Consider the following 44,499-nt stretch of genomic DNA (forward strand, 5'->3'; position numbering starts at 1 on the left):
TTTACCGATACTGTATATATCTGCTTCTTTAGTTAAAGAGACAGATTTAAAATTGTCAATTTCCCAATGGGGTGATTGACATTTTTTTGTTTAGTATTACGGTCAGATGACCGGGGTTGATTAGTGCGCAATATGGATTAAAAGTTCAGTAGATTAAAAGCAGAAAAGGCGGCTATTGTACACCAACCTTATTTATGATTTGCAGATATGAAGACCTTTTTTTGCTCTCAAGCTGAGTTTCAGTCTTCATCCGCCTCTTGAATTGGACAAGTATGGATTTTTAAAACAATTAAAGGTTTGTCCATTACCATTTGCTTTATACTTCATACATTATATTAAAGGTAGTTTCATTCAAACCTTTAAATATCTGCAGGAAGGAGGAATGAATATGATGGGAACTTCTTTTGCGTTAATTGTTGTGTTGTTCATATTACTCATTATTGTAGGAACTTCATTCGTTGGAAGCTACTAGACAACAAAAAATAATATATTGTATTTCTCTTTTTAAGATTTGTTCTTAAATAAAGAGGAAATTATGTAAGATTAGTTATAAGATTTCGAGACATGTTGTAGAAGGACAAACGTTTGGTTCTACCCTTTTGTTGAATCGATGAAAAGAAAGGAGAGTGATATGCATGCATCCTTTAATGAGATATAGAGGAGAACCAGTTGAGGTAAGAACTTGTGATGGTAGAACATATAGAGGAATGATAGACTGGGACCCACCTCCAGGAGGAATTTTTTTACGTTCCGGCTTTCGTAGAAGATTCATTCCGTTTTTTGCAATTGTCTTTGTTTTCTCATTCCGTTTTAGAAGGCGGATATTTTGAGAAAAAGCTTGTAACCTAAATTCAATGGGGTAGATTTAATCTACCCCATAATGTTTTAGAGTATTCTTTCTTCTATTAGTTAGTTTAATAATTTTATCAGCTGGTTTGGCTTACCAAGCAATTGTAATGTTTATATTGCCGGGTAAATCTATTCCAATCGCACTCATGGCAACAGCAACTTCTGTAGTTATACTAATTGGAGAATTAGTAGGTGGATCATTTGGTCCCAGCGTAGCTGGCTATCTATCTGATCAATCTACACTAGCTGCAGCATTGTGGTTTCAGCCATCTTATCTGAATTAGTCATGCTGTGTTCATTCGGGTACAAAGAAACAGCTCCAAATGTAGTTGCTAAGGCATCAATTGATTTAGGAGCCTAAAGCAAGAAACGCTTAAAAAACTGCATTAATCGACAAAACGACAGGTGAATAAATACTTGTCGTTTTGTTTCTATCATAATTTTTCTGTTAATGAACAATAGGTCTCTAATGTTCACTACGGAAAAAATATTTCAAAAAAAATGAGCAGAGAATAAGCCGCGTGGTCTAACCCTGCGGCTTACTTTAGCTTTTCCTAAACATAATTATGGCCCTAAGCAAAATGCTTAGGGCCTCAGCCATTTATATTAAATTATTTTAATTAAAATTGGCCATGTGTGCCAGCCATTTGTTGTTGAGCCATTGAAACTAGACGCTTTGTAATTTCTCCACCAACTGATCCGTTAGCACGAGAAGTAGTGTCTGCACCTAGGTTAACACCGAATTCTTGAGCGATTTCATATTTCATTTGATCAAGTGCTTGTGCAACTCCAGGAACTAATAATTGGTTGCTGTTACCGCTGTTGTTGTTTGCCATAATACTTCACTCCTTAAGAATTTTCTGTGTTGTAATTGGTAGGGCTAGTTGGAATTGCACCAACAGTGTGTATTCACTGCCACGAAGGCTAACCCTATGATATAAAGGTATATTGCATTAATTTATTTTTTAACTTAGTTGCAATGTTGTTTGTTGTATTCTTAAGTTAACCAATTTTATTTTATTTATTATTGGTAAATTTTTGAATGTTCTTCCTATTGCTTTTGAAATTATTTTTGAAAAACTATTGAGAGTATTTTATGTGTTTCACTATCGTTTATTCTGATATCATAAAGCCAATTTTTGGAGTGAATTGCTTGTTGTAGACTGTTGCTGTCATACACATACTTTTACTATAGAATTTTTCTACTTAATAAAGTTTAAAAGGGGTTAAATATATGTTTGTATGTCCATTATGCAATCAAATCGAGCAGCAGCAATATATTTGTCCACATTGCCAGCAGGCAATGGCGGATGAAGGAAGATTAATGGATTATTTCGATGCTTATAGTGCTTACTTAGATATTGAAGGGATGAAGCTTTTTGATGGGTATCCCAACAATAGAAAAAAACATGAATGTCCCCATGTTTTTTCTTGTTTAAAATGTTCGAAACAAGTTGTTTATTTAATTAACGAGATGGAACTTTAGTATTTATTTTCATTTATGAAAAAATATTATATAATAATAGTACACTATGGGGTACTGTACTTTAAGGGTGGTGAGTAAAGATGGAATATCCACAAGATATGAAAAACCGTTTAAAGCGAGTGGAAGGACAAGTTCGTGGGATCCTTCGTATGATGGAAGAAGATAAAGAATGCAAAGAAGTAATTACGCAGTTATCGGCTGCTCGTGCAGCGATTGATCGGACAATAGGTTATGTTGTTGCAAAAAATTTAGAACACTGTATTCGAGCCCAAGCTGAAAAAGGCGAAAGCGCAGAAGATGTTATTAATGAAGCGGTACAAATGATTGTTAAAAGTCGATAAATGGACAATAAAAAGGGCTGTCACAGCCCTTTTTACTTTCCAGCTCCAGCGCTTTTCTATACTATTCCAACTCTAGTGGTGGTTCTTCTTTTTCAAACGATCTAGCTTCACCTATTTGTGGATTATCTTCTCGGTTAATGATTGTTCCTCCTGCCATGCCCTCGTTAATCATGCGATCAACATCTAAAAAATACCGGTCTCGGCCTTCATATTTTGAATCCTTCTCCATTAGATTTTTAATTTCTTGCTCTCTCTCGTTTTCGTTTAAATTCATAATAAGCAGTTACCTCCCTTTTCCTTTAATTTGTTCATAACAGTTGTAACTATTCATACTCCAAAAAAATGTCTACTAAATGGTTGAGTCCAGCTTCATATATGTCCGGCTCATCAAATTTCATTGGTTTTGAATTGACATCAAAAATATAAAATGCTCCCTCAACCGTTTTGCCGACATCCATTGAAAATTCTTTTATCAATCCAAATTTGGAGCTATCCCTAAATGCTTGTTCCATAGTATTTCCACAAAGTATTGCCAAATTCTGAATTTTCCTAATATCTTTTTCTGTAGTTATTTCATCCACGGTTAATATATTTCCGCCTTTTAACACATGCGTTGTTATTCCGTTCAGTTTGCTTTGCCTAATACCGATCCCGGAAACAACCCATTTATTCTTGACATGATGGGCAAGAACCCGATAATCGAAAGGACATTCCTCATATGTCAAAATGTCCGTTTTTTGTTGTAAAATATATTCCCGGTCAAACAGCAAAGGATTTACCTTCTTTTCCCAAATATTTTGAAAAAAGGAGGTGCCATACATACCGCTGTGTCCTTTTATATGAAAGGTTTCGTCCTCGTGCCTGGAAAGTACGAAAATTCCATTTCCTTTACTGCCTTCATTCGGTTTTAAATAAAGGGAGTGAAATTTATTTAATTGCTCCTCAAGCTGTTCTTTTGACCTGATTAATTGTGTAAATGGGATATGCTTTTTAAGCGTTGAATCGTTGGTTAAGGCATTATAGACGTCCCATTTTTTGAAAAAGCCACCATTAAACATCGGAACGTTATGATCATTACACCATGCTTTAAAAAGTTTGAATTGGTCTGTATTTTCATCCTTACGATATGGTATACGATTATATATAACAGTTGGAACTCCATCAAAATCAATGGTAACCCAGCAATTTTTCCTTTTAATAAAAACAAAGCCACTTGTCAGACGGTTTTCCTTTAATGAGTCTGGCGTAAAAAGCACGGCCTTTCCGCCTCTTTTTGCTAATCTTGTGGATATGTCCCGAAATAACGAAAGGTTTCCTGTGATCTTTGAGTTTTTCCCAGCTGTAGTTAAAATTCCAACGATGAATGGTTGTTTTCGGAAATTTTTATTTATTTTCATTGAAAAAGCACCTCTGGTTCATAAATAGACCTTTTTGTTAGATAGAGGGCAAAGGAAATTGGTAAAGAGCGTGATAATTGATCGTAATCCTTAAGCTTTGGATGCTTAAAAATAGAGCGGCCTGGCTTTGAATTTGCTTCGAAAAGCCATATCCGGCCGTTTTTATCTATTCCCACATCATAGCCTATCTCACCAATTGTTCCGGCAATTTCCTTTTCCAATATATGGCTCATAACAAGGACGGCTTCCTCAAGCTTTTCAACAATGTTGTATGATACTGGTATTAATTTTTTTATTTCATCGACCGTTTTTACAATCCCGCCGCTTCCCAAATGCGTTGTAACACTGCCAATTCCTGCAATTTTAGCGGCAATGGCACTCATTTGCCAAATGCCAGTTTCATCCTTATTCGTATGGATTCGAAAATCAATTGGTTTATCCTCAACCCTAAAAAGGGGAATGCCTTGTTGAGCGATAAATCCTTCGAGCGTTTCTTTTTGGAATTGTTGTCGCAGCAACGATTCTAGTGTCTTGTACTTTCGTAAATGATTCTTTTCATCTTTACGAAAACGACAGTACCATTCCTCCTCATCTGTTGCTTTAATGACTTGGTGAATGCCAAGCCCCAGGCTGCCGTTAATCGGTTTAATATAAACACTGTTATATTTAGAAAAAAGAGCTTTAATTGAATCTAACGTTGGATTTAAAGCCGTTTCCGGTAGAAACCCGGCAACATCAGGATAGGTACTAAAAATCTGGTGAATCTCCCACTTGTTAAAGAAACCAGGGTTAAACCATGGAATCAAGTATTCATGTTGCAGCTTATTTTTAATATTTTTTAAGATATTGTGATTTTCCGTTTTTCGGTTTGGTAACCGATCATATACGACGTTTGGAAATGGAACTTCAATTTTCTTCCAACCGTCTGTGCTGTGGAATAGACCTTCAATTCGTCCAGTCTCCCAGTTAATGTGGTTGGCACCAAAAATAAATGTAAATGCACCCACTTTTTTTTCGGTAGAAAGCAATTTTGCAAAGAATAAGGTTCTGTCACCGATGGGTCTAATAATAGATCCAGTAAAACCAGCCGTAAATATCCCGACTAATGGCCCGATGTGAAGTATGCCTTCATGAGGGATTACATGGACCTTGCTTTCATAAGGGATACCCAACCGTTCCCAAATCGCGGATGACACGTAAATGGTTTGAAATTCCTTCGTCCGTTTTATTTGACAATTACAAATTTCTGTACCCAGGGAAATTTGATGATAGTCGCTGAACTGATCAAATAAAGCCTGAGGCAACCGAACATAATTTGAAGTATCAGGTATTTTTTTTACGGTATATAAAGACATCTCTTATCAGCTCCTTTGCAGTGCGATATGCTTGCAATACTCTAAAGGTGCACTGTATAACGTATTTTCAACACCTTGATTTGTTTGCAAAATTGTTTTATGACCGGGTTTTGAATTTGTATCAAGAATCCAGATTGAACCATCTTTTGCAACTCCAAGATCTATTCCAAGTTCAAATAATGGACCGAAATTTTCCTCAAGCGTTTCAGGCAGCTGAGTGATAATCGTTTGGATATCATCTAAAAGCAGTTCTTGTTGATTGCGGTCAATGGAATTCAGCCATTCACTAAAGGAATGGGCATCACCACCGCCGTGTAAGTTAGAGATGATATGACCTTCTTGACCTTTACGAACACCACGTCCAAGTTCATGCCAATTATTACCTTTATCTTTTTGAAGTAAGATGCGAATATCAAAAGGTCTTTTATCCTCATCAAGAAGTGATAAATACTCTTGAATTAGATAAGAATGGGCAGTTAGCAATTGCTTTAACCAGTTATTTAACGGTTCTTTCTTTGAAAATATTTTATGAATGACGTTTTTATGACGATGGGTTTGAAATTCTATTTGTTTGCCTTTTAATGTTAAAGAAATAATGCCTCTCCCTTGAGCCCCATTTTCCGGCTTCAATATAATTTTTTTATGTCTATTTAATGCTCTAAAGATTTCTTCTGAACTTTCAGCCTTTGAAGTGTCCGGAATGTAATATTTAAGTATGGAATGGGAGGAGAGTGTATTGTATATTTTCCACTTGTTAGGCAAGCCGTGCCCGATGAAGCAAATGTCTTTACGATTTTTCAGCCAGTTTACGATTGGTGAATATTTTTTAAGGATCTCTTCTGATGAGTAAAAACAACGGTCATAAATATAGGTTGGAATTGGAAAAATGGCATCTTCCCATTTTTCAGTAGATGAATTGAATCTTTTACCGTGTACATGCTCGGTTTGTGGGTTAATATCTACCGGTGAAAAGCAAAAGATTTCAATGTCCATTGGTGCTCCTCTTTTTCCGATTTCAGTATAATAATCATGTTCTGTTTTTTTATTTAATGTTAAAAATCCAAAGGATAACATCATTATACCCCCTTATAATCTCCAGCCTGAGAGACTGTAACAGTAAATTAATATCGCTTTTGCCGAAGGTCTAACTTTAGGAGTGAATCCTTCGGGATCCTGATTTTTTGAAGGCTTAGTATTAATTTCAATAATCCATGGTTTCCCATCTTTATCTAGGGCTAAGTCAATCCCCAATTCCCCGTAGATTCCATCGGCATGTTGGTCAATAATTAGAGCTGCTTCAATTGCAATTTCTTTTAAGAGCTGACCAATTTGAACGATCGTTTTTTTATCAAAATGGTCGACTAAGGCTTTTTCGATTTTAAATAATTCTCCGCCTCTAGATAGATTTGAGACAAATTCATTTTTTGAGGAAACCCTTGCAACTGTGGATGTTACTACCCATTCCGTTTCATTATGTCGATGGCATAAGAGCCGAAAATCGAGGGGACGGTCTTCCTCATAGGCTAATAGTGATATGCCTTGTTGAATAATGTAGCGTTGTTTTTGTAAACGTGGCTGAATGGCTTCGTATAAAAGTTGTATCGTTGGGAATTCCTTCTCAATTTCCCCAGAAAAGGTTGAGTAATCTAATAAAAACCTTTCTTCTTTAGACTCTACTTTAAATATATTTTTGCCTTGGCTTCCATGAACCGGTTTTAAAAATAAAAAATTGTGCTTGTTTATCATTTCTTCAAATGTTCTTCTTCCATTTAACAGCTTCGTATCTGGCAAATAGGGTAATAGATGTTCTTGACTGGATAGAACTTCATACACATGCCATTTATTGAGGAATCTTTCATTAAAATAAGGAATGTTTGCCTGATTTAATCTCTCAAAAAACTGCTTTGCTTTTTCCGACCTTTCCACTAGTCTGGAATGAATCCGATTATGGACAACATGAGGGACAGGTAACTTTCCTTCTTTCCAATTCTTTTCTGCCAAGGAATATATATATCCATTTACATAATCGTTATAAAGGCTTTCGAAGTGAAACACGTAGACTAATATATGCCGTTCATATCCATAGGCTTGTAATTCTTCAAGAAAGTCATGGATCGTACCGAAATGGTTATTATGGATGCGGTCGGTTACAATCCCGACAAAAGGTCCTAACTCCCAAACTCTTTTATTAGAATGTATGTTTACAAAAATCGTAAAGGAATCGATCGGTAGATAAAGTCCTTCAAGAATAGCATCCGCACAATAAATGGTGGATTTTTCTTTTGATGAACTTACATGTATAATACAATCGACTACTTGGTTTCCGGCAACTAATGATATTTTTTGACCGTGGGAGGTATTTGTTTGCTTCGATAAATCGGAACTAATTATAATGATAGTGGAAGATTCTGCTTCTGTATGATCTAGAGGAAGAATCTGAACCTTGAACATATTTTTCATAATAAACCCTCACAATGCCCATGGGCGTTAGCTGATTAGAGTATCATATGAGAATAAAGGCGTTAGTGTGAGGAATTAGATAAGGAAGGTTGTTAGTTACATGAATTTAATAGGCATGCTTTTATTTATGGCAGTTATTGGTGCGGTGATTGGCGGTGTGACGAATCATCTTGCCATTAAAATGCTGTTTAGGCCACTTAAGCCCATTTATTTATGGGGGAAAAGATTGCCGTTTACACCGGGGCTCATTCCGAAACGGCGTGAGGATTTAGCGATCCAGCTAGGACGAACGGTCGTGGATCATCTTTTAACGGCAGAAGGGATTCGAAGTAAATTTAAAGAGCCGGCCTTTATTAAGGATATGGAGGTATGGGCGAAGTCAGAGGTTTCAGTCGTATTAAATAGCCAAAAAACGCTTTCTGAATGGTTGGAAGGATTCGGTGTCAGTGAAGCTGAAGAAAAGCTGAAGGAAAAGTTAAATGCTTTTATTGAGGCAAGATACGAAGATTTACTTGGACAAGCCCGTTCTCAGGTCTTGGGTGAAACATTACCTGAAGAACTGCTTTTAAAGATTGACTCCAAAATTCCGGATTTTTCTGCCTACATTTTAAATAAAGGGATTAGCTATTTTGAGAGCAGTGAGGGAAGAGTCCGTTTAAGCATGATGATTCAAGATTTCCTTGAAAACCTCGGTTCACTTGGAAATATGGTGCAAATGTTTATAAGCAATGATACAATTGTAAACTCTGTTCAACCTGAGTTGATTAAATTTTTGAGCCATGAAGGAACACAAAATATGTTAACACAATTATTGGATCAAGAATGGGATAAAGTGAAAGGCTGGGAGGTTGGAACACTTGAAGAAAAGGTTGGACGTGAACAACTGCTTTCATTTTTAAAAACACAAATTAATGAACAAATTCCTTACAGAAACTGGCTTCAATCCTCAATCGAGGAATTATCAAAATCCTATCATGAATTAATTCTCGAAACCTTAATACCTAAGGCAGTTAGCATGATTAGTGATTTCATCGACAATCGCATTGAAGAAATGATGCAAAGACTTCATCTTTCCGAGATTGTCCGAAAACAGGTAGAAGCTTTTCCTGTTGAGAGATTAGAGATTATTATCCTTTCTATTTCAAGTAGAGAATTTAAAATGATCACGTATTTAGGTGCTTTGCTTGGTGGATTAATTGGAATTGTGCAAGGATTAATTGTTTATTTTGTTGGCTAGAACTTTCTAATGATTAGTTAGTATCAATTTTGGGAAGTTAGCATAATTTTAGGAAAGAAGAGGAGGGATTTTGTAATGGCAAATGTATATGATGTGGCCTATGCCCTGGAAAAAGCGATTAGGGATAGCGATGATTTTAAAAGATTAAAACAGCTTTACGATATTGTTAATAATGATGCCTCATCGAAACGTCTATTTGATAGTTTTCGTGAAACCCAATTTGAACTGCAGCAAAAGCAAATGATGGGTGAGGATATTTCAGAAGAGGATATCCAAAAGGCACAGCAGCAATTTACCTTAATCGGGCAGCATGAAGGGATTGCGCAATTAATGCAGGCTGAAGAAAGAATGAGTATGATTATTAGTGATTTAACAAGAGTAATCATGAAGCCGTTAGAGGAGCTTTACGGAGCACCTGAGGGACTACAATAAAATAGATTACGAAAAAAGCTGACAACCGAAATGTCAGCTTTTTTTGTTCTAAGGGAATTTTCTTACTCATATTTATCATAAAGTGATACTTGTATTAAGTGGAGCCGAACACACAAGACAAGGGGGAGCTATTATGATGTATCGATTACTGGCAATTAATATTGATGGCACATTATTAAAATCTAATGGAAGACTATCCCGGGAAACAAGGCAGGCAATTGATTATGTCCAAGATAAAGGTGTATATGTTACGTTAGTTACTAGTCGCAACTTCCCTTCAGCAAAAAAAATAGCAAAAGCATTAAAATTAGAAAGTCATTTAATTACACATAGTGGTGCTTTTATTTCTGATAATATCGAGGAACCGCTTTTTGAAGCAAGATTATCAGAAGAAAAAACCTTCAACATAGTGCAAGTTCTCGAAACCTATAACTGTTCGATTAGGCTACTGCATGAGCGCTATTCGATTGGAAACCGTATTAAACAAAAAGGTAACTTAATGGGAAGGGTTATTGCGGATTCAAATGATCCGTTATTCTATCCAATTCAATTTGTCCATAGCCTAAGTGACCAACTCGTTGATTTCCCGATGGCAACTCCGAAAATAGAGGTTTATTTTTCAAATAAAGATGAATTGAAAGAAGTGAAAGAGGTTGTAAAAAAATCTTTCCCGGAAGTAAACGTGATCGATACTCATGAATTATCATTTGAAATTTTACCTGGTGCTGTATCGAAGGAACGAGGTGTTAAAAGACTAGGAGAACATCTCGGTATTCCAATGGAAAAAACAGTCGTAATCGCCGATTCCATTAGCGATATTCCAATGATCAGCCAAGCAGGACTTGGCGTAGCGATGTGGAATTCACCGTTTGCAGTGAAAAAAGCGGCGGACTGGGTGACAAGATCGAATAATCATAATGGGGTTGCGTTTATGATTCGGGAGCACTTTAGAAAGCAGCAAAGAATTGAATTTTTACGGCAAATTACAAAATAGATGGAATGCGAGCCGCAGGGTCAGACCCCGCGGCTTATTCTGTTTGACCAACCATACATTGTTAAGTAAACTTGAAACAGTGTACATCAATAGAGTAGGTGACGAATAATGAAAATACAAATTACAGGTGTTGAGCCCCAATTTGAACGCAATCTTCAGCTAATTGCTGATTTATTTTATGAAGAGTGTTCTGTGTTCGTCGCGGCAATGGAAGAGCCAGCGGATGTTATCGTTAATTATAAGATCGACCGTGAGAAACAGATTCGTATCGAAGCACAATTGGTCGAAATACAAACCAATACCTCATACAGCACCCATTATGAAAAGAGCAGCGAGTTTCCACCAGGTACTAAGGAATGGGATAAAGCAGCACGACATGCTATCTCCTATGCCTTTTTAATTTTATTGCAGGACTTGACTGGCATTATTCAAAAGTGGGGGACGCTAACTGGAATTAGGCCAACTAAATTACTGCACAACAAAGTAAATCAAGGGGCCGCAAAAGAGGATGCACACGCAGAACTAAAGAAAAACTATATGATCCAACAAGAGAAGTTGGAACTGATGCAGGCGATTGTTGACAACCAATTGCGGACGATCCCCGACTTATTTTCGCTTCAAAACGAGGTTAGCATCTATATTGGAATTCCATTTTGTCCAACAAAATGTGCCTATTGTACATTCCCGGCCTATGCGATAAATGGGAGACAAGGATCTGTAAATTCCTTCTTAGGCGGATTGCATTATGAAATGCGGGAACTTGGCAAGTGGCTGAAGGAAAATGGCATCAATATTACGACCATTTATTTTGGCGGTGGTACCCCAACAAGCATTACAACAGAAGAAATGGACATGCTTTATGAAGAAATGTATGAATCCTTTCCGAATATCGATAAAGTCCGTGAAGTGACGGTAGAAGCGGGGCGACCGGATACTATTACTGTTGAAAAAATCAATGTCTTAAAGAAATGGAATATAGATCGCATCAGTATTAATCCGCAATCATACATTCAGGAAACGTTAAAAGCAATCGGTCGGCATCATACGGTTGAGGAAACCATTGAAAAATTTAAATTAGCTCGTGAAATGGGCATGAAAAATATAAATATGGATTTGATCATTGGTCTACCAGGGGAAGGTCTCCCGGAATTTGAATATACATTAAATGAAACGGCTAAGTTAATGCCGGAATCTTTAACAGTTCATACTTTATCCTTTAAAAGGGCTTCAGAAATGACCCAAAATAAGGACAAGTATAAGGTAGCCGATCGAAATGAAGTTCAAAGAATGATGAATATGGCGACTGATTGGACGAAAGCCCACGGCTATCAACCATATTACTTATATCGCCAAAAAAATATTCTAGGTAACTTAGAAAATATCGGCTATTCACTGCACGGCCAAGAAAGCTTATACAATATTTTAATAATGGAGGAGCAGCAAACGATAATCGGGCTTGGCTGTGGTGCCGCAAGTAAATTAGTTGATCCGAAAACGAAGAAGATTACCAGGTTTGCAAATCCGAAGGACCCTAAAACGTATAATGATAAATATGAACACTATACAAATGAAAAGATTAAATTATTATCGGAATTGTTTGTGAAATGAAGTATAATAAACATTGGGAAAAATTTAAATATTAATTAAGGAGTGTTCTTGATGTCCCAATTTGTGGTATTAAGTGTTGAAGGGAGCATAGCTACTTTACAATTAAACCGTCCTGAATGTATGAATGCGTTAAATGTTGACATGCTTAATGAACTTCTTGAAAAACTAAAGGAAGTTGCTAGTAGTGATGCTAGTATTCTTATCATCTCTGGTAACGGTAACGCTTTTTCAGCAGGAGGGGATATTAAGACATTGCTTAAGGATACCGATGAAGAAACCTTTGAAAAGGTTATGGATACCATTAATGAAGTGATCATGACTCTCTATGCTTTACCTAAATTAGTCATTAGTGCGATCAATGGTCCTGCTGCAGGTCTTGGGTTAAGTTTTGCTTTAGCCGGAGATTACGTAATTGCTGAAAAAGATGCAAAGGTTGCCATGAACTTTATTAATATCGGGTTAATCCCGGATGGCGGCGGGCATTTCTTTCTGAAACAGCGGCTTGGTGATCATAAAGCGATGCGGGTAATTTGGGAAGGGAAAGTTTACGATCCTAATGAAGCACTTGTAATTGGTTTAATTGATGAGGTCTGTGAAACTTTAGTGATGGATGCTGCATGTAGAAAAGCTAATGAGTGGCTTCAAAAACCGATTGAAGCAATGATTAAATCCAAAAAAATTATCTCAGATAGCAGTCGTCACTATTTATTAGAAATATTAAGGATGGAAAAAATAGGACAAATAAGGATGCGTGAAACGGTCGATCACCAGGAAGGAATCAACGCTTTTCTTGAGAAAAGAACACCGGTTTTCACTGGAAGATAAGGGACGGGGGACTTTGCCCGTCCCTTTATTAGTCCTTTTTAAATTGCTGGTTTGTATTTGATTGAAACGCATGCTCTGTAAGCTCTTTTTGCTGACCAGGGTTCATTTTTCCTCTCACACTGGCAGCGGCGACCCCATTTTTACTCGGATTTGCTTTGAACTTTGCCATATAGATCACCTCCATATGCTTTACTTTTCCCTAAAGCGTCTTACTTTATTTGTTCCGTATTTTCATATCTGCTGTCTAAAAAGTCTACCAAATGAATTAAATAACCATCGATCGTTTGTGGATTGCGCACACATGCACCCCATTCAGGTAAACCATGATGGCAAAGGATGCAATGATGCATTTGATGGATCTCTTCTAATGAGATTGTAATATTTTCAGTTTCGATGATTTTCGAAAGCAATAAGACTCCGTATGGAATATGCCCGACCATGACTCCAAGTTCATCCATTGTAATCCCAGTCGCTTTTCGATTTTCTAATGACGAATGATCAGCAGTTGGAAATAGGAATTTAAAATCCTCGTAGGTCTTCCCTGCATGATGATATTCGAGCAGCTTCCCAATATCATGAAATAAAATACTGACCATTAATAAATCATAATTCGGAGCCTGGCCTTTATGTTTGGCCATTCCATAAAACATTGAATAGAGATGGTCAAGCGTATCCTTCCAAACGAACGAGTGGGAATTGGCACCGGGATTATCAGATTGTAAATCAGCCCAAAGCTCTTCTTTAAGCGCTTTTTCAATGCGCTGAATAAGCTTGAAGACAGCTTGGAAATGGTTATCTTCAAACTTAACAATATAACGGGCAAAACGCATAAGTCCGACTGTATGCTTTAATAAGCCGCCTAAATAATTATGATGATGCCCTTTCGCTGCCGGCCTTATTCTAAATTGATCCCAGAAGCGATCCATAGCGGCAACTGCGATTTCTTTAAAAGGAGACTTAAGTTCATTGATATAGGTGAACAGCTCTATCGTTAGTGCTTCGGTGTTTTGCTGTGTACAGGCAATTAGTGAAAATGGGTCGATATTTTCGGTACAAGGCTGCATCCGGTGGATCGTGATTGATTTATGCCCTCTGTAATCTTCCACTTTTCCACTTACCTGAAAAAGGGTATGTTCATTTAATAATGGGATATATCGATCAAGTGCCCCGTCATTGTCCCACATTTTTGCATTTATGGCCCCAATGTTATTACTAAATTTTAGCTTTAAGTATTGCTTATCTGTTTTTGTTTTTTCGACTGTAAATTCTGTTAACAAAAGCTGGACATTAACATCATTTCCCTTTATTTCATTATCAATATTAAATTCATTTCTTCCCTCAACCCATATGGGAGGTGGGTACTTGCCTACAATAGCTCTTTCTTCATCTTCGGTTACATCTATTTTAACTGGAATAAAATCATAAAAGTACGAACTTGCCTTTTCCATTTACTTCCCCCACGATCATCAATAGTTATACGTATTATAACTCAAATCGAGTTATGGCTGAAGATTTTAGCATATTTTTATTCCTGCCACATATTTTTAAATAAAGCTTGTCTAAAAGGAGTGGAATCAATTGTTTACATTGCCATGGTGGATTTATCTTGTATTAGCAGGTATTGTTTTTAGCGCTTATATGATGATTAAAACAGCTAAGGAAGATCAAGAAGTGGATATGGAGTATATAGAAAAAGAAGGTGAGATTTATATACAAAGAATGGAAGAAGAAAGAGCGCGTAGAAAAGAACAGATGCAAAATTAAAAGGCTGCTTCGTAGCAGCCTTTTTACTTAATTTATTTAGCCTCAGCTTTTTCAGTTTTTTCGTCTGATGGTGCTTTTTCATTTATAAAATCAAATATACCTTTTAAATCTTTATCTTTCACATCAATTTTTGCATTCTGCAGCTCTTTTTTAATTTTTTCTTGGACACCAGTAGGGTCTTGTTGAGCTTTTTCTTGGATAAGCTGTTTACGTATTTCGTCCTTCATTTCGTCAAATGGCTTTACTTCTTTTATATCGGTCAGTTTAATGATGTGATATCCAAATTCAGATTTTACAAGGTCGCTTATTTCACCAACTTTAAGGGCATAAGCAGCCTCTTCAAAAGGCTTAGTCATAACACCTGTGCCAAAGTAACCTAAATCGCCACCATTTGCGGCAGAACCAGGGTCTTCTGAATATTCCTCAGCCAATTTTGCAAAGTCTTCACCAGCTTTGACCTTCTGCAGTACGTCTTTAGCTGTTTTTTCATCTTTAATTAAAATATGACTGGCTTTTAATTCAGGTTTCATTTCATCATACTTCTTTTTTAATTCACTTTCCGGAATATCGATATAGGTTGAAAGGGCCTTGTCCTGAATTAACTGAAGACGAAGAGTGTCCTTAAAGGCATTCTCATCTTGAACTCCATTTGATGCTAGGAACATCTGAAATTGAGCACCGTATTGCTCCTTTAGTTTGGCAAGCTCAGCATCAACTTCTTTGTCTGAAACAGGGTATTTATCTTCAAGAACCTTAGTTAACACCATTTCGTATAGAACCATTTCTCCGTATTGGTCTTTTAGCTTTTGAAATAATTCATCTTCTGTAATGTTTCCGGCAGATGTTTCTACAACTACGTTAGACTTGTTATCGTTATTTCCACTACATGCTGCTAGTCCCACGATAGTTGCTGCAGCCGTTATTGAAAGAATCCATTTTTTCATCTTGCCACTCCTATAAATTCAAAATTAAACACAAGAAATACTATACCATATTTTTCTTCTAGATTAAACAAATAAGGGCTTCCGCATAGTACGGAAGCCTTCATTTAGACAGCATAGAGAATTTCAATATATGTTGAAATAAGTAAAATAGTTATCAGTACATTTATTGTTCGAAAAAGCTGGGGTTGGCGATCCTCAGGAATCTCTTTTAGAAGACACATTAGGTTGGTCATGGAATTAATTGTGTATAGAAAGAAAACCGCAAATACAGTGAACAGGTACACCATTTTCTCTGAGATTCCTCCTTTGCAAAAAAAATATGAAAGTTTAAGAGAATTTCATTTTCTATCGGGATAATAATAACAATACCAAAAAAATAAATAAAAAGATAGTTTGTATAAAAAAAATAGACTGTCCTCATATTTTACCATGTCATTGGCAGACATACTTCGGACAGCCCTGTTTCTTAGTTGCTTTTATGATGAATTAATATATCAAATGAATACTTTGTATGCTCGACAATGCTTTTTTTAGGAGCTTTAATAAGAATCATCAAATAAATAATATCTGTTACGGACAAACCAATATTAATAGCTGCTCCAATCGATACATAATGCATGTATTGTGGATAAATAATGCTAAAAAAAAGTAATGGACATGTAATCAATAAAGTTGGAGCTAGGAAGGATACAATTTTTAAATTTCTTGTAAGAGAATGATTATATTCAATATTAAAAATCGGAAAAATCACTGATTTGAATGAAATTTTAATCTTTATCCTTTGGCCAGTGATCCATGCTGGAAGTGCATGGCAGATTAAATGCATAGGAATGATTAAAATTAAACAAATTATAAATAAATATAAGTAATCGTCGTTAAGATGGATGCTTTCATATATAATACTTAATGGAACATAAATCATAATAAAGGCAGCAAGCATAACAAGGAAGGAAACAACCATCAGGCGCTGATTTCCAAGATCACGAGATAGATTAATTGTTTTCCAACAATTCATTGAATATAACACCTCTAGAAAGGATTTAACTACTCTGGCGGGTTGTTAGTCCCAAAGATTTCTCAATTACTGTATAATGATTTGAACTAAAAATCAATACCTACTGTAAAAATAAATTTATTTACAAATGAAGGAAGAGAGTGGCAAAATGGGAGAAATTGAGAAAAGGCTTAAAAAAATAGAATATCATCAACAATTATTACTAGAAATGATCCAAACTCAAAGTTTCCCTGCCCATCGGCTGATCGTAAAAAATGATTTGTCAGAGGAGGAAGTAGAAGAAGTATTCCGGTTATGCGAGGAGCTCTCGCTTCAATTTGAACAACAAAAAGAGGAGGGGTTTGTTTATTTCAACCCGCTCCTCACACAGTTCATTAACTCATTAAATCATAAGTTAGATCCAGAAGAAACCATCCATGCTTTCCTTGGCCAGGAAATGTACGTTCCTTTAATGGAGATTTTAAAAAAGAGTTTAGCTATTGTTAAAAAGCAAATTAAGAGTTAACCGGCTCTTTCTTGCTTTCCTGGTTCTGATCTGCATGATCTTTTTTAATTAATCGATTATTCTCTTCAACAAATTCTCTGTTTAGATTTTTAAACGATGTTTCAAAGATTTGCATAAAATCGTCGCCATAGATGTTGCGGATAATACACATGAATTCTACCATTTCAGGGAATTTTCCGTAGAGTTCTCGAAGAGGCAGGGCAGCTCTAAAAGCATCATACGAACTAGGATCATAAGTTTCCATCGTATCTAACAGAATTTTTTCCCCAGCTTCTGTTAGCTCAACATAGGTGTTTCTCTTATCATCCTCTTTTTTAGAAAATTTCAACATACCTCTCTCTTCTAACTTTTTCGAAAAATTAAAAGCTGTTGAGACATGCATTACTCCAAATTTGGCAATTTCTGAAATAGATGCCCCATTTAAATGGTAGGCGATCCAAAGGATATGGTGCTCATTGATGTTTAAGTCATAGGGTTTAATCCATTGCTGCCAATCCTTCTCAATGGATTTCCATAGCGCTTTACTAAGCTGGGCAATTTTTTGACTGAATAACATAGCTTCCATCATTGAATATTGATTGTTCTCGTGATTCAAATTCTCACCAACTTTCTTTAAATGATTATTCTAGAAATCTAATATTATTATTCTTCTATTATGCCAAGAATTAAAAAAAAGATAAAGAGGATTTTTTGCCTAAATTCAGAAAATTGATTAAACTTTTTGGAATTTAGGCAATAAAATGAAAAAAATTAAGCTTTTGTTACCTTTTCCAGTTGTTGAATCGATTCTTCAATGCTCTTTAGTTCGTCGATAATTTTATTTGTATTGGGTTCAATTTCTTTTTTCCAGGTATCAACGGATGTTTTTAAATCTTTAGAGAAATCTTTTAAAATAATGGCGCCTTCTTTTGATGTTTCTACAACTTGGTTTTTTAATTGGATTGTTTCAGTTTTTAGTGTACTTAATGTTTCTTTTACTTTCTTGCTGTTTGCACTTAAAGTATCCTTTAGGTCTTGGCTGTATTTAGGTGATGCAAGAAGGGCGATGGCAGCACCGGAAAAACCGCCAATAATCAGCCCGAGGAACAATGATTTTCGATTACTCATAGTTACCAACTCCTCTGTGATATTATTTTCTTATACTATAATCCATAAAAATTCATACTTATAGTATAACGAAAAAATTTTTTAATGTAAAAAAGTGTTAGCAAAAAGTATATAACAATAATTTTTAATAATATACAAAAAAAGTGTCTTGTACCATATTCTATCGATACAAGACACTTTTTGATTAGCCTTTCATACTGTTAGATTGTGGTACAGCGATTTTAGAACGTTTTAGAATTGCTGATACAATTGGATAAATGATAACCATTGCAACTGTATTAACAGCTGTAGCTGGTAGTACTACCGCAGTAAATAAAGCTGCGAAAGAGGCACCGCCAGGTAATCCAAAAAGAATGGCTGCTGAACCAAGAAAAACAGAGCCGCTAATAATTGTGCCAATTGCAGTTAATACGGCTATTGCTACGATAGATTGATTGAACTTTCTTACAGTAAGAAATAGCACAAAGAATAAAAATGCAGTAATTGGTTTATCAATCATGTTAGCAACTTGGCCGCCAGGGAAGCCCGTTGTTAGCGCTGAAACAATTCCTGTTGCAATTGCTAAAATAAAAATATTTTTCTTTTCCGGAAAAAGGATGATGCCTAAAAACATCATCGTTAATAGCATATCAGGCTTCATTCCGAAAAAGATTGGCGGTACAATGGCGTGTAAAACTGCACCAATCCCAACTAACATTGCCAATGACACAAGTACTTTCGTATTCATTTCTCATCTCTCCTCATCTAAACTATACATTTTTACTTTCCAATAGTGTCCTCGTGACCTATTGCAAAAGTTAATTATATCTATTTTACCAAATATTTTGATTTAATTAAAGTGGAAATTAATGTTTTTCTTTAAATGAAATCATGTATTCGCGTAGCGCTTCACAAGTCTCAACTGGTACAGCGTTGTAAATAGATGCACGGCAACCACCAATTGAACGGTGACCATTAAGACCAACAAAACCAGCCTCTTTAGCACCAGCTAAAAACTCTTTAGAAAGCTCATCAGATGGAAGTGTAAATGTAACGTTCATGTTCGAACGGCTTCCTGGCAGTGCGTGTGCTGAATAGAACCCTTCACTTTCATCAATTACGTTGTATAAAATAGAAGCTTTCTGCTCGTTAATTTGTTGGATTTTTTGCACCCCACCAAGCTCTTTTGCCCAATTTAATACTAGAGAAAGCATGTATATCCCGAAAGTCGGCGGTGTATTATAAAGTGAATTATTTTCAGTATGTGTACGGTAATCAAGCATTGTTGGAAGGTTTTCAGGGATTCTAGAAAGTAAATCCTTTTTAAGGATGACAACTGTTACACCTGAAGGACCAAGATTTTTTTGGGCACCTGCATAAATTAATGAAAACTTGTTCACATCAAAAGTGCGGCTTAAGATATCACTGGACATATCGGCAATTAAATCAACATTGTCAAGCGTTGGGAAGTCTGCCCATTGGGTTCCGTAAATTGTATTATTGGAAGTGATGTGTAAATAAGCTGGATTTTCGCTTAGCTTGATTTCATCAAAGCTTGGGATTGACTTGTATTTAGACTCTTTTGTAGAGGCCGCAATATGCGTCTGACCTACTTTTTTCGCTTCTTTTAAAGCTTTATCCGACCAAGCACCTGTTAAAACATAGTTTGCAACCTGACCTTCAGCTAAGAAATTCATAGGGACCATTGAGAATTGCAAGCTAGCCCCACCTTGTAAAAAGAGCACATCATAGTTTTCCGGGATGTTTAATAGCTCTCTTAGTAAACTTTGTGCTTCTTCATGTACTGCGTCATATTCTTTGCTGCGATGGCTAAGTTCCATTAGTGACATTCCTGAACCTTTAAAATCAACTAATTCAGCTTGTGCTTTTTGAAGCACCTCTAGTGGTAATGCAGATGGACCAGCGTTAAAGTTATAAGCGCGTTTCAATGTAAAAATCCTCCTTGATAAATAATTTCTCATTTTTTTAATACTACTATCGTATCACGTTTTCACGATTCGGAATATTTATTTTTATAAAAAAATATGGTGAGCTTGTCGAACACCATATGATTATGTAGTATACGATTGCATTAAACGATGCCATTTGAAATTTTTAATGCTAATTTTTTTAAATCGTCTCCAGTATATTCACTTTGATGCGACTTCCAAACACCACCATATCCATCACCTTTTCCGTAGCGAGGGATCAAGTGTAAGTGGAGGTGAAATACTTCCTGCCCAGCTTTTTCCCCGGAATTACAAACAAGGTTAAGGTTCTCGATATTTAATTGATTTTTCATCGCATTTGTAATTTTGGGTACTACTGAGAACAATTTTTCCGCTGTTTCTTTGGGGAGATCAAATAAATTTTTGTTATGCTTTTTAGGTATTAACAGCGTATGGCCTTCTGTTATTTGGGAAATATCTAAAAATGCTAATACATTTTCATCTTCATATACTTTTGAAGAAGGAATTTCTCCATTCACTATTTTACAAAAAATGCAATCCGACATGTAAAACCAACCTTTCAACGAAAATTTTTCCTAATTTTTATTATACAGAATTTCATAACTTTATTCAGCAAATGCGGCTGAATAAAGTTAAGCCTCCGGCGAATGCCTCAGATTTTCAAAGGTAGTTTTTCGAGCAAGCTCGAAAAAATCTGGGCGCAAATATACCAAGGCGTATTTGATAAAAAAAAGACAAGGTGTCCGAAGTCACCCTGTCTTTTGAAGAGGTTTGGGAGTAATGCTTTTCGCTTCTAAAACTGTAAGTTGTCTTTCACAGACACCCCATTTTCTAAAGAATAGTATCTCTAAATCAGTAAATTGCCGATCGTAGACACCCCATTTTTTTAGGAATAGGAATAGTATCTAAATCAGATTTATGCCGATCGTCGACACCTCATTTTCAAATGGATTCAAGTTTTATTCAGCATTTAAAGCTAATAAGTTGTCTTTCACAGACACCCCATTTCGGACTAAAATGACGTTACTAAATCATCTTGATTGTTCATCGCCATCATCTCCCATATATGGTTGATTGCTGCTACTAACTTGATTAACTCCCCTCTTCGTTTATTATGATAACCAGTTATCGAAAAGCTATACATTCGTATTTATAAAAAAAGTTGTCGATGGCTAGAAGTGTCTTGTCGAAGAAAAATTTGTTAAAATTATAATAACTTAAGGAAAGAAAGGATAAAAACAATGTCAAAATTACTTGAAGTTATTGACTTGACAGGCGGATATACGAAAAACCCCGTCATTCATAATGTAACGTTTGAAGTAAAAGCAGGGGAAATTGTCGCCTTAATTGGATTAAACGGCGCAGGTAAAAGTACAACCATTAAACATATTATTGGCCTGATGGAACCAAAAAGTGGTTCGGTTGCTATTAATGGCTCGACATTTAAACAAAATCGAGATGGCTATCGCAAACAATTTACATATATTCCAGAAACCCCCATTCTATATGATGAATTAACATTGTATGAACATTTAGAGTTGACGGCAATGGCTTATGGACTTGGGAAAAGTGAATTTGAAGAAAGACTAACGCCGCTCTTAAAGGAATTTCGGATGGAGAAAAGGTTAAAATGGTTTCCGGTTCATTTTTCGAAAGGAATGCGTCAAAAGGTAATGATTATGTGTGCATTTTTAATTCATCCAAGTCTTTATATTGTTGATGAACCTTTTGTCGGCCTCGATCCGGTAGGAATTCAATCATTCCTCGATATGATGGAAAAATCTAAGGAAAATGGTGCCGGCATTTTAATGTCAACCCATATCTTATCAACAGCAGAAAAATATTGTGATCGTTTTGTAATCCTCCATGACGGAAAGGTAAGAGTCCAAGGTACTATGAGTGAGTTGAGAGAGCAATTTAAGATGAAAGATGCTTCATTAGATGATCTGTATCTTCAATTAACGAGGGAAGATTCATGATTGATGCAAATAAGCTTTGGAAACAAAGATTTCAATTATATGTTAAGGATACAAGACGATATTTAAAATTAATTTTTAATGATCATTTTAAATTTGTTTTACTGTTTGCAGTCGGAGGAGGGGCCTATTATTACCAGAACTGGTTGAAGACATTGCCCGAAGACTTTCCGGCAGCCCTTATTATTGCTTTAATTATCGGGATTATATTAACTCAAAGCCCGATTCAAACATTTTTAAAGGAAGCTGATTTAGTTTTTTTATTGCCGGTTGAAACAGAATTAAAGCATTATTTTCAAAGGTCAATCCTTTATTCCTATGTGCTCCAATGCTATGTTCTAATATTTTTCATTGCTGCACTCGGTCCTTTGTATTTTCAGCAGCGGGGGACAACGGTTAGGGATTTACTAATCCTCGCGGTCATATTATTAATAGCGAAAGCCGTCAATATCATGACAAGATGGTATGTTCAATATTTAACAGACAAAGGGTCACTTAGAATTGATCAATTTGTCAGGCTGATTTTTAATATTGTATTCGTTTATTTTCTTGTACAAGGTGTTATTTGGATTTATCCATTGGTGATAGGGATACTTTTATTGCTCCTTTTTATCTATTTTTATCAGGCATCAAAAGGAAAGGGGATAAAATGGGAGCAGTTAATTGAAATGGAAGCTGAGCGGATGATGGCCTTTTATCGTATCGCTAATATGTTTACAGATGTTCCAAAGTTTAAAGAGCAAGTGAAACGAAGAGGCTGGTTGAATTGGATGACAAGTATGCTTCAATTTGAACCGCGATCGACATTTTCATTTCTTTATTTAAGGACATTTTCACGTACAAGTGATTATCTTGGTATTTATGCTCGTTTATTGGTAATTGGCGGAGTTTTACTTTATTTCTTACCTTTAGGATATAGCAAATTGCTGGTCCTGCTTCTATTTGTATATCTTTCGGGTTTTCAATTACTGCCGCTTTACAGACATCATGTCATGAAGATATGGGTCGATTTATATCCGATTTCGGCAGAAGTGAGACGATCCAATTTTCTGCAATTACTGTTTTATTTACTACTAGTGAAAAGTTCACTTTTATCAATCATTATCTTTTTAACAGGGGATATAATCCTCGCGTTTCTAGCGATTGGAACTGGATTTGTATTTTCCTATTTATTTACGTTTGCCTATGTAAAAAAGAAATTAGTCAAACAAGATGAAGCACAAATATTGAGTTAAGGATGATAGAATCAATGAACCATTTTTTAGCTTTTCCTTTAGAGCAAATTCCTTTATTAGTCATCGTGCTCGCGATAGCTTTTTCTGTTCATGAATTTGCCCATGCTTATGTTGCTTACCGATTTGGCGACCCGACTGCAAAAAATGCAGGAAGGTTGACCTTATCACCTTTTTCTCATTTAGATATATTTGGTACGCTAATGATTTTTATTGCGGGCTTTGGTTGGGCAAAGCCCGTGCCTGTAAATCGCTTTTATTTTAAAAGGCCAAGGCTTGCCGGGGTATTGGTTTCACTTGCCGGCCCGTTAAGCAATCTTTTGCTTGTCCTTATCGGCTTTATCCTATGGTACAGTTTGATTTATAGTGGTGTACTTAATGGAATACCAGAAAATATTACGAATACTATCTATCAGTTTTTTAATTTATTTATTTTGTTGAATATTATCTTGTTTATTTTCAATCTACTTCCTTTTCCACCGTTAGATGGTTATCGGGTAATAGAAGATCTTTCACCGACACATATTCGAGCGAAACTAACTCAATTCGAAAATTACGGTATTTTATTATTTTTAATTATTATTATCACACCACTTGACCAATACACAATTACACCGCTTTTTAATACAGTCATTCCGTTTATATTTTCAACTATTGAAAATATCTTCATAACATTATTTTAATAAAATAATATTTTGAGTAAAAAGTACCATTATTTTTAAATAGTGGTGCTTTTTACTATAGGAAGTATGTTATAATTCTGTACTATAGCAGTTTGTCGAAATATGTAAAAAAATGAATGGATGATAAAGCTGAGTTGAATCAGAAAGGCAGAGGTGGCATCTTTTGAGTAAAAAATTAGATATCATACATAGACGAAACATTTTATTACTTAAGATTATAGCTATCTGTTTTGTAATAGATTTACTCATTAATTTAGTAATAGACCGCTCTATTCTACTAGTTATTGTTCCAACTACACTAATGATCATTTTACCTATTTCACTGCTTATTTATTATAAAGTTTGGATTAAAGAAACGGCTTATATTATTGTGCTCACCATTTATTTGCCATTTATATTTTTAATAGAAAGAGAGCCGTTAATCATAAATTATATTTTTATTTGGGCGGCACTAACGGTTTCTTCAATATATCAACGTGCAATGCCTGTGATCGTGAGTTCATGTATCGCTAATTTCTTAACTATTTATTACTACTTTAAATTTAAGAATGTTATCTTTGTGAGTTTAGAACCGACATCTGTTGTTTACATTATCGCTTTTACAGTATTTTTGACGATTATTTTAATCTTTTCCGGCCGTTTTACCGAAAATGAATTATGGTCGAAAGAAGAAGCATTGAAAAGGTCAGAAATGTTATCGACTGTTGGACAATTGGCAGCAGGGGTGGCACACGAAATCAAAAATCCTGTTACAGTGTTATCGGGCTTTGTTCAATTAATGAGGCAATCAGATGAAAGAGAGTCCCATCAATTTTATTATGAAATTATGCAATCTGAATTGAAGAGAATACTAATGATAACGAATGAATTTTTAGTGCTTGGCAAACAGCATACCTACATTTTTATGAAAAAAAAAATTCAGCTCATCATCAAAGAAGTCGTTTTGTTGCTAAAAGCTGAGGCTGAAAAAAATGGTGTCAATATCATTTTAAAAATAAAGGATGATATTCCAGCGATGATCTGTAATCCGGATCAACTAAAACAGGTTTTTATGAATGTCATAAAGAATGGGATTGAGGCAATGCCGAATGGTGGAAGACTTTGGATTGACATAAAGGTTGATGGGAATAAGAGTGTTATTATAGAGACAATTGATGAAGGTTGTGGTATGACTAAAGAGACGCTTACAAAGATTGGAACACCATTTTTCACAACGAAAGAAGATGGAACAGGATTAGGAATGATGGTTTGTCAAAAAATAATTGAAAGTCATCATGGAAAAATCACGATGGAAAGTGAAGTAAATGTTGGTACAAAAATTAAAATTGAGGTTCCGATAAAATAATATCGGAATTGGGGACAAATTTATGACAGATTCCTAATGTTACTATACATTAAATGATAAATTAGATTATAGTTGTATTTGATGGAAAAAAATCAATACATAAATAAATGAAGTAGCAGAAAGGTGAGGGACTATTAAATGAGTAATCGAACAATTAACGATACATTTTTAAGGGCAGCAAGAGGTGAAAGAACGGATTATGTACCTTGTTGGTATATGCGCCAAGCCGGACGTTCACAGCCGGAATACCGTGCATTAAAGGAGAAATATTCGTTATTTGAAATTACACACCAGCCTGAACTTTGTGCCTATGTAACGAAGTTGCCTGTGGATCAATATAATGTTGATGCAGCTATTTTGTATAAAGATATTATGACGCCGCTTCCGTCCTTAGGAGTCGATGTAGAAATTAAAGGGGGCATCGGTCCGGTAATTTCTAATCCGATCCGTTCGGTGGGCGATGTTGAAAAACTTGGTGAAATCAATCCGGAACAAGATGTTCCTTACGTGTTAGAGACAATTAAATTATTAGTCAATGAACAGTTGGATGTGCCATTAATCGGTTTTGCAGGGGCTCCTTTTACACTAGCCAGCTATATGATTGAAGGCGGACCTTCAAAAAATTATAATAAAACGAAGGCATTTATGTATTCACAGTCTGAGGCTTGGTTTAAATTAATGGACAAGCTTGCTACGATGACAGTTACGTACGTGAAAGCACAAATTGATGCTGGTGCAAAGGCGATCCAAATCTTTGATTCTTGGGTAGGCGCTTTAAATGCTGTTGATTACCGTTACTTCATTAAGCCTATCATGACAAGAATCTTTTCTGAACTGCGTGAAAAGAATGTGCCGCTTATTATGTTTGGTGTAGGAGCAAGCCATCTTGTACATGAATGGCATGACCTTCCGCTTGATGTAGTAGGTTTAGATTGGAGATTGCCTATTGCAGAAGCAAGAAAAATGGGCATTACAAAAACGGTTCAAGGAAACTTAGATCCAGCCTTACTTTTAGCTCCATGGAATGTTATTGAAGAAAAGGCTAAAGAAATTCTTGACCAAGGTATGGCTCATCCTGGCTATATTTTCAATCTTGGTCACGGCGTTTTTCCTGATGTTCAAGTTGAAACTTTAAAGAAATTAACTACTTTTATTCATGAATATTCAGCTAGTAAGCTTGGTAAATAGAAAGTTAAGATTAGTCGTGCGAAGCTATTTTGCACGACTTTCAATTCGTAAATGAGGTGACATAATGACAACAAGAAAAATCGGACTCTTAGTAATGGCATATGGGACCCCGTATAAGGAAGAAGACATCGAGCGTTATTATACCCATATTCGACGGGGAAGAAAACCTTCACCGGAAATGCTGAAAGACTTGCAAGATAGATATGAAGCAATCGGCGGTATATCCCCCCTTGCTGAAATCACGAAAATACAAGCAGAGGCACTGGAAGCAAAGTTAAATGATGTGCATGACCATATAGAATTTAAAATGTATTTAGGATTAAAGCATATTGAGCCCTTTGTTGAAGATGCTGTTCAGGCAATGAAAAATGATGGGATTGAAGAAGCAGTTGGAATTGTGCTTGCTCCCCATTTTTCAACCTTTAGCGTAAAATCGTATAATGCACGTGCAGAAGAGGAAGCTGAAAAACTAGGTGGTTTGAAAATTCATTTTATTGAATCCTGGTATAAGGAGCCACAATTTTTGCAATTTTGGTCTGAGAATATTAAAGCTATCTTTAGTAATATGGTCCAAGAGGAAAAGGAAAATGCTGTTTTGATTGTTTCAGCGCATAGCTTACCTGAAAAAATACTAGCTTCAGGTGATCCTTATCCAAGCCAGCTCGAGGAAACGGCTAAATTAATTGCTGAACAAGCCGGTGTAACCAATTATGAAATTGGCTGGCAAAGTGCAGGCAATACACCAGACCCATGGTTAGGGCCGGATGTTCAAGACCTAACTAAAGAGCTTTATCATGATAAGGGTTATAGAACCTTTGTATATGCACCAGTTGGTTTTGTCTCGGATCATCTAGAAGTGTTGTATGATAATGATTTCGAATGCAAGCTCGTGACGGAGCAATTGGGTGCAAACTATTATCGTCCAGAAATGCCGAATGCTAATCCAAAGTTTATTGAGGCTTTGAGTAATGTTGTCACAAAAAAACTTGAAGAAGTAGGCGAATAATCGTGAATATAGAAAATAAAAAGGTTGTTGTCATCGGTGGCGGGATCGCCGGCATAACGGCAGCCTATTATTTACAAAAAGAGGTAAAGGAGAAGAATCTCCCGGTTGAGACGATGTTGATTGAAGCCTCTGACCGTTTAGGCGGAAAAGTTCAAACCTATACAGAAAACGGCTATGTGATTGAAAAAGGACCAGACTCTTTTTTAGCGAGAAAAATGAGTGCTTCACGACTTGCGGAAGAAGCGGGCTTGAAGGACCAATTGGTTAATAATGGGACTGGAAAATCCTATATATTAGTTAAAGATAAACTTCATTCCATGCCAGGTGGGGCGATCATGGGGATTCCGACAAAGATTGCACCATTTGCAATGTCCGGAATGTTCAGCCCGATTGGAAAACTTCGTGCAGGTGGTGACTTTATTCTTCCGCCTTCAAGTGTGAAGGGGGATCAATCATTGGGGAAATTTTTCCGAAGAAGATTTGGTAATGAGGTGGTTGACCACTTAATCGAGCCCCTTCTTTCAGGAATATATGCCGGTGATATCGACCAAATGAGTCTGCTGTCAACATTTCCGCAATTCTATGAGATCGAGCAAAAACATCGCAGTTTAATCTTAGGGATGAAAAAAACAACACCGAAACCAAAACCAACAAAGACAGCAACGACCGGTAAAAAAAGCGGTGGAATGTTCCTATCATTGAAGGGTGGACTTGAATCACTCATTCACGCTATTGAAGCAAAACTAAACCCTGGATCTGTAGTAAAGGGAGTTTCAGTTGAAAAAGTGGAGCAAAATGGTGACCATTACACCTTACATTTATCTTCAGGAGAAGAAATAAAAGCCGATAGTATCATCGTTTGTGTACCGCATAAACAAACAGCGCAAATTTTTTCTCAATATCCGTTTTTTGATCCTTTTCACAATGTCCCATCAACATCTGTAGCAAATGTTGCCTTGGCATTTCCGGAATCGGCGATTAAACAGGATATTGATGGAACAGGCTTCATCATTTCTCGTGATAGCGGTTATTCGATGACAGCTGTGACCTGGACGCATAAAAAATGGCCGCACTCAGTCCCGAAAGGGAAAGCGCTACTTCGTTGCTATGTTGGCAGACCAGGGGATGAAGAAATTGTTAGCCGAACAGATGAGGAAATTGTGGAAACAGTGCTCAAGGATCTAAATAAAACAATGAATATCGTTTCAGCACCGGAATTAACCGTCATTACAAGATGGCATGATTCAATGCCGCAATATACTGTTGGTCATAAAGAACGGATGAGAGATATCACTGCAAAAATGCGCAAGGAGCTCCCAGGGGTATTCTTAGCAGGAGCTTCCTACGAAGGATTGGGAGTACCTGATTGCATCGACCAAGGGGAAGCAGCGGTGAAGCGTGTGTTGGGGTATTTGAAATTCTAGACTGAAAAAGAGCCTTATGGGCTCTTTTTCTATTTTGCGCGTATAATTTTAAATATTCTACAGACCAGCTATTGCGACCGAGTTTGATCGGACACCAAGATAAATTAATGAGTCTATGCATACTAAGTTTCTAAGCGATAAGACACGAATGTAGTCTCACTTCCCCGAAATACCCAGATGTTCATTCGTGTCCGCTTAGAAACTTGATATTGTGATGACTTTGAAGTGTTCGATCACTTTAGGGAGTGATAGTCGGTCTGTGGAATATGGCAGGGTACGTAGCAACAAAAAAAGGACAGCTAATTAGCTGTCAATGGGGTAGAAGTGTATAACATTCAGGTTTTAAAAACCTAATGCGTTAGGATAAGTATTATTCAACGTCACGTAAACAGTGATCGCATTGATTCAAATATGATTCTGCCATCTCATCAATTACAGCACCACAATCACAACATGTTTTAGGTGGTAAATTTTTGAAAAACTCGGTTGAACTCTGTACCATTTGCAATCCCTCCCGTTTTTATGACGTTAAAGTAATTGTATTATAACAGATTTAATATGTCAACAACTGTTTTAAAACAACTAACCAAATTTTTGCGGATTTTATTTTATTTAAGCGGTTTGGTAAAATTGTGGAGGAAGTAGTCGCCAGTTTACTTAGTAAAAAAAGGAGATGTAATTTCATATGAAATTCACAGTTGTTGGGTTCTGGGGCGGGTTTCCACAGGCAAATTCCGCTACATCAGGATATCTTGTACAGGACAATGATTATAATTTATTAATTGACTGTGGCAGTGCTGTATTATCAAAAGTACAGCAATACGTAAATGTTACGGATCTTGATGCTGTCATTCTGTCGCACTATCACCATGACCATGTTGCCGATGTTGGGCCACTCCAGTATGCAAGAATGATCAATACGATGCTTGGAAAAGGCAAGGAAGAACTGCCCATTTATGGACATGTATCCGATCAGACAGGGTTTGATAGCTTAACGAAGCTGCCATTTACAAAAGGTTATGCATACAACCCGGAACAAGAATTAAACCTAGGTCCTTTTTCGATACGATTCATGAAGACCCAACACCCGGTTCTTTGTTATGCAATGCGGATTACAAATGGTGAAAAAACGATAGTGTATACAGCTGATTCCAGTTATTTACTAGAATTCGTTGATTTTGCTAAAGATGCAGATCTCCTAATTTGTGAATGCAATCTCTATAGTGGCAAAGATGGTTCTATTTCCGGTCATATGACAAGTACAGAAGCGGGAAAAATTGCAAAAGGAGCAGGAGTAAAAAAACTGTTGCTCACCCACCTTCCACATTATGGAGACCATAAAGACTTAGTGACGCAAGCAAGCGCTGAATATAATGGACCTGTTGAACTGGCGAAGGAAGGCTGGAATTTCTGACACCGTGTTGTCACAGCAATAAAATAAAAGGGAGAGGAAGTACGATGCTTTTTATAAATAATCAAGGGATAACAGACCCAAGAATAAATCTGGCAATTGAAGAGTTTGCTGTTAAAAACCTAGACATAAATGAAACTTATCTTCTTTTTTACATAAACGGACCATCCATCATTATTGGTAAAAATCAAAATACAATCGAAGAAATCAACACCAAATACGTAGAGGAAAATGGAATCCATGTAGTTAGACGTCTTTCCGGAGGCGGGGCGGTTTACCATGACCTAGGTAACCTAAATTTCAGCTTTATTACTAAAGACGACGGCAACAGCTTCCACAATTTCAGAAAGTTTACAGAACCAGTTGTAAGCGCCCTTCACAAATTAGGTGTGAATGCTGAACTTAGCGGCCGTAACGACATTACTGTAGAGGGAAGGAAGATTTCTGGTAATGCCCAATTTTCAACCAAGGGTCGAATGTTCAGTCATGGTACTTTAATGTTCAACTCCAATATTGATAATGTCGTTTCCGCATTAAATGTTAAAATGGAAAAAATTCAATCGAAAGGAATTAAATCAGTCCGTAGTCGTGTAGCGAATATATGTGAATTCTTAACTACTGAAATGACGGTTGAAGAATTTAGAGAAATGTTGCTCATGTTTATATTTGATAAGGATGGGGCTGTACCGGAGTATAAATTAACGGAAGAGGATTGGAGCAAGATCGAGAAAATTGCCGATGAACATTATCGAAACTGGGACTGGAATTACGGGAAATCACCAAAGTTTAATTTGCAGCGCTCCCATCGTTTTCCTGTAGGCCAAATCGATATAAGACTTGATGTCGATAAAGGGATCATTGAAAACTGTAAAATTTTTGGTGACTTTTTCGGTGTTGGTGATGTGGAAGATATTTCAAAAAAGCTTACAGGTATACGTTATGAAAAGCAGGCAGCAGAAAATGCGCTGGAGGGTATAGACTTTACTTACTACTTCGGAAATATAGAAAAAGAGGACTTTTTCAACTTATTATTTTAGCTATCTCAATTTTGAGGTAGCTTTTTATATTTTTCTGAAAATAATATCTTAATATATTGAATTTTATTAAAATATATAAAGTTAAGATTGAAGTTTTCTAATATTTCTGTATAATTTAATACATAAAAGGATTCAAGTAATAAAGCATTTAGTAGTAAAAAAATAAAAAGGGGGCAACATTTATGAATTGGAAAAAAGCAGTTGGTAGTTCGATTTTAAGTTTGATGTTATTAGCGGGCTGCGGTGGTGGACAAGGAGCAACTACAGGAGACCAAGGTCAGGCTGAAAAGGAACCCGCTAAAGAAGCAACAACGTATAAGGTTGGGATAGCGCAGTATGTTCAACATCCATCATTAGATGCGGCAACAGCAGGCTTTAAAAAGGCGTTAGAAGAAGCGGGATTGACAGTTGAATATAACGATCAAAATGCTCAAGCTGATGCAAATAATACTTTAACAATTGCAAATAATTTAGTTGGTGACCAAGTTGACTTAATCTTTGCAAATGCTACACCAATGGCACAGGGGGCCTTAAATGCAACAAAGGATATTCCCATTGTATTTACATCCGTAACAGACCCTGTTGGTGCTGAGTTAGTAGAGGCAATGGACAAGCCTGGTGCAAACATCACAGGTACAACCGATACGCATCCTGATGCAATTCCAAATACAGTTAAATTTATTGATCAGTATTTTGAAGGAAATAAAGTTGGTATGATTTATAATGCTGGTGAACAAAACTCAGTTGCTCAGATTGATCTCGTGAAAAAAGCAATGGAAGGAACAGACTTGGAGATTGTCGAAGCAGCTGTTTCTACATCTGCTGATGTGAAGACAGCCGCGGAATCATTAGTTGGAGCCGCAGATGTTATTTACATCATTACTGATAATACAGTTGTTTCCGCATTGGAAAGTGTTGTTCAAGTGGCAAACGAAAATGATATTCCATTATTTGTAGGTGAATTAGATTCTGTAGCCCGCGGTGGTTTTGCAGCATATGGATTTGATTACTATGATATCGGTTTTGAAGCTGGACAAATGGCTGCACAAATCTTAAAAGGTGAAAAAACAACAGCGGATCTACCTGTTCAATATCCACAAAACTTAAAGCTGTTAATTAATAAAAAAGCAGCAGCTGAAATGGGGATTAAATTAAATCCAGAATGGGATGGCATTGCTGAATATTTAGAATAATAGTTTTATAGACTATAAAATGGTTGAGAGGATGAGCGTTAATGTTCATAGCAATATTTGGCTCCATAGAATCAGGAATTATATACGCAATAATGGCTCTGGGTGTTTACCTCTCTTTCCGGATTTTAGACTTTCCAGATTTAACAGTTGATGGAAGCTTTGTAACAGGGGCGGCAGTTACTGCCGTCCTTATTGTTAACGGAGCCAATCCATTTCTGGCAACAATTGTTGCATTGTTAGCTGGGTTTTTAGCCGGATGTATTACGGGGTTGCTTCATACGAAAGGTAAAATTAATGCATTACTTTCAGGAATATTAATGATGATTGCCTTGTATTCTATTAATCTTAGAATTATGGGGAAATCGAATGTGCCACTATTAAATCAAGAGACTTCTATTACAAAGTTAACTAGTTTTTGGAAATCTCTAGGAATTGATGATGGGATTAATAGTTTATTAACGAATATGGGCTTACAGAATTATTTACCAAAAACATGGGCCATTATATTTTTTATGTTAATTATTACATTTGTAATAAAGTTCATTACTGATTGGTTTTTACGAACAGAAATCGGCTTGGCAATACGAGCTGTTGGTGATAATAAAAAGATGATTTCAAGTTTTTCAGCAAATACAGATACTCTGACTATTGTTGGTTTAGGTATTTCTAATGCATTGGTTGCTTTTTCAGGTGCATTAATTGCACAATATAATTCCTTTAGTGACGTTGGAATGGGAATTGGTATGATTGTAATTGGTTTAGCTTCTGTCATTATTGGTGAAGCATTATTTGGAACGAAAACTATTGCTCGCACGACTTTAGCTGTTATCGGTGGAGCGATTATTTATAGAATTGTGCTTGCTTTAGCACTTAAAGTAAAGTTTTTAGAAACAGGCGACATGAAACTAATAACAGCAACGATTGTTATTCTAGCGCTTATTATTCCTAAGATAATAGATGTTCAAAAGGAAAAGAAGCGAAAATATAAAAAGAGAATTCAACAAATGAAAATGGTTAATGAAGGGGGCGAGCATCATGTTGCATCTAAAACAGATCTATAAGGTGTTCAACGAAGGAACATTAGATGAAAAAATTGCCCTAAACCAAATTAATTTATCTTTAAAACCTGGAGATTTCGTAACAGTTATTGGTAGTAATGGAGCAGGAAAATCAACATTAATGAATATGATTTCCGGGGCATTAACTCCTGATGTAGGGACTGTTACAATTGATGGAGATGATGTAACTAATTTGCCGGAGTATAAGCGGGCAAAGCTAATTGGACGTGTGTTTCAAGATCCGATGGCAGGGACTGCTCCAACAATGACAATTGAAGAAAATCTGGCAATGGCTTATTCGCGGGCGACAACACGAACCTTACGTAAAGGTGTTACTAAGAAACGCCGTGAGCATTTCAAAGAACAACTTGCAAGCTTACACATGGGATTAGAAAATCGTTTGAATGCAAAGGTTGGTCTTCTGTCTGGTGGGGAGCGGCAGGCTCTTTCACTTTTAATGGCGACATTTACTGAGCCGAAAATTTTATTGTTAGATGAACATACAGCAGCCCTTGACCCTTCAAGGGCAGAGTTAATTACGAATATTACGAAAGAAATAGTGGATAAACTCCAGCTTACAACATTAATGGTAACGCATAATATGCAGCAAGCCATTGATTTAGGTAATCGTTTAATCATGATGGACAAAGGGCAAATCATCTTCAGTGTTGGCGGGGAAGAAAAGCAAAAGTTAACAATTGAAGATTTGCTTAATGAATTTAAACGAATTCGTGGAACTGGAATGGCAAGTGACCGTGCGTTGTTAGGGTAATGCATTGAGGAATAATAAGGACGATAGGCATCCATAAGACTTGGGTGCCTATTTAATTTAATGTGCCTATTTTTTTACTTTGTTTCCAGCCATAATTTTTGAATTTAATCTATAACTCGTATATTGTAGTAGTAGATATAGAAATTGATAGATTAAGAGAAGAAAGGGTAGTGGAATGAAGAAAAATCTAGCAATCTTATTATCTGTTGCCATGCTTTTAACCTTAACTCCATTTATGAAAGTTGATGCTGCAGAAAAAAGATTTAACATGACGTATTTATTCTCAAACAGTGCTGATGACCCAATCAAGTATATAAACAACACGAATAATGCACTAGATCAAGTAAATCCAAAATACTTTCAAATTTTGGATGATGGCACATTAGATATTGTAATTCCGGCTAATAGTAAAACATTAATCGACGAAATGCATAATAGAAATATTAAGGTAGTTGCATTCTTGGCTAATAATTGGGCTAAGGGAGAGAAAATGTTTACTAACAGCGAAAAAATTGCAGATCAAATTGTGAAAGCCATCAATGATCATAATTTAGATGGAATTAATATTGATGTTGAAGGTTTAGGTTCTGCCTATCGTGATCAATTTACTGATTTTATTAGAATTTTAAATGAAAAAATGCCGGCTGGAAAATCACTTTCGATTGCTGTAGCTCCAAACCCATGGGGTACAGATAAAGGGTGGCAAGGATTTTATGATTATCAGGCATTAGGAAAATATGTTGATTATCTTTTCATCATGACATATGACGAAAAAGGCGGCGGCTCTAAAACGAGTGGACCAAATGCAAGTAAATCTTTTATCGAAAAATCAATTACTTATGCTCTTAAATATGTTGCTCCAGAAAAAGTTGTTTTAGGTATTCCGTTTTATGGTCGTGTATGGAATATGGAGGATGTAAAAGATACAGAGAATCAAAACACGAATAAAGTGTTAGGTGAATCCATTTCTTTATACCAAATTCCAAGTCTGTTGAACACGTTTCAAGTTCAAGTAGTGTACGATAAAGAAACGGAAAGTGTGAAAGGAACATTTACAGTAGCACCAGGTGGTCCAGAGTTTAAACTAAAATCTTGGGTTCCTCCGTTAAAGCCTGGCACATATGAAGTATGGTTTGAAAATAATGAGTCACTTAAGGCAAAGCTTAGTTTAGTTCAAAAATATAATTTAAAGGGTGTTGGTAGCTGGAGTTTAGGCCAAGAAGATCCAGCGATTTGGTCAGATTTCCGCTTATGGTTAGATGGTTTAGACTTTAAAGATGTAGGGGCTAACCATTGGGCACTAAATTCCATTGCATTTGTAAAAGAAAAACAGTGGATGCTTGGAAAAAATTCAGTGAGCACATTTAAACCAGCAGATTCACTGACACGTGCAGAGGCTGCAACAATTTTGGTACGTGTCCTTAACCTTGGTTTGAAAGAGGAGTCATCCTCACCGTATACAGATGTGGGCTCATCACATCAATGGGCGGCTGCCAATATTGAAATAGTAAGACAACATGGATTAATGAAAGGTGTAGGTGCAACAACATTTGCACCTGGCAAGGCACTCTCAAGGGAAGAAATGGCGGTTATTCTGGAACGATTAATTGGAGACCAGTTCCCTGAAAGTACGCAATCAAAAGTCATGTTTACGGACCAAAATAATATATCTGATTGGGCTTATCCTTCGATCGTACGCATGAGCGAAAATTATATTTTCTCAGGATACAATGATGGTAGCTTTAAACCAAAAAATCAAATTAATCGTGCAGAAATGGCTGCGTTATTAGAACGGATATCCAAATACTTCCCAGAGTAAAATTAATTAAATTTACTACAAGGCATCGACAAATTGTCGGTGCTTTTTTCATGGATGTAAATTATATTGCGGAAAGATTGGAAAAATTTAGATTATAAATGAAAATAGAAAAGAGAGGGGAATTTGAGTACAACTACCGTTATAGCGAAAAAACAATCTCATTTTAGAAATGGCCTTCAGGACGGCATTGGTATTGGAATTGGTTATTTGTCTGTTGCTTTAACATTTGGTTTATTAGCAAAATCGACCGGGTTAAGTCTTGGGGAGACGTATTGACTGTTTTTTCTTTATTTATGTAAAAAAATAAGCACCCGTTGTGGGTGCTTCTCTCTTTGACTTACTCCGTTACAGTAAACTGGTATTTATCCATTAAGTGCATATCCAGTGCATCTGCATGGAAGTATACAGAATAGACTCCTGGTTCTGAAAGGCTTATTTCTCCTGTATAAGTACCCTTACCGGCATTCTCAGCTGGGATTTTTGTGTGTTCTTCATCTGCTTTTTCTTCTAACCAATATTCAAAGCTAACATCAGCATCGTTAACTTCTTTTTCAGCAGCGGTAACTTTCACCTCTAATGTAAGTGGTTCATCCACTTTTACGATATCAGATGACATCGTAAATGCTGCTTCTGGAAAAATAAATTCCTCTTCAGAAGAACTACAGCCAGCTAATAAACTAACAAGGAACAAAAAGGGTATTACCCATTTTTTTTTGTCCATTTTTTAACCAACCTCACTGTCCAGCTCCAGCTCCCTGCGACTCGTGGACTTCGCTAAACGGGCGCTTGCGCTTTTCTACTTACTTAAGTTTATTCTTAATTCTTTTATATATTCTATCACTATCGAAACCTTCACCCATTGGCAATGATTCTACTAATTTGTTATTTTGGTCTAGCATGTACGTAAACGTTGTATGAACATAGTTGCCGTTCCCAGGGTCTCTGTACATAAACTGAAAAGCATTCGCGATTTTACGGGTATTTTCCTCTGTTCCCCTTAAAAAATGCCAGCCAGTGCTGTCGTCCATTACATTAAAGCGTTCTGCATAAAGAGCTAATTTTTCAGCTGAATCCCGTTTTGGGTCAATGGTGATTGAAATAAATTCAACCTTATCACGAAAAACTCCATCTTCTTCTAGTTTCTTTTTTAATAAATTCATTCTTAATGAAGTAGTAGGGCAAACATCGGGACAGTTTACGTACATAAATTCAATTAAGCGAATTTTCGGAGGTAAATCAGCGAAGGAATACTCTCCTCCAAATGCAGACTCCATGACAACATCCTTCGGAAGTTCAACACTTCCTGGCCGAATGACAGTCAAATACAGAATACCTGCAGAGATTCCTATTACGGATAAGGTAATAAACCATATATATATTTTTTTCAAAGTAAAACACCTCGTCTAAAATTTATCCTATTGATACTATGATACTATACGATTATAAAAAAAACAGGAAATGCTGTAGAAAATACGTGAATATTCTATGAACATGTTTAAAATGTTTATTAATAGTTTTTTCATCATAAATATCTGTTCTAATTCAGTTCATACTAACTAAAATAAAGATATAGATAGTTTGTACACAATTATTTTTCTTGAAAAGGGGAGAAATGTAGTTGAAGAAATTTTTAAAAGGAGTTTTTCTTCTTTATGGGATATATGCCGCTATCGTTATTTCATATTTCCTTTTAATTGCAGATTCCTCTAACTTGCCAAATGGCTACCAAGGTTCGGCCGCAGATCCAACAACGTTTATGAATGATAGGCAATTGGAATTGACGTATGAATACTCGAAAATTAGGCATATCATCTTCTTTTTGTTGACACCTTTTGATTGGGTTTTTTTCCTAACAATCTTGGCTGTGGGATTTTCCGTGCGTTTTCGTAATTGGTCAGAATCCGTAACAAAGATATCATTATTTCAAAAAGGAATTTATGTATTTTGGTTATCCGTTTTTACTTTCATTATTATGTTTCCAATTGATTATATTTCATACCAGCTATCCAAGTCCTATGGGATAACAACCTCTACATTTGTCATTTGGATGAAAGATCAGTTTATTGATTTTTGGCTTGATTATTTGTTTATGGTGGTTTTAGCAATCGTTGTGTATGCATTAATCAAAAAATACAACAAACGATGGTGGATTTATGCCTGGGTTATTTCCGTTCCTTTCACGGTCTTTTTAATGTTTGTTCAGCCTGTTATTATTGATCCGCTTTATAATGATTTCTACCCGTTAAAGGATAAAGAGTTGGAGGAAAAAATCTTAAACCTAGCAAGTAAAGCAGATATACCGGCAGAGCATGTCTATGAAGTCAATATGTCTGAAAAAACAAATGCTTTAAATGCTTATGTAACCGGTATTGGTTCGAATTCACGAATTGTATTATGGGACACAACTTTAAATAAGCTTAATGACAGTGAAGTACTGTTCGTGATGGCACACGAAATGGCCCATTATGTGAAGAAACATATTTACATGGGGATGGCTGCCTACCTTCTTATTTCCTTTATCGGGTTATTTATAGCTTCAAAAATTCTCGAGTGGGCAGTTAAAAGATTTGGGCAACGGCTATTGATTAAAGGGATTAATGATATTGCAAGTCTTCCTTTGTTGCTATTAATCATTTCAATGTTGACCTTTATACAAAGTCCAATTAGCAATGCATTTTCCAGATATTTAGAGCACTCGGCAGATGAATATGCGATTGAAATGACAAATGACAAAACGGCGGCCATAAGCGGATTTCAAAAATTAACGATTGCGGGTTTAAGTGAGGTTAATCCACCGGCAATTGTAAAGTGGCTTCGCTATGGGCACCCAACGATGTTAGAAAGGTTAAATTTCTTAGAGAACTATGATGTGAAACAGACAAATTAATTAGTAAAAAGCCCCTTTTTGCAAAAAAAGTGAAAAAATTCGCAAAAAGGGGTTTCTTTTTTAAAAACACTGTTATATAATACAAACAGAAACAAACAACCGTGTAGTATAACAACAAAACACCAGAGAACATAGCAAAATGGAAGGAGTGAAAATCACTCAAATAATTAGGGGAATGTTTGACGATTAATTCGTTAAACACTGGGGGCTTTTTAGAACGGAAAAAGGGTGTTTAATAAAAAGTTTATATTTAGAGAGGGGAAAATGGGGATGACAAATCAAGAAAGAATTGCAAAGTTAGAAGAAAGTTGGAGACTGGATAGTCGTTGGAAAGGGATTGAAAGACCTTATTCTGCTGAAGATGTAATTCGTCTTCGCGGTTCAATCGACATTGAACATACATTAGCAAAAGTTGGTTCTGAGAGGTTATGGAAATTATTAAATGAAGAAGATTTCATTAATGCACTTGGTGCATTAACTGGAAACCAAGCCGTACAACAGGTTAAAGCCGGTCTTAAAGCAATCTATTTAAGTGGCTGGCAGGTTGCAGCGGATGCAAACCTTTCAGGACATATGTATCCTGACCAAAGCTTATATCCTGCAAACTCTGTACCAGCTGTAGTAAAACGCATTAATCAGGCTTTACAACGTGCGGATCAAATTCAATCAACTGAAGGTAAAGGTGACACTTATTGGTTTGCTCCAATTGTTGCTGATGCTGAAGCTGGTTTTGGTGGAGCACTTAACGTATTTGAACTTATGAAAGGTATGATTGAAGCAGGTGCTTCTGGTGTACACTTCGAAGACCAATTATCTTCTGAAAAGAAATGTGGTCATTTAGGCGGTAAAGTATTATTACCAACTCAAACAGCAGTTAGAAATTTAATTTCTGCCCGCTTAGCAGCTGACACAATGGGAGTTCCTACTGTTTTGGTTGCTCGCACAGATGCTGATGCAGCAGATATGATTACGAGCGATATCGATGATAATGATAAGCCATTCTTAACAGGGGAAAGAACTCCAGAAGGCTTCTATCGTACTAGACCGGGTATTGAACAAGCCATTTCCCGCGGATTAGCTTATGCACCATATGCAGATTTAATTTGGTGTGAAACATCTACACCAGATCTTGAGCAAGCTCAACAATTTGCTGATGCTATTCATGCTAAATTCCCTGGGAAAATGCTTGCTTATAACTGCTCACCGTCATTCAACTGGAAGTCTAAGCTTGATGATGAAACAATTGAAAACTTCCAAAGAGAAATCGCTAAAATGGGATATAAGTTCCAATTCGTTACATTAGCAGGTTTCCATGCTCTTAACTACAGCATGTTCCAATTAGCTCAAGGCTACAAAACTCGTGGTATGGGTGCATATTCTGAATTACAACAAGCAGAATTTGCTGCAGAAGCTCAAGGCTATACAGCTACTAAGCACCAACGTGAAGTAGGTACTGGCTATTTTGATGAAGTTTCGCAAATCGTTTCTGGCGGTCAATCTTCAACAACGGCTATGAAAGGTTCAACTGAAGAGGCTCAATTCATTAAGTAATCGTAATGTACAAGGCGTTTCATAGCGCAAGCGTAATGATTTACGTTCATTCTCCTGAACATAATATATAGATGCTGTATCACCTGTGAATAACAGGATTGATACAGCTTTTTTTGTTTTATCAAATAAACGAAAAGGAAGCCTAACGCTTCCTTTTACGTTTGAAATCCGAGTAATTTTTTATACTGTTCTGTCAATAGATAAAATTGAATGTGATCTTTTAAGTCTAAAGCATCATCAATTTGTTTTTGTAATAAATCTTTCTGGTAATTAAATAGGGCTTCGTCAATAATCATTTGGATATAAACATCGAGGACATAGTTACCATCAGTTTTGGATAAGTCTAAATCATTACTTTTCTTTTGATCAGCGTATGACTTTCTGTTCTCCATCATATCATCACCCCTGATGCTCTTTTTATTATTATAGTAGTGTAGAGGGAATTTTTCAAGGTTTTTTTCTAACTTTTCAGAAAATTAAATTTACAATATAGAAAATAAAAAGCCTATTATCTGGGCTTTTTATGTGTAATCAAATATTCATCATTAGTAATATAAAAATCTATATCTGGTCTTTCATGAATTAAATTACTTTTTTCTAATAACAAATAACTAACCTTTCTATAAGGGTCACCTTGTGTTATTGGAAGTTTTTGATACATATTAACGTATTGATCGACAGCGAATTGAATCATATCCAAGTAAAACGGTATTATTTTATCTTTTTCTTCAAAAATTTCATAGGTTTCCTTCGACATGTAAAAGTTTTGCTCAGGAATTCCTTTAAGGTATGGCTTTAATAAATCAAAGTCAATGGAATGATCATCCTTTACTAAAGTCCTTGTAGTTACTCCTTTGGGGGCTTGGTCGGCAAATTCACGGACTGCTTTTTTTACAGTTTCGATATCAAAATTAGAGGTAACATTATAGTTTTCTTTATTTTCTTTATTTTTTCTCCATTTAAACATCATTTCCACTCGCTTTATTTATTGATTTTTATCTTTTTGAACATAATAGTATTGGAGGTGTTTTAGCATGAAGTACAAGTCTAATAAAAAACGTGACAATTTTGTTGAACCTGAGGTTACATCCGATACGATCTTAACATCAGGAATCAGCCTTGGAGTTGATACAGATATTACGGACCCTTCAGGAAAGGATTATATTTCCGGTGAATCTGTAAATGAGCATCGGATCATCGAACAAGCGAATGAGTATATCGCTGAAGAAGAAGTTAAACAACAATTCAACAATTTGTAAAGAGGAGCATTAGGCTGCTCTTTTTGGGTTTAAGATTTTTTTGAAAATTTAAAAACATTATATAAAAACTGTAGTCTTTGTGATAATATAGAAAATAGTATGGATTTTGTCAAACATTGTCATCACAGTCTTTATGAATTTTTTAGAAAAATAAAATTTGTCTAAAGAGGTGGCTTTATGAGAAGGAGCAAAAAGGTATTAGCTATTTCGGATTTTGAAGTAAATCCATATACAATGGCAATTGTCGGAGAAAAAGTCAACAAAGAACTGCCGGTATATACTCGGGTCATAGAGGTTGAGGATGAATTTTTGGTTAAAATGAAACCGTCTATGGTCATGGATAGAAGCTGCAAGTATTTCGGCAGCAGCCTGAAAGGCAGGCAAGAAGGCGCTCGCGAGCTTACCGGTATTACATATAAGGTCCCTATTGCTGTTGACCCAACGAATGAAATCTACATGTTTCCTACAATATCTCCCTATAAAGATACGTGCGCTTGGCTTTCACACTCATACATTTTAGACTATCAATCCGCTGGTCCTGAAAAAACAATGGTGACATTTACCAATAATAAATCGATTATTTTAGATGTATCTAAAGGATCTTTCGAGAACCAGCTAAATAGAACAGCCCAATATAGATTCCTCCTTTCAAAAAGAATTTCTTACAATAAACAAAAAAACAAACCATCCAAACATGACTATAAAGATGAGTAATATTAAATTATATTTTTCGTTAGTCCCTCACTTCTTTCTGGGAAAAATAAACCCTGTGTAGTAAACTTTTCCTAGGAGATAGTATAAACATATTAACTGTTTGAAAGGGATAACGTTAAATGGACTTTAAGTCTTTAAAAGAATTTTTTACGATAGAAAATATATTGATGTTACTCGATGAATACGCAGATCTTGGGCCTATACCTGGCATTCTGCTTCCAATGATTGAAGCAATATTTCCGATATTCCCGTTAGTCCTATTTGTGATGGCTAATGCCGCTGCCTTTGGATTATGGAAAGGGTTTATTATTTCGTGGATTGGAGCAACTCTTGGAGCACTTATCGTATTTTCCGTCATTCGAAGGTTAGGTAGGCAAAGGTTTTTTAATTTTTTAACGAAACATCAAAAGGTAAAAAAATTAATGAACTGGATTGAACGCCGTGGTTTTGGTTTTATCTTCTTAATGCTCTGTTTTCCGTTTTCACCATCTTCATTAATTAACGTGGTTGCAGGATTATCTAGAGTAAGTAAACAGCAGTTTGTTTTGGCGGTTTTGCTCGGAAAATTGGTTATGATTTTTACAGTCTCTTTTATCGGTTATGACCTAAAATCATTAATATACCAACCATTTAAAACAATATTCGTCTTAATATTAATGTTCATATTATGGTATGGCGGTAAACAAATAGAGAAAAGGATCCACTTAGATGATGGGAGATAAATAAAAACTACGGTAAAGAGGCATGGGGGAATGAAAATGATGAAGGTTAAAGGTACAGAGGGGTTGGAATGGCTTAGAACAATTGGGGTAGCTATTATTTTGGCGGTCTTTTTTCGAACATTTTTCTTTTCGAGCTATATTGTTGATGGGGAATCAATGATGCCGACACTTGAAAACGGGAATTTGTTAATTATTAATAAGATAGTTGATGAGATCGATGATTTAACTAGGTTCGATGTTATTGTCTTTCATGCCACACCCGAAGATGATTTTGTGAAAAGAATTATTGGACTGCCCGGCGATAAGGTAGAGTATAAAAATGATGTTTTATATATTAATAATAAGGCTGTAAAGGAGCCGTATTTAGAAAAATATAAAATGGGATTAAACGGGGAGAATCTTACAGGTGATTTCACTTTAAAGGGAATAAGCAACGGTATGAGTGAGGTCGTCCCTAAAGACCATATTTTTGTTTTAGGTGATAACAGAAAAGACAGCTATGATAGCAGATATTTTGGATTTGTACCAATTGAGAACGTCGTTGGGAAAGTAAATTTAAGATATTGGCCAATTGATGAAATTGATACTGATTTTTAACATAATTATGTGAAATTTGAGGCTGATCCATTTGTTGTTATACGCAACGAATTGGGTCGGCTTTTTTGTTTAAAAAATTTTTTTGAAAGATGTTGACGTTGCAAATGAATCCTGATATATTATTATTTACTGTCAGATTCGACAAAGTAAAACAAAATTCATAACAAACTTCAATACGCAGAAAAAACTTCTTTCAAAAAGTTGTTGACTTCTACGAAATAAAATGTTAAGGTAAAAAAGTCGCTGATAGATAACGACAAAATAAAAGCTTAGAAATAAACGAAATGATCTTTGAAAACTAAACAAAATGTCAAGCGTGCAAATAAACTTGAACCTTGAGTTCAACATCAAGTCAGT

At 35.9% G+C, this 44,499-nt stretch carries 51 protein-coding genes and 1 pseudogene; 31 read left to right on the forward strand and 21 right to left on the reverse strand.

Features of this window, described 5'->3' with window-relative positions; translation table 11 throughout:
* The first annotated feature begins 391 nt into the window (after window positions 1-391).
* Window positions 392-472: a YjcZ family sporulation protein gene (locus tag BAZO_RS21425; protein ID WP_162137827.1), complete on the forward strand. Its 81-nt coding sequence runs from the start codon at window positions 392-394 to the stop codon at window positions 470-472.
* A gap of 463 nt (window positions 473-935) precedes the next feature.
* The gene (locus BAZO_RS22150; RefSeq protein ID WP_157382032.1) at window positions 936-1,133 is read left to right on the forward strand and encodes a hypothetical protein; all 198 of its coding nucleotides are present in this window, start codon (window positions 936-938) and stop codon (window positions 1,131-1,133) included.
* Between the two features lie 336 nt (window positions 1,134-1,469).
* On the opposite strand, the gene BAZO_RS00995 is transcribed toward BAZO_RS22150, so the two are convergent.
* Window positions 1,470-1,685, reverse strand: coding sequence for an alpha/beta-type small acid-soluble spore protein (locus BAZO_RS00995; protein WP_003329314.1), 216 nt, complete (start codon window positions 1,683-1,685; stop codon window positions 1,470-1,472).
* Window positions 1,686-2,083: 398 nt separating this feature from the next.
* Between BAZO_RS00995 and BAZO_RS01000 the strand changes: the two genes are divergently transcribed.
* Together BAZO_RS01000 and BAZO_RS01005 are read left to right on the forward strand one after the other, a co-directional pair.
* Window positions 2,084-2,335, forward strand: coding sequence for a hypothetical protein (locus tag BAZO_RS01000; RefSeq protein WP_003329315.1), 252 nt, complete (start codon window positions 2,084-2,086; stop codon window positions 2,333-2,335).
* 80 nt (window positions 2,336-2,415) lie between these two features.
* Complete coding sequence (locus tag BAZO_RS01005) at window positions 2,416-2,676, forward strand: metal-sensitive transcriptional regulator (RefSeq protein WP_003329316.1); 261 nt, start codon at window positions 2,416-2,418, stop codon at window positions 2,674-2,676.
* Window positions 2,677-2,737: 61 nt separating this feature from the next.
* On the opposite strand, the gene BAZO_RS01010 is transcribed toward BAZO_RS01005, so the two are convergent.
* Genes BAZO_RS01010 through BAZO_RS01030 form a run of 5 tightly spaced genes read right to left on the reverse strand, consistent with a single transcriptional unit; the run spans window position 2,738 to window position 7,888 of the window.
* Window positions 2,738-2,950, reverse strand: coding sequence for a hypothetical protein (locus BAZO_RS01010; protein ID WP_003329317.1), 213 nt, complete (start codon window positions 2,948-2,950; stop codon window positions 2,738-2,740).
* Between the two features lie 49 nt (window positions 2,951-2,999).
* Window positions 3,000-4,073 (reverse strand): YheC/YheD family endospore coat-associated protein, encoded by a 1,074-nt coding sequence (locus BAZO_RS01015; RefSeq protein ID WP_003329318.1) that lies wholly within the window; start codon window positions 4,071-4,073, stop codon window positions 3,000-3,002.
* The gene (locus BAZO_RS01020; protein WP_003329319.1) at window positions 4,070-5,428 is read right to left on the reverse strand and encodes a YheC/YheD family endospore coat-associated protein; all 1,359 of its coding nucleotides are present in this window, start codon (window positions 5,426-5,428) and stop codon (window positions 4,070-4,072) included. The genes BAZO_RS01015 and BAZO_RS01020 overlap by 4 nt, the downstream gene beginning before the upstream one ends.
* 6 nt (window positions 5,429-5,434) lie before the next feature.
* On the reverse strand, window positions 5,435-6,505 hold the full coding sequence (locus BAZO_RS01025) for a YheC/YheD family endospore coat-associated protein (RefSeq protein ID WP_235786682.1): 1,071 nt from the start codon (window positions 6,503-6,505) through the stop codon (window positions 5,435-5,437).
* A 9-nt stretch (window positions 6,506-6,514) separates the two neighbouring features.
* Window positions 6,515-7,888 (reverse strand): YheC/YheD family endospore coat-associated protein, encoded by a 1,374-nt coding sequence (locus tag BAZO_RS01030; protein ID WP_003329321.1) that lies wholly within the window; start codon window positions 7,886-7,888, stop codon window positions 6,515-6,517.
* 100 nt (window positions 7,889-7,988) lie between these two features.
* Here BAZO_RS01030 and BAZO_RS01035 point away from each other — a divergent pair, with 100 nt between their 5' ends.
* The 5 genes from BAZO_RS01035 to BAZO_RS01055 all read left to right on the forward strand — a co-directional run bounded on the left by BAZO_RS01035 (window position 7,989) and on the right by BAZO_RS01055 (window position 12,984).
* Entirely contained in the window at window positions 7,989-9,125 is a 1,137-nt protein-coding gene (locus tag BAZO_RS01035; RefSeq protein WP_003329322.1) for a DUF445 domain-containing protein, read from the forward strand.
* Window positions 9,126-9,200: 75 nt separating this feature from the next.
* Window positions 9,201-9,557 carry a YlbF/YmcA family competence regulator gene (locus tag BAZO_RS01040; RefSeq protein WP_003329323.1) on the forward strand — a complete coding sequence of 119 codons (357 nt, stop codon included), beginning with the start codon at window positions 9,201-9,203 and terminating at the stop codon, window positions 9,555-9,557.
* A gap of 136 nt (window positions 9,558-9,693) precedes the next feature.
* On the forward strand, window positions 9,694-10,551 hold the full coding sequence (locus BAZO_RS01045; protein ID WP_003329325.1) for a Cof-type HAD-IIB family hydrolase: 858 nt from the start codon (window positions 9,694-9,696) through the stop codon (window positions 10,549-10,551).
* 108 nt (window positions 10,552-10,659) lie between these two features.
* The gene (locus BAZO_RS01050; protein ID WP_003329326.1) at window positions 10,660-12,159 is read left to right on the forward strand and encodes a coproporphyrinogen III oxidase; all 1,500 of its coding nucleotides are present in this window, start codon (window positions 10,660-10,662) and stop codon (window positions 12,157-12,159) included.
* Between the two features lie 51 nt (window positions 12,160-12,210).
* Window positions 12,211-12,984, forward strand: a complete 774-nt coding sequence (locus BAZO_RS01055) for an enoyl-CoA hydratase (protein ID WP_003329327.1) — start codon at window positions 12,211-12,213, stop codon at window positions 12,982-12,984.
* Window positions 12,985-13,012: 28 nt separating this feature from the next.
* Here BAZO_RS01055 and BAZO_RS22015 read toward each other — a convergent pair whose 3' ends face one another.
* Both BAZO_RS22015 and BAZO_RS01060 read right to left on the reverse strand, forming a co-directional pair.
* Complete coding sequence (locus BAZO_RS22015; RefSeq protein WP_087946140.1) at window positions 13,013-13,153, reverse strand: YuzL family protein; 141 nt, start codon at window positions 13,151-13,153, stop codon at window positions 13,013-13,015.
* A gap of 40 nt (window positions 13,154-13,193) precedes the next feature.
* Window positions 13,194-14,432, reverse strand: coding sequence for a hypothetical protein (locus BAZO_RS01060; RefSeq protein ID WP_003329328.1), 1,239 nt, complete (start codon window positions 14,430-14,432; stop codon window positions 13,194-13,196).
* Window positions 14,433-14,562: 130 nt separating this feature from the next.
* Between BAZO_RS01060 and BAZO_RS01065 the strand changes: the two genes are divergently transcribed.
* Window positions 14,563-14,748 carry a sporulation YhaL family protein gene (locus BAZO_RS01065; protein ID WP_003329329.1) on the forward strand — a complete coding sequence of 62 codons (186 nt, stop codon included), beginning with the start codon at window positions 14,563-14,565 and terminating at the stop codon, window positions 14,746-14,748.
* 32 nt (window positions 14,749-14,780) lie between these two features.
* Here BAZO_RS01065 and BAZO_RS01070 read toward each other — a convergent pair whose 3' ends face one another.
* The 3 genes from BAZO_RS01070 to BAZO_RS01080 all read right to left on the reverse strand — a co-directional run bounded on the left by BAZO_RS01070 (window position 14,781) and on the right by BAZO_RS01080 (window position 16,707).
* Window positions 14,781-15,692 (reverse strand): peptidylprolyl isomerase, encoded by a 912-nt coding sequence (locus BAZO_RS01070; RefSeq protein WP_003329330.1) that lies wholly within the window; start codon window positions 15,690-15,692, stop codon window positions 14,781-14,783.
* Between the two features lie 104 nt (window positions 15,693-15,796).
* Entirely contained in the window at window positions 15,797-15,979 is a 183-nt protein-coding gene (locus BAZO_RS22835) for a hypothetical protein (RefSeq protein ID WP_003329331.1), read from the reverse strand.
* 179 nt (window positions 15,980-16,158) lie between these two features.
* Window positions 16,159-16,707, reverse strand: a complete 549-nt coding sequence (locus BAZO_RS01080; RefSeq protein ID WP_003329332.1) for a DUF3267 domain-containing protein — start codon at window positions 16,705-16,707, stop codon at window positions 16,159-16,161.
* A 148-nt stretch (window positions 16,708-16,855) separates the two neighbouring features.
* Here BAZO_RS01080 and BAZO_RS01085 point away from each other — a divergent pair, with 148 nt between their 5' ends.
* Window positions 16,856-17,212: a DUF1878 family protein gene (locus BAZO_RS01085; RefSeq protein WP_003329333.1), complete on the forward strand. Its 357-nt coding sequence runs from the start codon at window positions 16,856-16,858 to the stop codon at window positions 17,210-17,212.
* Here BAZO_RS01085 and BAZO_RS01090 read toward each other — a convergent pair.
* From BAZO_RS01090 to BAZO_RS01110, 5 genes are all read right to left on the reverse strand, one after another.
* Window positions 17,202-17,780 carry an HTH-type transcriptional regulator Hpr gene (locus BAZO_RS01090; protein ID WP_003329334.1) on the reverse strand — a complete coding sequence of 193 codons (579 nt, stop codon included), beginning with the start codon at window positions 17,778-17,780 and terminating at the stop codon, window positions 17,202-17,204. The two genes, BAZO_RS01085 and BAZO_RS01090, sit on opposite strands and share 11 nt — an antisense overlap.
* Window positions 17,781-17,962: 182 nt before the next feature.
* Window positions 17,963-18,319 carry a YtxH domain-containing protein gene (locus BAZO_RS01095; RefSeq protein WP_003329335.1) on the reverse strand — a complete coding sequence of 119 codons (357 nt, stop codon included), beginning with the start codon at window positions 18,317-18,319 and terminating at the stop codon, window positions 17,963-17,965.
* 184 nt (window positions 18,320-18,503) lie between these two features.
* A complete protein-coding gene (locus BAZO_RS01100; protein ID WP_003329337.1) occupies window positions 18,504-19,046 on the reverse strand; it encodes a tryptophan transporter in 543 nt (180 codons plus the stop codon).
* 118 nt (window positions 19,047-19,164) lie between these two features.
* On the reverse strand, window positions 19,165-20,247 hold the full coding sequence (gene serC / locus BAZO_RS01105) for a 3-phosphoserine/phosphohydroxythreonine transaminase (RefSeq protein WP_003329338.1): 1,083 nt from the start codon (window positions 20,245-20,247) through the stop codon (window positions 19,165-19,167).
* A 143-nt stretch (window positions 20,248-20,390) separates the two neighbouring features.
* Complete coding sequence (locus BAZO_RS01110) at window positions 20,391-20,813, reverse strand: HIT family protein (protein WP_003329339.1); 423 nt, start codon at window positions 20,811-20,813, stop codon at window positions 20,391-20,393.
* Window positions 20,814-21,509: 696 nt separating this feature from the next.
* On the opposite strand from BAZO_RS01110, the gene BAZO_RS01115 reads away from it, so the two are divergent.
* From BAZO_RS01115 to hemY, 7 genes are all read left to right on the forward strand, one after another.
* Window positions 21,510-22,247: an ABC transporter ATP-binding protein gene (locus tag BAZO_RS01115; RefSeq protein WP_003329340.1), complete on the forward strand. Its 738-nt coding sequence runs from the start codon at window positions 21,510-21,512 to the stop codon at window positions 22,245-22,247.
* On the forward strand, window positions 22,244-23,479 hold the full coding sequence (locus tag BAZO_RS01120; RefSeq protein WP_003329341.1) for an ABC transporter permease: 1,236 nt from the start codon (window positions 22,244-22,246) through the stop codon (window positions 23,477-23,479). Before BAZO_RS01115 ends, BAZO_RS01120 begins: the two co-directional genes overlap by 4 nt.
* A gap of 14 nt (window positions 23,480-23,493) precedes the next feature.
* Window positions 23,494-24,159: a site-2 protease family protein gene (locus BAZO_RS01125; RefSeq protein ID WP_003329342.1), complete on the forward strand. Its 666-nt coding sequence runs from the start codon at window positions 23,494-23,496 to the stop codon at window positions 24,157-24,159.
* Between the two features lie 163 nt (window positions 24,160-24,322).
* Complete coding sequence (locus tag BAZO_RS21030; protein ID WP_003329343.1) at window positions 24,323-25,504, forward strand: ATP-binding protein; 1,182 nt, start codon at window positions 24,323-24,325, stop codon at window positions 25,502-25,504.
* A 138-nt stretch (window positions 25,505-25,642) separates the two neighbouring features.
* The gene (gene hemE / locus BAZO_RS01135; protein ID WP_003329345.1) at window positions 25,643-26,692 is read left to right on the forward strand and encodes a uroporphyrinogen decarboxylase; all 1,050 of its coding nucleotides are present in this window, start codon (window positions 25,643-25,645) and stop codon (window positions 26,690-26,692) included.
* Window positions 26,693-26,756: 64 nt separating this feature from the next.
* Window positions 26,757-27,698, forward strand: a complete 942-nt coding sequence (gene hemH, locus BAZO_RS01140) for a ferrochelatase (protein WP_003329346.1) — start codon at window positions 26,757-26,759, stop codon at window positions 27,696-27,698.
* Between the two features lie 2 nt (window positions 27,699-27,700).
* A complete protein-coding gene (gene hemY / locus BAZO_RS01145) occupies window positions 27,701-29,122 on the forward strand; it encodes a protoporphyrinogen oxidase (protein ID WP_003329347.1) in 1,422 nt (473 codons plus the stop codon).
* Between the two features lie 370 nt (window positions 29,123-29,492).
* On the opposite strand, the gene yhfH is transcribed toward hemY, so the two are convergent.
* On the reverse strand, window positions 29,493-29,624 hold the full coding sequence (gene yhfH / locus BAZO_RS21430) for a protein YhfH (RefSeq protein ID WP_003329348.1): 132 nt from the start codon (window positions 29,622-29,624) through the stop codon (window positions 29,493-29,495).
* Between the two features lie 183 nt (window positions 29,625-29,807).
* Between yhfH and BAZO_RS01150 the strand changes: the two genes are divergently transcribed.
* The 7 genes and pseudogenes from BAZO_RS01150 to BAZO_RS21435 form a co-directional block, all read left to right on the forward strand.
* Complete coding sequence (locus tag BAZO_RS01150; protein WP_003329349.1) at window positions 29,808-30,536, forward strand: MBL fold metallo-hydrolase; 729 nt, start codon at window positions 29,808-29,810, stop codon at window positions 30,534-30,536.
* Between the two features lie 44 nt (window positions 30,537-30,580).
* Entirely contained in the window at window positions 30,581-31,570 is a 990-nt protein-coding gene (locus BAZO_RS01155; protein ID WP_003329350.1) for a lipoate--protein ligase, read from the forward strand.
* Window positions 31,571-31,752: 182 nt separating this feature from the next.
* Entirely contained in the window at window positions 31,753-32,763 is a 1,011-nt protein-coding gene (locus tag BAZO_RS01160) for an ABC transporter substrate-binding protein (RefSeq protein WP_003329351.1), read from the forward strand.
* A 41-nt stretch (window positions 32,764-32,804) separates the two neighbouring features.
* A complete protein-coding gene (locus BAZO_RS01165) occupies window positions 32,805-33,824 on the forward strand; it encodes an ABC transporter permease (protein ID WP_003329352.1) in 1,020 nt (339 codons plus the stop codon).
* Window positions 33,799-34,593, forward strand: a complete 795-nt coding sequence (locus BAZO_RS01170; protein WP_003329353.1) for an ABC transporter ATP-binding protein — start codon at window positions 33,799-33,801, stop codon at window positions 34,591-34,593. The genes BAZO_RS01165 and BAZO_RS01170 overlap by 26 nt, the downstream gene beginning before the upstream one ends.
* A 175-nt stretch (window positions 34,594-34,768) precedes the next feature.
* The gene (locus BAZO_RS01175) at window positions 34,769-36,412 is read left to right on the forward strand and encodes a glycosyl hydrolase family 18 protein (protein ID WP_003329354.1); all 1,644 of its coding nucleotides are present in this window, start codon (window positions 34,769-34,771) and stop codon (window positions 36,410-36,412) included.
* A 123-nt stretch (window positions 36,413-36,535) separates the two neighbouring features.
* Window positions 36,536-36,682 (forward strand): annotated as a pseudogene (locus tag BAZO_RS21435) (AzlC family ABC transporter permease); the annotation flags it as partial.
* A gap of 67 nt (window positions 36,683-36,749) precedes the next feature.
* Here the strand turns inward: BAZO_RS21435 and BAZO_RS01180 are convergent.
* Together BAZO_RS01180 and BAZO_RS01185 are read right to left on the reverse strand one after the other, a co-directional pair.
* The gene (locus tag BAZO_RS01180; protein ID WP_003329356.1) at window positions 36,750-37,133 is read right to left on the reverse strand and encodes a FixH family protein; all 384 of its coding nucleotides are present in this window, start codon (window positions 37,131-37,133) and stop codon (window positions 36,750-36,752) included.
* 79 nt (window positions 37,134-37,212) lie between these two features.
* On the reverse strand, window positions 37,213-37,800 hold the full coding sequence (locus tag BAZO_RS01185; RefSeq protein WP_003329357.1) for an SCO family protein: 588 nt from the start codon (window positions 37,798-37,800) through the stop codon (window positions 37,213-37,215).
* A gap of 230 nt (window positions 37,801-38,030) precedes the next feature.
* Here BAZO_RS01185 and BAZO_RS01190 point away from each other — a divergent pair, with 230 nt between their 5' ends.
* Together BAZO_RS01190 and aceA are read left to right on the forward strand one after the other, a co-directional pair.
* Window positions 38,031-39,299: a M48 family metallopeptidase gene (locus BAZO_RS01190; RefSeq protein ID WP_003329358.1), complete on the forward strand. Its 1,269-nt coding sequence runs from the start codon at window positions 38,031-38,033 to the stop codon at window positions 39,297-39,299.
* Window positions 39,300-39,569: 270 nt separating this feature from the next.
* Entirely contained in the window at window positions 39,570-40,850 is a 1,281-nt protein-coding gene (aceA, locus tag BAZO_RS01195; RefSeq protein WP_003329359.1) for an isocitrate lyase, read from the forward strand.
* A 155-nt stretch (window positions 40,851-41,005) separates the two neighbouring features.
* On the opposite strand, the gene BAZO_RS01200 is transcribed toward aceA, so the two are convergent.
* Complete coding sequence (locus tag BAZO_RS01200) at window positions 41,006-41,242, reverse strand: IDEAL domain-containing protein (protein WP_003329360.1); 237 nt, start codon at window positions 41,240-41,242, stop codon at window positions 41,006-41,008.
* A 116-nt stretch (window positions 41,243-41,358) separates the two neighbouring features.
* A complete protein-coding gene (locus BAZO_RS01205; RefSeq protein ID WP_003329362.1) occupies window positions 41,359-41,817 on the reverse strand; it encodes a DUF3939 domain-containing protein in 459 nt (152 codons plus the stop codon).
* 67 nt (window positions 41,818-41,884) lie between these two features.
* Here BAZO_RS01205 and BAZO_RS01210 point away from each other — a divergent pair, with 67 nt between their 5' ends.
* The 4 genes from BAZO_RS01210 (at window position 41,885) to lepB (ending at window position 44,142) form a co-directional block, all read left to right on the forward strand.
* Complete coding sequence (locus BAZO_RS01210; RefSeq protein ID WP_003329363.1) at window positions 41,885-42,109, forward strand: hypothetical protein; 225 nt, start codon at window positions 41,885-41,887, stop codon at window positions 42,107-42,109.
* Window positions 42,110-42,286: 177 nt separating this feature from the next.
* A complete protein-coding gene (locus BAZO_RS01215) occupies window positions 42,287-42,823 on the forward strand; it encodes a competence protein ComK (RefSeq protein WP_003329364.1) in 537 nt (178 codons plus the stop codon).
* A 119-nt stretch (window positions 42,824-42,942) separates the two neighbouring features.
* The gene (locus BAZO_RS01220) at window positions 42,943-43,545 is read left to right on the forward strand and encodes a TVP38/TMEM64 family protein (protein ID WP_003329365.1); all 603 of its coding nucleotides are present in this window, start codon (window positions 42,943-42,945) and stop codon (window positions 43,543-43,545) included.
* Window positions 43,546-43,581: 36 nt separating this feature from the next.
* Entirely contained in the window at window positions 43,582-44,142 is a 561-nt protein-coding gene (gene lepB / locus BAZO_RS01225) for a signal peptidase I (RefSeq protein ID WP_003329366.1), read from the forward strand.
* Window positions 44,143-44,499 lie beyond the last annotated feature (357 nt).

The sequence above is a fragment of the Schinkia azotoformans LMG 9581 genome (assembly GCF_000307855.1).
Lineage (GTDB): Bacteria > Bacillota > Bacilli > Bacillales > Bacillaceae_J > Schinkia > Schinkia azotoformans.

Bases quoted from the DNA above. Each gene is read 5' to 3' on its own strand.
- BAZO_RS21425 (WP_162137827.1), top strand. From the start codon at position 392: ATGGGAACTTCTTTTGCGTTAATTGTTGTGTTGTTCATATTACTCATT.
- BAZO_RS00995 (WP_003329314.1), bottom strand. From the start codon at position 1,685: ATGGCAAACAACAACAGCGGTAACAGCAACCAATTATTAGTTCCTGGA.
- BAZO_RS01000 (WP_003329315.1), top strand. From the start codon at position 2,084: ATGTTTGTATGTCCATTATGCAATCAAATCGAGCAGCAGCAATATATT.
- BAZO_RS01005 (WP_003329316.1), top strand. From the start codon at position 2,416: ATGGAATATCCACAAGATATGAAAAACCGTTTAAAGCGAGTGGAAGGA.
- BAZO_RS01010 (WP_003329317.1), bottom strand. From the start codon at position 2,950: ATGAATTTAAACGAAAACGAGAGAGAGCAAGAAATTAAAAATCTAATG.
- BAZO_RS01015 (WP_003329318.1), bottom strand. From the start codon at position 4,073: ATGAAAATAAATAAAAATTTCCGAAAACAACCATTCATCGTTGGAATT.
- BAZO_RS01020 (WP_003329319.1), bottom strand. From the start codon at position 5,428: ATGTCTTTATATACCGTAAAAAAAATACCTGATACTTCAAATTATGTT.
- BAZO_RS01025 (WP_235786682.1), bottom strand. From the start codon at position 6,505: ATGATGTTATCCTTTGGATTTTTAACATTAAATAAAAAAACAGAACAT.
- BAZO_RS01030 (WP_003329321.1), bottom strand. From the start codon at position 7,888: ATGAAAAATATGTTCAAGGTTCAGATTCTTCCTCTAGATCATACAGAA.
- BAZO_RS01035 (WP_003329322.1), top strand. From the start codon at position 7,989: ATGAATTTAATAGGCATGCTTTTATTTATGGCAGTTATTGGTGCGGTG.
- BAZO_RS01040 (WP_003329323.1), top strand. From the start codon at position 9,201: ATGGCAAATGTATATGATGTGGCCTATGCCCTGGAAAAAGCGATTAGG.
- BAZO_RS01045 (WP_003329325.1), top strand. From the start codon at position 9,694: ATGTATCGATTACTGGCAATTAATATTGATGGCACATTATTAAAATCT.
- BAZO_RS01050 (WP_003329326.1), top strand. From the start codon at position 10,660: ATGAAAATACAAATTACAGGTGTTGAGCCCCAATTTGAACGCAATCTT.
- BAZO_RS01055 (WP_003329327.1), top strand. From the start codon at position 12,211: ATGTCCCAATTTGTGGTATTAAGTGTTGAAGGGAGCATAGCTACTTTA.
- BAZO_RS22015 (WP_087946140.1), bottom strand. From the start codon at position 13,153: ATGGCAAAGTTCAAAGCAAATCCGAGTAAAAATGGGGTCGCCGCTGCC.
- BAZO_RS01060 (WP_003329328.1), bottom strand. From the start codon at position 14,432: ATGGAAAAGGCAAGTTCGTACTTTTATGATTTTATTCCAGTTAAAATA.
- BAZO_RS01070 (WP_003329330.1), bottom strand. From the start codon at position 15,692: ATGAAAAAATGGATTCTTTCAATAACGGCTGCAGCAACTATCGTGGGA.
- BAZO_RS22835 (WP_003329331.1), bottom strand. From the start codon at position 15,979: ATGGTGTACCTGTTCACTGTATTTGCGGTTTTCTTTCTATACACAATT.
- BAZO_RS01080 (WP_003329332.1), bottom strand. From the start codon at position 16,707: ATGAATTGTTGGAAAACAATTAATCTATCTCGTGATCTTGGAAATCAG.
- BAZO_RS01085 (WP_003329333.1), top strand. From the start codon at position 16,856: ATGGGAGAAATTGAGAAAAGGCTTAAAAAAATAGAATATCATCAACAA.
- BAZO_RS01090 (WP_003329334.1), bottom strand. From the start codon at position 17,780: ATGATGGAAGCTATGTTATTCAGTCAAAAAATTGCCCAGCTTAGTAAA.
- BAZO_RS01095 (WP_003329335.1), bottom strand. From the start codon at position 18,319: ATGAGTAATCGAAAATCATTGTTCCTCGGGCTGATTATTGGCGGTTTT.
- BAZO_RS01100 (WP_003329337.1), bottom strand. From the start codon at position 19,046: ATGAATACGAAAGTACTTGTGTCATTGGCAATGTTAGTTGGGATTGGT.
- BAZO_RS01110 (WP_003329339.1), bottom strand. From the start codon at position 20,813: ATGTCGGATTGCATTTTTTGTAAAATAGTGAATGGAGAAATTCCTTCT.
- BAZO_RS01115 (WP_003329340.1), top strand. From the start codon at position 21,510: ATGTCAAAATTACTTGAAGTTATTGACTTGACAGGCGGATATACGAAA.
- BAZO_RS01120 (WP_003329341.1), top strand. From the start codon at position 22,244: ATGATTGATGCAAATAAGCTTTGGAAACAAAGATTTCAATTATATGTT.
- BAZO_RS01125 (WP_003329342.1), top strand. From the start codon at position 23,494: ATGAACCATTTTTTAGCTTTTCCTTTAGAGCAAATTCCTTTATTAGTC.
- hemE (WP_003329345.1), top strand. From the start codon at position 25,643: ATGAGTAATCGAACAATTAACGATACATTTTTAAGGGCAGCAAGAGGT.
- hemH (WP_003329346.1), top strand. From the start codon at position 26,757: ATGACAACAAGAAAAATCGGACTCTTAGTAATGGCATATGGGACCCCG.
- yhfH (WP_003329348.1), bottom strand. From the start codon at position 29,624: ATGGTACAGAGTTCAACCGAGTTTTTCAAAAATTTACCACCTAAAACA.
- BAZO_RS01150 (WP_003329349.1), top strand. From the start codon at position 29,808: ATGAAATTCACAGTTGTTGGGTTCTGGGGCGGGTTTCCACAGGCAAAT.
- BAZO_RS01155 (WP_003329350.1), top strand. From the start codon at position 30,581: ATGCTTTTTATAAATAATCAAGGGATAACAGACCCAAGAATAAATCTG.
- BAZO_RS01160 (WP_003329351.1), top strand. From the start codon at position 31,753: ATGAATTGGAAAAAAGCAGTTGGTAGTTCGATTTTAAGTTTGATGTTA.
- BAZO_RS01165 (WP_003329352.1), top strand. From the start codon at position 32,805: ATGTTCATAGCAATATTTGGCTCCATAGAATCAGGAATTATATACGCA.
- BAZO_RS01170 (WP_003329353.1), top strand. From the start codon at position 33,799: ATGTTGCATCTAAAACAGATCTATAAGGTGTTCAACGAAGGAACATTA.
- BAZO_RS01175 (WP_003329354.1), top strand. From the start codon at position 34,769: ATGAAGAAAAATCTAGCAATCTTATTATCTGTTGCCATGCTTTTAACC.
- BAZO_RS01180 (WP_003329356.1), bottom strand. From the start codon at position 37,133: ATGGACAAAAAAAAATGGGTAATACCCTTTTTGTTCCTTGTTAGTTTA.
- aceA (WP_003329359.1), top strand. From the start codon at position 39,570: ATGACAAATCAAGAAAGAATTGCAAAGTTAGAAGAAAGTTGGAGACTG.
- BAZO_RS01200 (WP_003329360.1), bottom strand. From the start codon at position 41,242: ATGGAGAACAGAAAGTCATACGCTGATCAAAAGAAAAGTAATGATTTA.
- BAZO_RS01205 (WP_003329362.1), bottom strand. From the start codon at position 41,817: ATGTTTAAATGGAGAAAAAATAAAGAAAATAAAGAAAACTATAATGTT.
- BAZO_RS01210 (WP_003329363.1), top strand. From the start codon at position 41,885: ATGAAGTACAAGTCTAATAAAAAACGTGACAATTTTGTTGAACCTGAG.
- BAZO_RS01215 (WP_003329364.1), top strand. From the start codon at position 42,287: ATGAGAAGGAGCAAAAAGGTATTAGCTATTTCGGATTTTGAAGTAAAT.
- BAZO_RS01220 (WP_003329365.1), top strand. From the start codon at position 42,943: ATGGACTTTAAGTCTTTAAAAGAATTTTTTACGATAGAAAATATATTG.
- lepB (WP_003329366.1), top strand. From the start codon at position 43,582: ATGATGAAGGTTAAAGGTACAGAGGGGTTGGAATGGCTTAGAACAATT.